The organism is Desulfovibrio sp., assembly GCF_009712225.1.
Taxonomy (GTDB): domain Bacteria; phylum Desulfobacterota; class Desulfovibrionia; order Desulfovibrionales; family Desulfovibrionaceae; genus Desulfovibrio.
This window is the reverse complement of record NZ_WASP01000012.1, coordinates 1-55,666: the sequence shown is the minus strand read 5'-3', so window position 1 is coordinate 55,666 and position 55,666 is coordinate 1. Positions and strand designations below refer to the sequence as shown.

General features: G+C 58.7%; 62 protein-coding genes and 1 pseudogene (1 of these 63 cut by a window edge). 18 read left to right on the top strand and 45 right to left on the bottom strand.

All coding sequences use genetic code 11. The features are described 5' to 3' along the window. On the top strand, positions 1–1,833 hold the 3' portion of the coding sequence (locus F8N36_RS14175; protein ID WP_291333492.1) for an adenosylcobalamin-dependent ribonucleoside-diphosphate reductase. It extends 510 nt beyond the left edge of the window; only the last 1,833 of its 2,343 coding nucleotides appear in the window; its start codon lies off the left edge, out of view; the stop codon is at positions 1,831–1,833. Positions 1,834–1,946: 113 nt separating this feature from the next. Here F8N36_RS14175 and F8N36_RS14170 read toward each other — a convergent pair whose 3' ends face one another. Together F8N36_RS14170 and F8N36_RS14165 are read right to left on the bottom strand one after the other, a co-directional pair. After that, positions 1,947–2,126 carry a hypothetical protein gene (locus F8N36_RS14170; protein ID WP_291333490.1) on the bottom strand — a complete coding sequence of 60 codons (180 nt, stop codon included), beginning with the start codon at positions 2,124–2,126 and terminating at the stop codon, positions 1,947–1,949. Between the two features lie 413 nt (positions 2,127–2,539). Next, on the bottom strand, positions 2,540–3,481 hold the full coding sequence (locus F8N36_RS14165) for a hypothetical protein (RefSeq protein ID WP_291333488.1): 942 nt from the start codon (positions 3,479–3,481) through the stop codon (positions 2,540–2,542). Positions 3,482–4,135: 654 nt separating this feature from the next. Between F8N36_RS14165 and F8N36_RS14160 the strand changes: the two genes are divergently transcribed. After that, positions 4,136–4,939 carry a CZB domain-containing protein gene (locus tag F8N36_RS14160; RefSeq protein WP_291333487.1) on the top strand — a complete coding sequence of 268 codons (804 nt, stop codon included), beginning with the start codon at positions 4,136–4,138 and terminating at the stop codon, positions 4,937–4,939. 59 nt (positions 4,940–4,998) lie between these two features. On the opposite strand, the gene F8N36_RS14155 is transcribed toward F8N36_RS14160, so the two are convergent. From F8N36_RS14155 to F8N36_RS14145, 3 genes are all read right to left on the bottom strand, one after another. After that, on the bottom strand, positions 4,999–5,274 hold the full coding sequence (locus F8N36_RS14155; RefSeq protein ID WP_291333486.1) for a hypothetical protein: 276 nt from the start codon (positions 5,272–5,274) through the stop codon (positions 4,999–5,001). Positions 5,275–5,562: 288 nt separating this feature from the next. Continuing rightward, the gene (locus F8N36_RS14150) at positions 5,563–6,618 is read right to left on the bottom strand and encodes a nucleotidyl transferase AbiEii/AbiGii toxin family protein (RefSeq protein WP_291333485.1); all 1,056 of its coding nucleotides are present in this window, start codon (positions 6,616–6,618) and stop codon (positions 5,563–5,565) included. Beyond that, on the bottom strand, positions 6,615–7,319 hold the full coding sequence (locus F8N36_RS14145; RefSeq protein WP_291333484.1) for a DUF6088 family protein: 705 nt from the start codon (positions 7,317–7,319) through the stop codon (positions 6,615–6,617). The genes F8N36_RS14150 and F8N36_RS14145 overlap by 4 nt, the downstream gene beginning before the upstream one ends. Before the next feature lie 366 nt (positions 7,320–7,685). Here F8N36_RS14145 and F8N36_RS14140 point away from each other — a divergent pair, with 366 nt between their 5' ends. From F8N36_RS14140 to F8N36_RS14130, 3 genes are all read left to right on the top strand, one after another. Continuing rightward, the gene (locus F8N36_RS14140) at positions 7,686–8,633 is read left to right on the top strand and encodes an IS1595 family transposase (protein ID WP_291333483.1); all 948 of its coding nucleotides are present in this window, start codon (positions 7,686–7,688) and stop codon (positions 8,631–8,633) included. Positions 8,634–8,855: 222 nt separating this feature from the next. Next, positions 8,856–9,506 carry a tyrosine-type recombinase/integrase gene (locus F8N36_RS14135; RefSeq protein ID WP_291333482.1) on the top strand — a complete coding sequence of 217 codons (651 nt, stop codon included), beginning with the start codon at positions 8,856–8,858 and terminating at the stop codon, positions 9,504–9,506. A gap of 74 nt (positions 9,507–9,580) precedes the next feature. Beyond that, complete coding sequence (locus F8N36_RS14130) at positions 9,581–10,429, top strand: YkgJ family cysteine cluster protein (RefSeq protein WP_291333481.1); 849 nt, start codon at positions 9,581–9,583, stop codon at positions 10,427–10,429. Between the two features lie 66 nt (positions 10,430–10,495). On the opposite strand, the gene F8N36_RS14125 is transcribed toward F8N36_RS14130, so the two are convergent. From F8N36_RS14125 to F8N36_RS14090, 8 genes are all read right to left on the bottom strand, one after another. After that, a complete protein-coding gene (locus tag F8N36_RS14125) occupies positions 10,496–10,753 on the bottom strand; it encodes a hypothetical protein (RefSeq protein ID WP_291333480.1) in 258 nt (85 codons plus the stop codon). Between the two features lie 3 nt (positions 10,754–10,756). Then, complete coding sequence (locus tag F8N36_RS14120) at positions 10,757–11,113, bottom strand: hypothetical protein (RefSeq protein WP_291333479.1); 357 nt, start codon at positions 11,111–11,113, stop codon at positions 10,757–10,759. 89 nt (positions 11,114–11,202) lie between these two features. Next, positions 11,203–11,736 carry a hypothetical protein gene (locus tag F8N36_RS14115; RefSeq protein WP_291333478.1) on the bottom strand — a complete coding sequence of 178 codons (534 nt, stop codon included), beginning with the start codon at positions 11,734–11,736 and terminating at the stop codon, positions 11,203–11,205. An 85-nt stretch (positions 11,737–11,821) separates the two neighbouring features. Then, entirely contained in the window at positions 11,822–12,277 is a 456-nt protein-coding gene (locus F8N36_RS14110) for a hypothetical protein (RefSeq protein ID WP_291333476.1), read from the bottom strand. Positions 12,278–12,360: 83 nt separating this feature from the next. After that, positions 12,361–13,053: a hypothetical protein gene (locus F8N36_RS14105; RefSeq protein ID WP_291333474.1), complete on the bottom strand. Its 693-nt coding sequence runs from the start codon at positions 13,051–13,053 to the stop codon at positions 12,361–12,363. Positions 13,054–13,179: 126 nt separating this feature from the next. Next, entirely contained in the window at positions 13,180–13,392 is a 213-nt protein-coding gene (locus F8N36_RS14100) for a hypothetical protein (RefSeq protein WP_291333472.1), read from the bottom strand. Positions 13,393–13,759: 367 nt separating this feature from the next. Further along, positions 13,760–14,596: a S1/P1 nuclease gene (locus tag F8N36_RS14095; RefSeq protein ID WP_291333470.1), complete on the bottom strand. Its 837-nt coding sequence runs from the start codon at positions 14,594–14,596 to the stop codon at positions 13,760–13,762. Between the two features lie 87 nt (positions 14,597–14,683). Next, on the bottom strand, positions 14,684–15,127 hold the full coding sequence (locus tag F8N36_RS14090) for a hypothetical protein (RefSeq protein ID WP_291333468.1): 444 nt from the start codon (positions 15,125–15,127) through the stop codon (positions 14,684–14,686). A gap of 225 nt (positions 15,128–15,352) precedes the next feature. On the opposite strand from F8N36_RS14090, the gene traF reads away from it, so the two are divergent. The 3 genes from traF to F8N36_RS14075 are packed head-to-tail and all read left to right on the top strand — an operon-like array spanning position 15,353 to position 20,977. Beyond that, positions 15,353–16,315 (top strand): conjugal transfer protein TraF, encoded by a 963-nt coding sequence (traF, locus tag F8N36_RS14085; RefSeq protein WP_291333466.1) that lies wholly within the window; start codon positions 15,353–15,355, stop codon positions 16,313–16,315. A 53-nt stretch (positions 16,316–16,368) separates the two neighbouring features. After that, on the top strand, positions 16,369–17,916 hold the full coding sequence (locus F8N36_RS14080) for a conjugal transfer protein TraH (RefSeq protein WP_291333464.1): 1,548 nt from the start codon (positions 16,369–16,371) through the stop codon (positions 17,914–17,916). A gap of 7 nt (positions 17,917–17,923) precedes the next feature. Continuing rightward, on the top strand, positions 17,924–20,977 hold the full coding sequence (locus tag F8N36_RS14075; protein ID WP_291333462.1) for a conjugal transfer protein TraG N-terminal domain-containing protein: 3,054 nt from the start codon (positions 17,924–17,926) through the stop codon (positions 20,975–20,977). 37 nt (positions 20,978–21,014) lie between these two features. On the opposite strand, the gene F8N36_RS14070 is transcribed toward F8N36_RS14075, so the two are convergent. Together F8N36_RS14070 and F8N36_RS14065 are read right to left on the bottom strand one after the other, a co-directional pair. After that, positions 21,015–21,398 carry a hypothetical protein gene (locus F8N36_RS14070; RefSeq protein WP_291333461.1) on the bottom strand — a complete coding sequence of 128 codons (384 nt, stop codon included), beginning with the start codon at positions 21,396–21,398 and terminating at the stop codon, positions 21,015–21,017. Between the two features lie 25 nt (positions 21,399–21,423). Continuing rightward, entirely contained in the window at positions 21,424–22,116 is a 693-nt protein-coding gene (locus tag F8N36_RS14065) for a nuclease-related domain-containing protein (protein WP_291333459.1), read from the bottom strand. An 864-nt stretch (positions 22,117–22,980) separates the two neighbouring features. Here F8N36_RS14065 and F8N36_RS14060 point away from each other — a divergent pair. The 5 genes from F8N36_RS14060 (at position 22,981) to F8N36_RS14040 (ending at position 26,064) form a co-directional block, all read left to right on the top strand. Further along, a complete protein-coding gene (locus F8N36_RS14060; protein WP_291333457.1) occupies positions 22,981–23,247 on the top strand; it encodes a hypothetical protein in 267 nt (88 codons plus the stop codon). Positions 23,248–23,332: 85 nt separating this feature from the next. Then, a complete protein-coding gene (locus F8N36_RS14055; protein WP_291333455.1) occupies positions 23,333–23,662 on the top strand; it encodes a hypothetical protein in 330 nt (109 codons plus the stop codon). Positions 23,663–23,782: 120 nt separating this feature from the next. Next, positions 23,783–24,571 carry a hypothetical protein gene (locus tag F8N36_RS14050; RefSeq protein ID WP_291333453.1) on the top strand — a complete coding sequence of 263 codons (789 nt, stop codon included), beginning with the start codon at positions 23,783–23,785 and terminating at the stop codon, positions 24,569–24,571. 101 nt (positions 24,572–24,672) lie between these two features. Beyond that, complete coding sequence (locus tag F8N36_RS14045; RefSeq protein WP_291333452.1) at positions 24,673–24,996, top strand: hypothetical protein; 324 nt, start codon at positions 24,673–24,675, stop codon at positions 24,994–24,996. Positions 24,997–25,083: 87 nt separating this feature from the next. After that, complete coding sequence (locus tag F8N36_RS14040; protein WP_291333451.1) at positions 25,084–26,064, top strand: hypothetical protein; 981 nt, start codon at positions 25,084–25,086, stop codon at positions 26,062–26,064. Between the two features lie 62 nt (positions 26,065–26,126). Here F8N36_RS14040 and F8N36_RS14035 read toward each other — a convergent pair whose 3' ends face one another. Continuing rightward, a complete protein-coding gene (locus F8N36_RS14035; RefSeq protein ID WP_291333450.1) occupies positions 26,127–27,179 on the bottom strand; it encodes a tyrosine-type recombinase/integrase in 1,053 nt (350 codons plus the stop codon). 434 nt (positions 27,180–27,613) lie between these two features. On the opposite strand from F8N36_RS14035, the gene F8N36_RS14030 reads away from it, so the two are divergent. Together F8N36_RS14030 and F8N36_RS14025 are read left to right on the top strand one after the other, a co-directional pair. Further along, the gene (locus F8N36_RS14030) at positions 27,614–28,813 is read left to right on the top strand and encodes a hypothetical protein (protein ID WP_291333448.1); all 1,200 of its coding nucleotides are present in this window, start codon (positions 27,614–27,616) and stop codon (positions 28,811–28,813) included. Positions 28,814–28,880: 67 nt separating this feature from the next. After that, positions 28,881–29,027 (top strand): hypothetical protein, encoded by a 147-nt coding sequence (locus F8N36_RS14025; protein ID WP_291333446.1) that lies wholly within the window; start codon positions 28,881–28,883, stop codon positions 29,025–29,027. 451 nt (positions 29,028–29,478) lie between these two features. On the opposite strand, the gene F8N36_RS14020 is transcribed toward F8N36_RS14025, so the two are convergent. The 7 genes from F8N36_RS14020 to F8N36_RS13990 form a co-directional block, all read right to left on the bottom strand. Continuing rightward, a complete protein-coding gene (locus F8N36_RS14020) occupies positions 29,479–30,378 on the bottom strand; it encodes a ParB/RepB/Spo0J family partition protein (protein WP_291333445.1) in 900 nt (299 codons plus the stop codon). Next, positions 30,378–31,382 carry an AAA family ATPase gene (locus F8N36_RS14015; RefSeq protein ID WP_291333444.1) on the bottom strand — a complete coding sequence of 335 codons (1,005 nt, stop codon included), beginning with the start codon at positions 31,380–31,382 and terminating at the stop codon, positions 30,378–30,380. Before F8N36_RS14015 ends, F8N36_RS14020 begins: the two co-directional genes overlap by 1 nt. 233 nt (positions 31,383–31,615) lie before the next feature. Then, on the bottom strand, positions 31,616–32,503 hold the full coding sequence (locus F8N36_RS14010; RefSeq protein WP_291333443.1) for a hypothetical protein: 888 nt from the start codon (positions 32,501–32,503) through the stop codon (positions 31,616–31,618). 92 nt (positions 32,504–32,595) lie between these two features. Beyond that, positions 32,596–33,393 (bottom strand): hypothetical protein, encoded by a 798-nt coding sequence (locus F8N36_RS14005; RefSeq protein WP_291333442.1) that lies wholly within the window; start codon positions 33,391–33,393, stop codon positions 32,596–32,598. Between the two features lie 454 nt (positions 33,394–33,847). Continuing rightward, complete coding sequence (locus F8N36_RS14000; RefSeq protein WP_291333441.1) at positions 33,848–34,486, bottom strand: hypothetical protein; 639 nt, start codon at positions 34,484–34,486, stop codon at positions 33,848–33,850. A gap of 133 nt (positions 34,487–34,619) precedes the next feature. Beyond that, positions 34,620–35,135, bottom strand: a complete 516-nt coding sequence (locus F8N36_RS13995) for a transglycosylase SLT domain-containing protein (protein WP_291333567.1) — start codon at positions 35,133–35,135, stop codon at positions 34,620–34,622. A 72-nt stretch (positions 35,136–35,207) separates the two neighbouring features. Then, a complete protein-coding gene (locus F8N36_RS13990; protein WP_291333440.1) occupies positions 35,208–35,762 on the bottom strand; it encodes a FlhC family transcriptional regulator in 555 nt (184 codons plus the stop codon). A gap of 761 nt (positions 35,763–36,523) precedes the next feature. Between F8N36_RS13990 and mobI the strand changes: the two genes are divergently transcribed. Beyond that, positions 36,524–37,075, top strand: a complete 552-nt coding sequence (gene mobI, locus F8N36_RS13985; protein WP_291333439.1) for a conjugative transfer protein MobI(A/C) — start codon at positions 36,524–36,526, stop codon at positions 37,073–37,075. 1,197 nt (positions 37,076–38,272) lie between these two features. After that, positions 38,273–38,806 carry a hypothetical protein gene (locus F8N36_RS13980; protein ID WP_291333437.1) on the top strand — a complete coding sequence of 178 codons (534 nt, stop codon included), beginning with the start codon at positions 38,273–38,275 and terminating at the stop codon, positions 38,804–38,806. Positions 38,807–39,497: 691 nt separating this feature from the next. On the opposite strand, the gene ssb is transcribed toward F8N36_RS13980, so the two are convergent. The 22 genes from ssb to F8N36_RS13870 all read right to left on the bottom strand — a co-directional run bounded on the left by ssb (position 39,498) and on the right by F8N36_RS13870 (position 54,710). After that, positions 39,498–40,037, bottom strand: a complete 540-nt coding sequence (gene ssb / locus F8N36_RS13975; RefSeq protein WP_291333435.1) for a single-stranded DNA-binding protein — start codon at positions 40,035–40,037, stop codon at positions 39,498–39,500. 104 nt (positions 40,038–40,141) lie between these two features. Then, positions 40,142–41,647, bottom strand: coding sequence for a UvrD-helicase domain-containing protein (locus F8N36_RS13970; RefSeq protein ID WP_291333434.1), 1,506 nt, complete (start codon positions 41,645–41,647; stop codon positions 40,142–40,144). Between the two features lie 157 nt (positions 41,648–41,804). Then, a complete protein-coding gene (locus F8N36_RS13965) occupies positions 41,805–42,386 on the bottom strand; it encodes a DUF1643 domain-containing protein (protein WP_291333433.1) in 582 nt (193 codons plus the stop codon). Between the two features lie 69 nt (positions 42,387–42,455). Further along, positions 42,456–42,839 (bottom strand): hypothetical protein, encoded by a 384-nt coding sequence (locus tag F8N36_RS13960; protein WP_291333432.1) that lies wholly within the window; start codon positions 42,837–42,839, stop codon positions 42,456–42,458. A 117-nt stretch (positions 42,840–42,956) separates the two neighbouring features. After that, positions 42,957–43,394 (bottom strand): hypothetical protein, encoded by a 438-nt coding sequence (locus F8N36_RS13955; protein ID WP_291333431.1) that lies wholly within the window; start codon positions 43,392–43,394, stop codon positions 42,957–42,959. A 282-nt stretch (positions 43,395–43,676) separates the two neighbouring features. Then, a complete protein-coding gene (locus F8N36_RS13950; protein ID WP_291333430.1) occupies positions 43,677–44,522 on the bottom strand; it encodes a hypothetical protein in 846 nt (281 codons plus the stop codon). Between the two features lie 18 nt (positions 44,523–44,540). After that, a complete protein-coding gene (locus tag F8N36_RS13945) occupies positions 44,541–45,269 on the bottom strand; it encodes a hypothetical protein (protein ID WP_291333429.1) in 729 nt (242 codons plus the stop codon). Between the two features lie 72 nt (positions 45,270–45,341). Beyond that, the gene (locus tag F8N36_RS13940; protein WP_291333428.1) at positions 45,342–45,773 is read right to left on the bottom strand and encodes a hypothetical protein; all 432 of its coding nucleotides are present in this window, start codon (positions 45,771–45,773) and stop codon (positions 45,342–45,344) included. Positions 45,774–45,882: 109 nt separating this feature from the next. Next, on the bottom strand, positions 45,883–46,434 hold the full coding sequence (locus tag F8N36_RS13935; protein ID WP_291333427.1) for a hypothetical protein: 552 nt from the start codon (positions 46,432–46,434) through the stop codon (positions 45,883–45,885). Between the two features lie 58 nt (positions 46,435–46,492). Beyond that, entirely contained in the window at positions 46,493–47,215 is a 723-nt protein-coding gene (locus F8N36_RS13930; RefSeq protein WP_291333565.1) for a site-specific DNA-methyltransferase, read from the bottom strand. Continuing rightward, positions 47,176–47,550 (bottom strand): hypothetical protein, encoded by a 375-nt coding sequence (locus tag F8N36_RS13925; protein WP_291333426.1) that lies wholly within the window; start codon positions 47,548–47,550, stop codon positions 47,176–47,178. The genes F8N36_RS13930 and F8N36_RS13925 overlap by 40 nt, the downstream gene beginning before the upstream one ends. Positions 47,551–47,622: 72 nt before the next feature. After that, positions 47,623–48,837 carry a hypothetical protein gene (locus F8N36_RS13920; RefSeq protein WP_291333425.1) on the bottom strand — a complete coding sequence of 405 codons (1,215 nt, stop codon included), beginning with the start codon at positions 48,835–48,837 and terminating at the stop codon, positions 47,623–47,625. 113 nt (positions 48,838–48,950) lie between these two features. Then, a complete protein-coding gene (locus F8N36_RS13915; protein ID WP_291333424.1) occupies positions 48,951–49,439 on the bottom strand; it encodes a phosphoadenosine phosphosulfate reductase family protein in 489 nt (162 codons plus the stop codon). Between the two features lie 155 nt (positions 49,440–49,594). Then, the gene (locus F8N36_RS13910; RefSeq protein WP_291333423.1) at positions 49,595–50,062 is read right to left on the bottom strand and encodes a hypothetical protein; all 468 of its coding nucleotides are present in this window, start codon (positions 50,060–50,062) and stop codon (positions 49,595–49,597) included. A 114-nt stretch (positions 50,063–50,176) separates the two neighbouring features. Further along, positions 50,177–50,506, bottom strand: a complete 330-nt coding sequence (locus F8N36_RS13905) for a hypothetical protein (protein ID WP_291333422.1) — start codon at positions 50,504–50,506, stop codon at positions 50,177–50,179. Positions 50,507–50,752: 246 nt separating this feature from the next. Continuing rightward, a complete protein-coding gene (locus F8N36_RS13900; protein WP_291333421.1) occupies positions 50,753–50,932 on the bottom strand; it encodes a hypothetical protein in 180 nt (59 codons plus the stop codon). A 224-nt stretch (positions 50,933–51,156) separates the two neighbouring features. Continuing rightward, positions 51,157–52,242 (bottom strand): IS630 family transposase, encoded by a 1,086-nt coding sequence (locus F8N36_RS13895; protein WP_291333420.1) that lies wholly within the window; start codon positions 52,240–52,242, stop codon positions 51,157–51,159. A 54-nt stretch (positions 52,243–52,296) separates the two neighbouring features. Further along, the gene (locus F8N36_RS13890) at positions 52,297–52,557 is read right to left on the bottom strand and encodes a hypothetical protein (RefSeq protein WP_291333419.1); all 261 of its coding nucleotides are present in this window, start codon (positions 52,555–52,557) and stop codon (positions 52,297–52,299) included. Between the two features lie 212 nt (positions 52,558–52,769). Then, a complete protein-coding gene (locus tag F8N36_RS13885) occupies positions 52,770–53,033 on the bottom strand; it encodes a hypothetical protein (RefSeq protein ID WP_291333418.1) in 264 nt (87 codons plus the stop codon). Positions 53,034–53,237: 204 nt separating this feature from the next. Further along, the gene (locus tag F8N36_RS13880) at positions 53,238–53,624 is read right to left on the bottom strand and encodes a hypothetical protein (RefSeq protein ID WP_291333417.1); all 387 of its coding nucleotides are present in this window, start codon (positions 53,622–53,624) and stop codon (positions 53,238–53,240) included. A 161-nt stretch (positions 53,625–53,785) separates the two neighbouring features. Beyond that, positions 53,786–54,304: a hypothetical protein gene (locus tag F8N36_RS13875; protein ID WP_291333416.1), complete on the bottom strand. Its 519-nt coding sequence runs from the start codon at positions 54,302–54,304 to the stop codon at positions 53,786–53,788. 127 nt (positions 54,305–54,431) lie between these two features. Then, complete coding sequence (locus F8N36_RS13870; RefSeq protein ID WP_291333415.1) at positions 54,432–54,710, bottom strand: hypothetical protein; 279 nt, start codon at positions 54,708–54,710, stop codon at positions 54,432–54,434. Between the two features lie 94 nt (positions 54,711–54,804). Here F8N36_RS13870 and F8N36_RS13865 point away from each other — a divergent pair. Continuing rightward, positions 54,805–54,918: pseudogene (locus F8N36_RS13865) on the top strand (ATP-binding protein); the annotation flags it as partial. Between the last annotated feature and the right edge of the window lie 748 nt (positions 54,919–55,666).

The following is a 55,666-nucleotide window of genomic DNA, read 5'->3' as shown; positions in this document are numbered from 1 at the left end:
ATGGCCGCCGGCTCACGCCGGGGAGCCATGATGGCGGTTATGCGGGACGATCACCCCGACATCGAAGAATTCATCGCGGCCAAACGGATCCCCGGGCGGCTCTCGATGTTCAACCTGTCCGTCCTCATCTCCGACGCCTTCATGACGGCGGTGAAGAATGACGAACCGTGGAGCCTGCAGTTCGGCGGCAAGGTCTACAAGACCATTCAGGCGCGCGACCTGTGGGAAACGATCATGAAGAGCACCTACTCCTATGCGGAGCCTGGTGTAATATTCGTCGATCGTATCAATAAGAAAAACAATTTATGGTATTGTGAAAATATCCACGGAACCAATCCCTGCGCGGAGCAACCCTTGCCTCCGTACGGGCTTTGCTTGTTGGGAAGCGTGAATTTCGCACGGTGCATTAGCAATGCGTTCGAGAATGACGCCGAACTCAGTCGCGAAGTTGTCGCGAAAACTGTTCGCGTTGCCGTGCGCATGCTGGACAATGTTTTCGAGACGTCGAACTACCCGCTTCCTCGCCACAAGGAAGAAGCGTTGAGCAAGCGCCGCATCGGATTGGGAGTCACTGGCTTGGCCAATGCCCTCATGATGGTCGGATTGCCTTATGGCAGCCCGGAAGCGGTGGCCAAGACCGATGAATGGTTTGCCCTGTTCCGCCGTGAGGCGTACCTGGCATCCATCGAACTGGCCAAGGAAAAAGGAGCTTTTCCGCTCTTCGATAAGGAGAAGTTTCTGGCCGGCGAGAACATCGCGTCGCTCGATGACGATATTCGGCAACTCATCGCCGAACACGGCATCCGCAACGCGCTGATCACGTCGATCGCTCCGACCGGGACGATCTCGTTGGTCGCGGACAATGTCTCCGGTGGGCTCGAACCGCCTTTCGCGCTCGAGTATCAGCGGAAGATCTTGAATAAGGATCAGACCAAGAGAGAAGTCACCGTGCAGGACTATGCATATCGCATGTTCCGGCAGAAGTTCGGCGCCGACGCGCCGATCCCTGATCACTTCGTGACGGCCCAGGATCTCACTCCGGCCGCTCACCTGGCGATGCAGGCGGTGGTGCAGAAGTACACCGACGCCGCTATCTCCAAGACGATCAATCTCCCCGCGGAGATCGATTACGAGGAGTTCAAGGGCGTCTACATGACGGCCTACGATACGGGGTGCAAAGGTTGCACCACCTATCGGCCCAACGATGTCACTGGTTCGGTTCTCTCTGTGGAGCCGGCGCCTGCGGCCGAAAAGAAAGAGCCCGGAGAGGCTCACGAGCACATCAAGAGCAAGTTCGTGGAACGGCCGGAGGAAATCGACGGCTGCACCTACAAGCTCAAGATGTCCAACATGGAAAATGCCATGTACGTGACCATCAATAACATGATGGTCGATGGCAAGATCCGTCCGTGGGAAATCTTCATCAACTCCAAAGCCATGGAATTCTTCCCATGGGTCACGGCGTTGACGCGGATGACCTCGGCTGTGTTCCAGCGCGGTGATGATGTGGCCTTCGTGCCCGAGGAATTCCAAGCGGTACAAGACCCGTCGGGCGGCGCCTGGTGGAAGGCTCCCGGCACTTCGAAACCGAAGTACTATCCTTCCATCGTGGCGGCGATCGGCGCCATCATCGAATACCACCTCATCAAGCTGGGAACGGTGTCCGTCGAGGACGCCTTCGAAGCGGCGATGTTGGAGGTGCGGTACGATGAACACCCGCAGCCGGTAGCCAAACCGAAAGCAGCCAAATGCCCACGGTGCGGCAATCATAGTATAATAAAATCAGAGGGATGCGAAGTATGCACAGAATGTGGTCATCAAAAATGCAGTTAGAGCACAATAAACACACTGCATAAATAAGAAAAACTATGAGGGGGGCTTAGGCTCCCCTTCATTTTTATTAAAATATTCATGACCAATTGTCTGCGCTTCTCGTCGCTTCCTTCTTAGTTGGCACCGAGCAGCAGACTATACCATCTGGAATCATTGGGCGCCGCACCGATTGCCAAACCACCCGCAAGAACAAATGCGAGGCCCGTTGCATTTTTATCATGGGCCACGCAGTAGGCCCCAGCAGCCAGAAAAACAACACCTGCAGCCTGACTGGCCGCGATCCAGCTGTTCATTCCCTTCGCCGTCACGCTCACTCTTTCCTCTCCCCTTTAGCGCGTTTCAAGCACCGCAACCTGCAGCGGCTTGAGATTATCGGCCGTCCTACTCGATCAAATCATCGATTCCTGTTCTATATCCCTAACACGGCCAGCGGTGATGGGCGTCAAGCCGATCCTACAACTCGGTCGCACCCGGCCCCATCCGTTCGGCCAGATCATTCTGGTTCAGATTGTCGCTGATTTGCATCGTTCGTTCCCTTCGCGGCGTAGCGCGTCAAAACGGGACTCCCCGACAATCCGGTGGTCCCCGCCCTCTCAAGCGCCCGGAAAGTATTACTTATCAGGCGTTCGGCCACCGGGGCTTACGGGGGTGCCGTCAAAACCCGTATTCGTTCGCGGCCCAGCGCATGAGCACTGTCATGTCGCGGTCAGGCAGCACAATTTTCCGCCGACGCAGGCCCTCGCCCACGTCCCGGATTGCCCACTGCCCGACCTGGTTTCCGTAGACGGCGTGAAAGAACCAGGCCATGGGGTGGCCGATCATCGCGTCGAACCGCTCCAGTCGGTCCATCAACTGGTTCGGCCCAGGTCAGGGGGCGTGGCGTGAACCCGACATTGCGCTCGCCCTGGTATTCGTAGTCGCTCACATCGAAGGCCCAGTGGTTGAGCATCGGCGTCGTTCCGGCCGACGATGCCTGCCAGTCGTCGACAAAGCGGCGCTCGCGGAGAGCACGGCTTAAATAATCCGGGTCGACCTCAAGCACCGACTTTTCCTGGGGAGCGTGGCCGCGGCCGGAACCGTCCGTATAGACTTCGGACACCCACACCTTGTGCGTCCGTACAACCTCGCGGCGGCGGGCCTGCTCAAGTTGCTCGGCCTGCTCCAGGGTGCGGGCGATGACGTTCATTCGGCGCAACTCGTACCGCTGGCGCGCCGGCGGCACCCAAGCGACCTGCTCATGGCTGCAGGGACTGAACAGATCGCGTTCTTCGGTCGGCCGCCAGGTATCAAACACGCCTTCGGCACGAGCCCCGACAATCCAGTCGACCTTGATCTCGACGACGTCTTCCGGACGCGGACCGATGGCCGCGCCAGCAAAGACGGTGTGACCCTCCTCTTCGACCGTCGCGAATCCCTTGCCCCGGTGCAGTTCCCACACCGTGCCAATGTGTCCGCCAGCGGTCTTCAGTAAGCCCTCAAGCCAGGCCTTACGATCTTCGGCAATGGCGTTGCCGGCGGCGTCGAACACGCGTTGCCCAGGGCAAAACCACGTCTCGGTGTAGTCGGCCGCTCGCCATCCAAGGTCGGGATAGCGCGCGGTCAATGCTTCGCGCAGGACATCAATATTGGGGATTTCGACGATTGGCATTGGCCCTCCTTTAAGGACGGAATTCAGTAATAGTCGCCGGCAAACCATTACCTCGGCGGTATGCCCGCCCTTTTCTGCCTGCATAAGCTGTTGTTCGCGATAGACGCCCTGGCAGCTACGTCGTCCAGTCCGGTTTCGTGGTGGGCTTCACCTTCTAATTTTGCCACCAGATATGGCCTCAGAATAGACGCCTTTAAGGCGCGCCATATAATCTATGGAGGAAGTTGACGCTGCCTACAAAACTGGCTTTCAAAACAGCACCTCCTCCGACACCGGCCGCTGTCGGAGGAGGCGCTTCTTTCGCGAAATCCAAATGTACGGCGGGCGCTGCTGGTCTCGATCCGGAGAAGATCCCTCTTATCCTTGCGCAATTCGGAGGGAAGGGAGAACCGCTTCATTTGGTGAAACCAACCATGAGCGAACTCGAAACTGTTGCCAAGCCTGAAAATGCAGTCTCTGGGGTCACGGCGATTTGGCGAAAGTTTATCCTGAACCATCTCGACACCGACGCCCGTTCGAAGGCACCACGGACACGAGATTTGTTCGAACTGACCACAAATACGATACACAATCCGGCAGTTATTCGGTCTCTTCGGGCGAAGTGGTCTTCATTAAGATCATGGTCCCGCAATCCGACGATCGAGAGGTCAAAACATGGTCCTGGCTTTACCGGTATCGAATGACGACGCTGCGCATCCGCATCACGACGGCGCCCCCGAGGCCGAATCCCAGGGCGGACAGGTGCTCCGTTTGGGTGTCGTCGGCGCAGTTAGACGCATGGTATCGGGAGCATTCCGCGGGCGGTGTCCAGAAATCGAACGACGCACCGGCCGTCGACGATCGATCATGGCCCCGGTGCAGGTCAGTCACGCGGCGTTGCGAGAACGGGCGGTCATTTTTGACATTTCCGAAGGCGGCGCGTTGGTCCACACCTGGATGGCAATTGGAATCGGAGACACCCTTGATCTCTTTCTGGCTGAAGAGCGCCTGCATATTTCCGGTCATATCGTCGGGTCTCGGACGGCGTTACGAAATGTCGCCTTTGATCAGCAAATATCCTCTGACATCGTCGTATCGATCGCGCAGAAATACCGGCCCAAGGTGGCGGAAGTTGCGCGGCACGAGCATCAGGTTTTCATCAACCGCCTGACCGACGCGATGGCCGGCAAGGTCAAACTCCAGACCACCGATCTCGATGCTGACCATAATTGCCAGTTCGGCCGGTGGTACCATTCGGTCACCGACACCGAATTGCTGGGCACTGAGCCGTTCGTCGCCTTGGAAGCATTGCACAAAGAAATCCATGCCCTGGGACATTCCGTGCTGGCTGCGCTGCTCGACCGTCAGCACGCCCTGGCCACCTCCCGACTGGCAGAGCTGAATAGCCGGTCGCAAGTGCTATTGAATGCGATCGAATTGCTGTGCTGCCCCCAGTTTGAGGCGGCGGCAAGGGCCTGAACCGCAGCGAGGCCACCCTGTGCTGTCAGCGGGGTGGCCTTTGGCGGCGGAGATATCCCCTAATGGATGTTCGTTTTAAACAGGCGCATGGCCTCTTCGCGGACATCGGCCAACACCAGATCGAGAATTATCGCTGCAGCTGCTGGCGATACGGTGCCGTCGACAGCGCCGCCGGGAACCATGGCTGCGCGCTGCAGAGCCTCAAGCGCTATCGCCTGAGCAAGAGCGCGATCCACTTGGGTGATGCTGTAGCCTCGCACCTCGCGAGCGTGACGCAGGGCCAGAGCCAATAGCTCTGCCAGTGGTGGATGTTCTCGATCAGACGCTTCGGACATTGACAGCTTCGCTCCGGCATCCCCACCCCGTCCCGTTTGTATCTGCGATCCGGCGCCGTACCAAGCAATCATCATCGTCTCGTCGGGTCATCGCAGAATTTTCCCAAAATCGTACGTTAAGCAGCGTCGAGGATTGAGGACTGCGGAGTGATCCCAGTAGGCGGTCATGTTCGCCGCCATGGTCACCATGATCACCACCATCCATAAAATTCACCACCGGTGGTGAGCAAGGCCACCGTGCTGGTGGTGATGATCGCCGTGATCATCGGCATGCAGCCGACCGGGCGGTCACGACGGTGGAATTGGAACGGCGTTGAGCTTTTCCTCGGCGTCGCTGATCGCGTCAACGATATCCTCGAACGGCGGCGCCTCACCGAAGATCATACCCGCCATCCTGCCATAGTCGTCTTCGAGAGACCGCACCATGTCTGGTGACGGCACGAGAGCGAACGTTCCCGGCACCGCGCTCTCGAGATCGAGCGGACCGCGGTTGAAGAACAGGCGCGCGTGGCTGGCGCAATCTTCGGCCATCGCCAAGTCGCCGAGCGCGTCCTGCCCAATGCCGGCCATCAGCATGCAATAAACGTCGTAATAGTGCCGCGAGAGCCGCTGGCCGTCTTTGTACAGACTTCCGCGGTTCTCAAACCAGCGCCGTTGCCCGTGGAGAATGACGACCTTGTCCCAAAACGTCCGCTCGGGAAGGATTGCTCTCACGTTCGTCACGTCGAGGTCGAGATCGACGTCGTCGGCGACATAAGGGGTTACAGTCGCCATTCTGTGCGGATCCAGTGCTGATTTGGCTCCGGACTCGATCTTAACGACGCGGCGGACATATTCTTTGCCGCCGACCCGAAACGCGGACGGATAGTGGAACAGCAGCGACTGGCCGTCGGGATCGTCCGAATCGCCCTCGAACCTGAACGACATCCCGCCCAACTCGGCGTCCGCGACGTTCTTCAGTGCGTCATGGAACGGCCCGGCGATGAAGCCCTGGCACGTCGCCTTAATGTCTTCAAGAATGGCCTCGCGCTTTTTGCGGCTCAACTCCACCAACTCGTCGTCGGTCGGAAAATGGGCGCCGTCAAAATCGGTCCGAAACACGGTGATGTCGATGTCCTCGGAAAACCGCTCAATGAGGCCCCAGGCTTTCGACAGCGAGGTGCCGCCTTTGAACAAAAGGCGCGGTTTGATGACGGCTTTGTTGTAGAGCGCGTCCAAGGTCCAGCAGACCCAGAAATCCTTCTCGATATTCTCTGGCGCCGTGCCTAGACGCTGTGCCGTCGTCAGGAACAGATCCCGGCGGTCGTCATCTGGGGCGAGCGCGATCCGGATCATTTCGTTCATGATGCCTCCTTCCCCCTAAAGAGGGGGCGGGACGCAACGTCGCCGTCATGGATGTCGTCGCTCGGCCGTGGGGCTGTGGCCGCCAGCAGGTTTTTCACAGACGGAACCATCCACGAGGGCAAAGAAGCCAAGTTATGCGACAGGTCGTCCCTGATGGCCTGCCCATGGTCCGGATCCGCCAAGATATTCCGCAACGTAGAGAAGGCCCTGTCGCTACCATCGGTCTGCAGGATGTCGCGCAGCCACGTCAGCGCTTGGACCACGTTGGCGGCAGGATGCCCCGACCATACGAGCTTGCTCGGCGCTGCATGCTTGAACGTGATCGTGAGGCTCCCCAACGCGATCGGCCGGATCCTGCCGTCGGTCAGTACGGTTACATGCGCCGGGACCGCGTTCGTCAGTCCGAGGGAATTGGCGGCGGTGATCCCGTCGACAAGCACCCGGGCGCCATCACGGCGGGAAACGGCGTCGATCACGGCCATGTGGTCTGGCGGCGACGGCTTACCAGTCAGCGAATTCGTTCGCGGGACATCATAGAGCCCCCGGTCGACGCGCCTGATCTTGCCGTCCGCGGCGGCACGTTGGAGCGCCTTGTCGGTGGCGTCACGTGACGCGATATCGACGAAGCTGTTGGCTGTCCACACCTTTCGGGCGGGACCGCTGAGTATCCTTTGGATGATCTGGCCCGATGCGCTCGACATGTCACGCCTCCTGTGTCCGAAATATGATACAAAAATCGGACAGTCACAAGCGTGCAGCGTCCGAAATATGCCGCAAATATCGGACAGGTGGCCTTGAACACCAGTGTCATGGCCCCGGCGGATTGCCAGATCGCAGAAACCGCTCAGTTGCCGAAAGCCGCTCAGTTGGCGCCGGCGACATCAGTCGCCGCAAAATATCAGCCAGGGAAAAGGGGGCTTGGCTATACGCTTTACACCACAAGGGACGGCGGTTATGCTGCGGCGGGAACAGGCGATCTATCGACCTGAGCAAAAGAACAGTCTTGGCGTCGGCCGACAGGGTAACCTTGCCCCCTGCCCCGCCACCTGGTCACGAGGTTCGAATCGATGCTACCAACATCTACCCCTTCAACCTCGTCTACACCCCAGTCTCCTCCCGCCCCCTTCCCGACCAACTTCATCGAGTTCCACGCCCGGTTTCCCAATGACGAGGCCTGCCGACGCTATCTGCTCAAGCTGCGCTGGCCGACTGGCTTCGTGTGCCCGGCTTGCGGCACGAAACAGGAGCCCTATGATCTCGGTCGGGACCGCCTTCGGTGCCGCGTTCCCGAATGCCGCGCTGAGACAACGGCAACGGCCGGTACCCTCTTCTCATCGACCCGCGGGCCACTGCTCACCTGGTTTCTGGTGATGTGGGAGATCTCGTCGCGCAAGACCGGCGTCAGCGCCGTGGAACTGCAGGCGAAACTGGGGTTCTCCCGATACGCGACGGTCTGGATCTGGCTCAACAAACTCCGCCAGGTGATGGTGCGCCCCGATCGGGACCGGCTGGCCGGGGAGGTCGAGGTCGGCATCGTCAAGGTTTCCGGGCATGGTGAGAATGGCCTACGGGCGTTCGTGGCCGCGCAACGGGAAGGCCGGAGGATCGGCCGCATCCGCCTCGATACGTGCGAAGGCGATGCGTCGGCCGACATGATCCGGTTCATCACCGAAACCATCCGACCAGGTTCGACAATCATAGGCCAGGTGGCATCAGCCACCGCTGATGCCTTGCGAGCCATTGGCTATGTGGTGCTGATGAGCGAGCCGGTGACCAGTTCAGCAACCCCGCGCCGAGTCCGATTGGTAGGCGGGCACATTTCCAAATGGCTGATGGGGACGCATCAGGGTGGCGTCCAAAAGCAGCATCTTGGGTGGTATCTCGATGAATATGTTTTCCGCTTCAATCGCCGTAGCGCTCGATCTCCGGGACAACTTTTTCAGACGCTGGTGAAGCTGGCCGTTCAAGCTGCGCCAAGAAAGGCCGGGCCAGTGAGCCGTTCAGAGGAAGAGTGATGGGCTATATCCAGGGCAAATCTGTAGATAAAGATGGTTTGGATCGGGTTTTAATGGGAGGTGTCGGCGCCTCTGCGACAACTGAGCGGCTTGCGACAACTGAGTGGAAAACGATTGCGGAAAACAGCCGATGTACCAGAAACAGACCGAGAACATAAAGACTTGCTTTTGTGGCGGTGGCACGCATAATCGTGGTGTTTTCTTCACGCCATGGTGAGCGCGATGTTGGACCAAGCTGACGCCATCAAGACCCTGACGCCGCAGCAAGTCGATGACCTCCTCTATTATTGCGAGGAGACGCGAAAGGTCGCCCGGAACAGGGTGATCGTATTGCTGACCGTCGACGCCGGTCTCACCGTCACCGAGATATCGAAACTGGTGCGCCGGGACGTGATGAAAGACGGTTTGGTTTGCCGGGAAATCCGCATCCAAGGGAAAAAGGCTCGGACCATTCCAATGAGCGAGCGCCTGTTCGACGCGATCCTCGATATGCAGAGAGCGCTGCCCGGCGATCAGGACAGCCCGGTAATCGTTCCGGAGAAGTGGCAGGACATCCTCCGTCACCGCCCATTCCGGCCGTCGTCCGTCGCCTATGTGCTCTACAAGCTGTTCGTCAAGGCGGGCCTCGACGCCAGTTCGTTCGCGGGACGGCGCACGTTTGTGAAGGAAGCCATGACCTACTCGCCGATGGTGGGCGCTTCCACCAGCGACATCCAGGCGCTCTCGGGTCTCAAGAGCGAGCAGAGCCTGGATCGGTATGGCGATCGTTATGCCCACTCGAATGTCGCGAGGGTACCGATTCCGTTCGCGCGGACGCCGGCAAACCGCTTGCGCCAGGTAGCCCTGGTCGACGTCATCGCGAAGAGAGCATAATATTGGAGCAGCGTCCAAAATAAGCCAATGGACGCTGCAGAAGCGAAGACCGGAAATAAGGAGCAGCTCTTCACATGCATGCCAGATTTCAGTGTGTTCCCGATTGCGGAAAGTGCTGCCATTTTCCTTCCGGTATTCGCTTGGAACTCTATGCGTCCGAGTTGAGCAAATTCTGGGAGACCCTCCCCCTCTACCTCGTCGTCGTGGTTCGCCAGGAAGACGATGTTTTCGGCGCCTACCGGAGCAACGGCCTAAGCCACGCCCAGGCAACCGAATTTATCGGGAAAACCTACGAGCGATATGTCGTGTCGGGGAACCGCGGCGAAAAGAAGGTCCTTTACTGGCAAGCGCGAACTGCGGTTCTCGGACAACAGGACGGGAAGTGCCACGCGCTGAACAGCGACAAGACATGTGCAATTTACGACAATCGGCCGCTGGCCTGCCGGCTGTTCCCGATCCTCGCCGACCGGCCCGACAGGATCGCCGGCCGCGCAACCCGCGAGCAACTCCAAACATTCGTCACGCTGTTTGGCTATAAGTGCAAAACGGATCAGTCGGCGCCGGTGATCGTCAAAGACGGCTCCGTTCCATCGCCGGCCGCCGATCATCGCAAGCAAATGGCCGATGATCTCCACGCCATCAACAGCCTCCTGAGAGATCATCCCGCCGTCCACAATATTCAGGAAATCGGTGCGGACTTCCTGCTCAGCAGGAACCTTCCAAACCATGAATGGCGCACCAGCTTCGGGCCATACTTGAACGCGCTGCAATTCAATAACTTGTTGGACGATGCTGGTTTCGATCACCTGTTGCAGCGACAGAGAGAGCTGGCCAAACTGTGCAAAGAGGCGGCGATCCAGAACAAGTCGACCGAACTTGAAGCCATTGAGACCATTCTGACCGACTACAACACACAGATCTGATCAGCCAGCGCGTCAGATCTGATCAAAAAAAAGCGCCAACCTCCCGAAGGAAGTTGGCACTTTTTATTATTGGACAGCTTTGGCGGCCTCCAACTCGGCTATCGCCGTCGCTGCCGCCTGGCGAATACCTTTCTCGCGCATGGCGAAGAGTTGGCATTCCCGCTTGTATGCCCGGCTGCCTGGTTCGTAACCGTGGTTGATCGACACATCGATCACACCATCGGACTTACGGTTGGCCGTCAGGTACAAGGTCTCCCGACCGATATCGACGGCAAAGCACTCCGCCGGCAGGTCGCTGTCGTATTTGTAGAGGTGCAGGGCCATGGCTCAGTCCTCCGTGACGTCGCTGGCGGCCGTAATGATGATTGGCATCACCGTGACGAATTTATTCGCCGTCGCCCAGCTGCCCAACCGTTGGTCCGTGTCAGCAGCAACCTGCCGACTCTGTTCTTCGAGGCCGCTGATCGTGCTGGTGTCAAACCAGAGCCTGCCGCCGATCGCCTCGACGAGGCCTTCGATGAAGTCAACCCGCTTTCCATCAGTCTCCATGCCGAGCACTTCGCCGGACTTTTGACACCATAAGGGATGGTCAAAGGACCGAACACGAGTGCCGACTGCGATGCTCTTGCCGTGAATGTCGATGGCTCCAGAGAGGCCACCCATCACTTCCTGGCTGACGATCATGCTGTTCTCCTGTGTTTGCGTTGCACCAGGAGGAGCACGCCTCCTTTGGGAGCGCATTTCCCCGTGGGCAAGTGGGTTGATCGGACAGCCTAGGCAGCCGTTGAATTTCGATCGCGTGGGAGCCGACGGAAACCATCGGCCACTTCCCGCGCTTCGTTGTCACAAAGCCCGGCAGCTATTGCTGCCTGGTACGTTCGCTGCCAGCGCATCCATTTCTTGAGATCGTCCTTGCTACGCTCTCCCAGAGATCCTGGGAAAGCGTATGGAAAGGCCTCGTTTGCGAAGGCGTCATCGTCAGGCTCGGCCAAAGACCAGCAGATCTGGCCGAGATGGACGCGGACCGCAGCCTGGATTTTGCCCAGGTCCGGTTCCGCCCACATGGACACACTCTGGTTCTGGTGAGGCAGTATCCGCCCGGTTTCATCAGTGAGGAACGACGTATTCCAACCGTGCAACGTGCGATAGATCAAGATCGCTTGACCTCGAAACACCTCGACTGTCGGTTCCGGCGCCTGCACCAACGCGGTCAGGCGATTCTCCGCATCGGACCGGGCTTCCGTCTTATTGGCGCCGATCCCTTCGACGCCATAGACCATGACTTTCGTCTGCTTTTTCATCTTCATCGATATTCTCCGAGAAAGGATCCTACCGAGGAGGACGTGTCCCCGAGGGGAGATGTCCTCCCCGGCGGGGTCGTTGCAATGGTGGTCAGGCCGCCAATTCGGCGGGTGCCAACGTCGGTTCCGCCGGCGCCACGTCCACGACCCAAAAGTAGCCGTGATCCGTGTCCTTCATATTTTCGAAATGCACCGCCCCGACGGGCTTAGGCCGCCGGAAAAGAGGATCCTCTGCGAGGATTTCGCCGTAGCGCTCGGGCTGAGAACGCATTTTCGCAATCTGCGTTTCCCAGTCTGCGAGTCGCCACGCGTTGAAGTCACGGACGATTTCCTTTGGGATTGGAATATTGCCCCTGCTTTCCCGCCGTAGCATGCCGATTGTCGGGATAATCTCCCGTTCCGGGTCGGTCCTCTTGTTCAGGGTTGACCGTTCGTAATCGGACAACTCGCGGCGGAGTTCAACCGAGAATTTCTCGCCCTTATCAGGATACACGTCAAACCAGGCGCACCCCATGTAAGAGCAAGTCCAGACAAATCTTGTCGCCATATCTCTTTCCTTTCGGGTATCCCCGACCGGAAGAGACACATCCCCTTGGGGAGACGTGCTCCCCGGCGGGATGAATTTGGTCTTTATGCTGCGTCGTCGAACTCGGCCGCGCCGAACGCCACGCGCTGGGCGTGACACCATCCGTCGACAACTCTGTCATCATGGCTGATGTACGCGACGGGCTCGCCGCGGCAGTATGACTCCTCGAAATCCTCATCCAAATATCCTTCAGAGAGGATTCGATGATGCGAGGACTTCCGCACGGCGGGTTGACCGTCGATATCATGGAGTTCACCGTTGAGATAACTTTTGCGGCTGAAACTCGATGATTCCTCGTCATCAGAAGAATGCGTAACGATCCGGACGATGCCTTCGTCCGTCATGATGCGTTCAACCATCGGTGCGCGTTCTGCCATATCGGCGAGATGACCGAGATATGACTCCTCTTCGCACCTTCGGTCGGCAAGAACCTCCGGATCATCCGTGGGCTCCCAGCTAAAATATTCGGCGATCAAGTCGTCGTCGGATTTTGCCGGTATTTCCGGGATGGGTCCGAGCGCCGGCGTCAACAGTGCTTCCAGCCCATGTGCGCTGAGGATCTCGCGGACCATAGGGGTGATCCTGGCGAATTGAAGAGCATCCCAGTAGGGGCCTTCTTCCTCAAGTGTGAGGGTGCGAATATCGACGTCGATGTCGGCGATCAGTCCCAAAGCAACTCGCCTGATCGCCCAAAATTCACTGTCGCCAGGGCAGGGGTACTTCGCTGTCTGTTTCATGATGTCTTTCCTTCCAGATCATAGCTCGGACGGAGAGACACGGCCCATTTCAGGGAGACGCGCTCCCCGGCGGGGCTTTATTGACAGGTGGGTTTGGAGCGCGCGGTATGCTGTTGCCGCGCACAATCACCAAAGATGAAAACTGAAGACCGCCAGTGCGGCGTGCTTGAAACCGAGCCACATGAGCGGCTCGCTGACCAGCAGGCGTAAGGCATAGCCAGCAATGTGCTGCGATGTGAAGATCGCAGCCATGCCAACGACGCCGATGGTATTGAACGCTACCTCGGCGACCTTGTCGGTTCGATATGAAGCTCTGCTGTAGGATTTGAGATGCGACATTATTATGTCCTTCCAAGTCGTTAACGAGTTGGACGCGTTGATACCCCCGTCAACGGGGGCGCTATGGCAGATTCTGGGTGTAACGCCAGGGGAAAGACTCGCCAGCAAGGGCGGGTTCTGGAAATCGGCGCAATGCGGCCGAAGCGATGGAGACCAAATCTCCAGTGATGAAAGCCTGGCTTAGAGCGCTTGTCTCCGCGAAGGGAGAGGGCTTGTGGCGCGCTTGCAGTCCGAAAACTGCCTTTTGTCCTGATCAGACGAAGCTGAACGATCACACGAAGGCGAAGGGACGAAAGTGATTAAAAATAGCAAAGTTTACGGCGACAGCGCAATAGCCCTGCCGCCGCTTCAGCTACCATGTCCACGATCATTTCCCGAAGATCGCATTCAGCGTGCTGGCTAGTCTGATTCCCGCGACCTGCAGTTGGTGTAGAGCGACCGGCTCAGCGGCGTCGAGATAGGCTTGATCGATCTGGACTGCTACCTTGCTGTCGGGCAGATCGGCGTAAGCGTTGTATATCGCCACGCGATGGGTTTCGTTCGCCCATTCCTCGACACTTTTTTTGGCCAGCCAAGCAGCCACATCCTGACCAGAGATCTGTGCGTCGAGATCCGCGGCCAACGCTGACGCGTCGTGCCCGCCGGCCATAGCGATCAGTTCGGTATCCCATATGTGATGCAGGTTGGTGAATTCCTTCCCAAGCTTCACCCGAAGCTTGTTGCCGCCGGCGTCCCGACGATCGGCGCAATGAAGCGGCTGATGGATATCGCCGACAAAATGGACGAGATATTTCAACGCCATCACCTGCCCGTCAAGCGGGGTGCTTGGATTACGGAGATACCCTGCCATCTCGTTGATTTTGGCGACAACGCAGTTGTTCCCAGGGCAGTCCCGCTGTGCGTTGTATCGGGACTCGGCCACCGGAATGTCGACGAAATGCCAACTCCCGGTTTCCGGATGCAGGACACGATAGTCATCCGCCCAGACCGATATTGCCGCCAAGGAGGGTGCGCCGTCAGCCTGGAGAAGAGCTGCAACGCGCGCAGCGGCAGCCGGCGATAGGTGCTTCTCGGCAATCTCGGCGATGACTCGATGTCCTTCCGCCCCCCAGGCCAATGCCGATTGTGGGGCAGCAGAACCAAGAAAGATCGCGGCAACGACGGCCGCGAGAATGCGCACGCGCGCCTTAGCTCGCATAATCATGGGTCCCTCACTTTCGTGGATCCCTTGGTGTCCATGCGACCGATCGAGCAATCGCATGGCAGCTACGACCAAGGGAGAGCAGGCATCCTAAAAGCCGATCGCCTCAGTGGACAGGTGTGCCGGCATCGGCACGCTGTCTTCGAGTGCCCGCAACAGGGGTTCGGCCACGCCAGGCGGGAACCAGTCCTTATTGACCACGGTGCCGTCTTCCTCGATTTCGAGACGACGGATGTTCCGCCATTCCAGGTTCTCACGGCGGGTTAGCCAGCTGGTCTCCCCCCAAGAAATCTTTGCCGTAGCCCAGTCGACGAGCGGCCGGTCCATGACGTGGGCGATCAGTTCGCCACGCACCATCGAAACCTTCAGTCCTCCGCCGTCTGGGACGTCGGCCAGGACGATGAAAGTCCGAATGTCATCGTGACGCACCGCGACAAGGAACTTGAAGTCCGCCTCATTGATCCGAAGACTGATCGTGTAGACTTGGTTCTTTAGCTCGATCGCGGTGACGAGGGTCGTGTCGGTTTGGGTCAAGATACTCTCCAGAAGGTCTTTGCATCTATACGGTAGCGGCAAACTTTGGACCCACAAATTCATTGAACCCAAAATCGGACCCCTGTCACGAGAATTTCTCTGCCTCGTCGACAACACCCCGAAGCTGGTCGGCAATTTAGCGCGAATCTGCACGATATAGGGGGGGGATCAGCTCACCTACCGCAAGGTATGCTGCTTCACATTCTTGGCTTTCGAGCGACCCCGATGAAAATCAAATTTGTGGCGGCCTCCGCCTTAACGGTCTTCTGTCTCTTCCATGCGCAGGCGCGGGCCGATGTCACGACTTCAGCGCCGTGGTGGGGAGATCGGGAGAGGGGGTGGTTCTGGTACAACGAACGGGATCCCGCGCCGGAAGAAGAACCGCAGGAAGCGGAACCTCAGCCAGAGGTCGCCACTCCAGCCGAGCCGGAAAAGCCAAAGAAGCCTGAAAAGGTCAAGCTCAACACCGCCTGGTTGCGAGAAAATCTTCCCAAGTATCGGGACCTGGCCATTGATGAGCCGACGATCCCGCACATTCAACAATATCTCTACCTGCAAAAGCTGACCCTCGACCGAGCTTCGACTTTTTCGGACCAATGGCAGCGTGCGATCCAACTCGATCCCTTCCTTGACGAAAACACCCGTCGGCCCCTACTGACCGCCGCCGCGGCCCAGAAGGATGCCGAGACGGGCCAATACGTTGTGGCTGCCCTGAAGCGCATGGCCAAGGAAACGGGCCTAATGTTTTTCTATCGATCGGACTGCGGCCCTTGCATCATGGAAGCGCCGATCCTACAAGCCATGGAGCGCGAGTTTGGGTTCACCGTATTCCCGGTCTCGATGGACGGCCGCCCACTGCCTCGAGGCGAATTCCCTAATTATAAGGTCGACAACGGTCAGGCGGCAGCGTGGGGGGTGAAGGCCACCCCCACCCTCTTCCTTTATTACAACGGTCAGTTGACGCCGATCGCTGAAAGCCCCTTGGGATTTCAAGAACTGACCGTGCGGATCCTGCAAGCCGGCGTGTTGTCGAAGGTGTTGACCGAGGAGGACTTCGACACGACCCGCCCGGCAAAAGTGGACGCTCCTCAAATGAAGCCGCCAGAGGTCGACAACAGCACCCTGGATTCACCTGACAAACTGATTTCCATCCTTCGGAAGAAGCTCGACAGGACAAGCAGCCAATGAATCGGAACATCGGTCGGCGTATTATTGACGCCCACAGCTGGCGCCGAGCTGCCTTGACCACGACGGTCGCAGCTGTCGCGCTTTTTTCATCGACCACCGCGTTTGCCGATACCGGCCTTAGCGGACAGATGAATAATCTGTTCCAAGGGATCAACGTCACCAGCGCTGGATCGATTTCAGCCACCGGCCGGGGCGGCGTCTCGCTCGGGGCTGTGCAGGCCCGGTCCCGCGTCGTCAACATGAACCTGATATCGTTCACTCCCCCGAATTTCAATTCAGGATGCGGCGGCATCGATATGTTCGCGGGATCGTTTAGCTTTGTGAATCTTCAGCAATTCGTTTCGCTTGCCAGAGCCGTGGCTTCCAACGCGGCGGGCTTTGCATTCCATCTAGCCCTGGCTGCGGTCAGTCCCGAAATTGACGAGGGTATCAAATACATTCAAAAGCTCGTCAACGACATCAATCAAATGACGCATAATTCCTGCCAATTGGCGCAGGGTATTGTTAATGACGGGTATTCGGCCGTTACGGGGAAGGCCAATACTGGTATGTCTCTGAGTGCGCTCACAAGCGGGTTCAGCGATGCCTATTCTAGCTTCTTCCCCAACCAGACCGGTGGTTCATCGAACTCACCGCTCCAAGCATTAACCTCGGTCGGTGGCACAAACGCCTTGGAGCCATTCACCGGCAATATCGTCTGGGCTGCGTTGAGCGGACAGAACGTCGACACCGCCTTGACAGGAGCAAGCGACCCATTGTTGCTGCAGGAACTCATGTCGCTCACCGGCACGGCGATTCTGACCACTGGGAGCACAATTGGGGCCACCACGTCCAACGGTACGACAGCGCCCGGCAACCCCTCTTCAACCGGGGGCACCGCACCATCGAGTGCTGGCACCCAGCTCAATAGCCAGCCGTTGCCGCGGACAATTCATGTCGATGACCTGATGTTCGGGCAGGACAATGGCAGCGGCACTACGGCGATCACCTACTTGAAATGCGACGGCACCAGCGGGCCGAATGACTGCCAAAATCCGTCGCCAGCGACCGACACGAACTACACGCCGATTACGACTTTAATCGTCAACAGGCTGGCAGGCAGCAATAACGGGACCGGAGGGGATGGCATTATCGATGACATCGTGAACACGCGGTCCAATGGAACGCAGATACCCGCCAGTGACATGCAGTTCCTGGCGGCCCTTCCCGGCCGCCTCGGATCCGATTTGAAGACCATGTCGATGCTGGACGCAGCCACCGCCAAGCAGTGGGTCATCGAGTTTCAAAACCAGGTGGCGCTTCAGTACATGGACTCATTGTTGATCACGTTCGAGCGCAGCATCGACACCGCAATCGCCGCCTCAACAACTCAGCAAGCCCAGAACGCGGCCTTCGGCGAATTCGTTGATAAATCCTATCCGAAGGCAAAAACCGAGATCGCCGCGGAGATGCAGAAGCTGAGTATCAAATACGGTGATTTCAGCGCCGGCATTAAGGAGCTGGAACGCCGAATTGCGATTTCTGAGAAGGTGGTGATTAGCCTCTCGGCGCCCAGGCGCTCAACGAGCGCGGCAGGCGGCACCACCGGCGGACCGCAGTGAGGTCAATATGGGAAGTTTTCATCTTACGATCTGGACCGCTGGCGATCCGAACTTTCTCCAACACATTCTCAACTCCGTCGCAATGTCAATGCAGGACGGGACGGTCATGGGGAACGTCCAGGCTGTCACCATCCTGACAATCCTGACGATTCTGTTTCGTTACGTGGCAAATGGGGCCAAGGGCATCGACGCGCATACCGTGGTCACCTCGGCGCTGATCTATGGAGCCAGTTTTGGCGTCACGGTGCCGGTGATAGTTTCAAACCCGACCACTAACCAGACCTATACCGTGTCGAATGTACCATTTGGTCCAGCTGGCATCGGTGCGTTGTTAAGCAATATCGGCCTCTCGATCACGAATGTCAGCCAGTTGGCATTCAGCACGCCGACATCGGCTCAAGCCGGTTGGATGGGTGGTCTCGACACATTGCGAATTGTCCGCGAGAACACAACGCGCGGTGGCCAGGTGGCCCAAAGCGGTGACTTGAGTGGTGCTTGGCAAGAGTATATTTCCCAATGCATCGTGCGGAGCCTCACCCCGCAACTGCAGCAAAACCTCTACAACACGGTCGGCCCAGCCACTCTGCCCGACGCGATCAATACCTTTGGGCAGAAGGGTATCGGTGTACTGAATTTTCCGCTGGCCGCACCGAGCATTACTGCCCTGACCAATGACACCTCGTGCGCTGGCAACACCTATAACGATCTGCTGACCCAGACCGACTCGATCATAACCACGAGCATCGCCCCGGGTGTTCTTGCACCGGCGCTCGGGATCACTTCTTCCAACGCAGCGAATGATGCTCTTGATCAACTGACCCAAGCGCTTGCTGCGATCGGGTTGGATTCGGTATCGGGACAGCAGTTTATTGAGGCTACGATCGCCGCCCGCGGTTGGGATGATGCGACCGTCTACGTTGCAAAGCAGCTTTGGCTCGATTATCCGCTGGCAAAATCGCTGGAAGATACCATTCGCCAGCGAAATGATCTCTGGAATGCCGAAGGTTTCCTGTTCGGTTCGATGGCTAAGTCGATGGCCACCATCATCGAGTGCCTCATTTATGGCGCCACCCCCATTCTCGCCGTTCTCTTGCTGACCGGGTCGATGGCAATGCAGGCGACCATCAAATGGGGACAAATGGCACTCTGGCTGCAATTCTGGAACCCTCTGTTCGCGATCATCAACTATTACATGGCGATGACCACGGCAACTTACGTCTCGTCCATGGGCACCTATGCACAACCACTTTCGCTTATGTGGTTGCAGAGTTTCTTTGACCCTTACCTGCAGAGCCAGCTTGCTCTGGGAGACAAGGCCGCTGCGGCGGTGCCATTCCTCGCCATGGCGCTCGCATGGGGCACGTCGAAGGGGGTCGAGGCGATCGCCGGCAACTTCGGCCAAGGGCAGTACGAGGCAAAGAAGACATCACCAGATTCTTTGGCACCAGCAGCTCAATACACGCTTGAGGCAGGGTCCTTCAAAGCCGGCGCCATGGGCGGCTTCGACAGCGTGGGATCGAGCCTCATAGGTGTTCGTACTCGTGATATTGCCGCTTCAGAACAGTCCGCTGGCTTCACGCAAGCCCGCAATGTTGTGTCAACTACAGGTGCTTCGTGGAACCAGAGCATAGCCGATGCTGTCACTTCTGGAACTACCGGAACGAGCACCACCAGCATGGCCGTTAGGGCGGCCCAAGAAAAAACATCTGCCTATGCACGCAATCACCAGACGGGACGGGACTTCGCGGAGAGGTATGCGCACGGTGACCAGCAGGTCGCGACTGATGTTGCAGCCGTGCGAACCGCCATAGAAGGCGGGGCCAAGATCGATGCGGGTGAAACGGTATCTAAACTCATGGCGCGGTGGGGTGCCGCTGGCATGGTCACCGCTGAAGCCGCTGGTATGGCAAATTCGGCGCTCGGCGGCAAAGATGCGGACGGCAAAAAGAAAGGCTTGGTATCGGCAAACCTCGGTATAACACACGGCGGATCTGCGCAAGTTAGCGCGACCGACCAGTCGACGCAGGAACACGGTATGGCAACCGCGCTTACGCAAATGTTCCAAGAAAGTACCCAGAGAGCCGACACAAAGAGGCTTGGCATCGCCAGTGAAATGGCCGATCAACTCGCGAACACTTCGGGAGTGACGTACACGTCGACCAACGGGCGGACGACTACGGTAACCGATGCGGAGTCGGCCAGCCAAGCGCAGTCCGTACAAGCGGCCGAAAAGAAAATGAACATGACCGAAGCGAGTCGGACCTTCAATGCCTACCAGTGGACCAAGGCCTACACAGAAGGGGCAAAAACCGATGGCGGCCAATTCAATACGGCGTTCCGGCAGGCCACACAAGGGATGGATGGCCTCATTAGTCCAAACGGTGGCAAATACTGGAGCGAGGGTAATCACCGGGCCGCACTCAACGATTTTCTTAGGGCAGATCCTTCAGGAACCGCTGCCAGAATTTATGCTTTCCGCGATATAGTCTCCGGCGGCAGCACGTTGTCCAGCGGCATCTCCGCGAGTCGTAAGGAAATGGGGCGAGCGCTATTTGATCGCGGAGATCAAAGCTTCCTTGGAGCGCAGTCGACGGCGTCCGGCGTCGGGGCATCGATCCAGCAGGAGAGCGGATTTGTCGGAGCGGCCCAAACCCCAGCATTTGGTTCCTTGGCGCAGCAGGGAGAAACGACGGTAACAGCCGGCAACCAGGCCAGGGGCGGCGACAAGAGTCTTGTTGACCGCGAAGCGGCGCAACTTCCCGGCCTTGCGAACGACAACCGCGGATCGGTGACCTCAACGCTCGGCGCATACGACGGAGCAATTAACAGTGGTCAAAATGACGTCGCCAATGCGGGAGCACCGTTGGTAAAGACCGGGACCGACGTGTCGGATCACGTTGACAATAGCCCAAACATTGCCGCAGCGAGTAATAAAGAAACGGTTGGGGGCGCTAATACGTTTAGCACCGCGACCAGCGCAGCCACGCCAGGGTTTGTGAAATCTGCGACCAACACTGCAGGGCAAGTCTTTGAAGGGGCAGAGAGGACTACGAAGCCTTGATCATGACCGCGGAGGCACGGAGACCTCCGCGGTCATTTCAATATCGATCAAAGCCGCCATCGATATTCTTACGTATATTCCAATGCAGGTTACCAGTTGCATCTGAACCGATGGTGTCGCCTTTATCGGGGCCGAACAGACCATTCAGACTCTGACCTCTGGTCCGGAAGGCGGTGACCAAGCCACCGACGACCCAGCGAAGGGCCAAACAAGCAACGACGATGACGATGACGCTTCCAACGCCGAAGGTCGGATGGTCGAGTTCGTCCTGCATCTGGGTCTTCGCGAGGTCAGTGGCCTGCTGGACCGTGTAGACGGCGGGGTCATAGCCATTCTTGACCATGCATGCAGTCTTCCCTGCAACATCCCAGTAGTGGACGTTATAAGCGCAATCCAGAAATCCTTGGAAATTCTGCTTCATTTTGACTCATCCTCGACATCGAGCCTTATACTACCACGGTGATGTTGTCATCCCCATTATTCTCGGCACCCATCCCAAGGCGAACCTGGGAAAGCAACTTTTCACGAAGTAGCTGCTTGTCCTGTCGGCCAGAGATTGAAGCCAGTTTTCCCCAAGCCAACATCGTCGGACTGTCCGGCTCACCCGTTCGCTGGTGTCCCACATACTCCAACAAACCGGGAATATCGACCACCCCCTCTGGTTGCCCTTCTGGAAACATTCCCTCAGTGAAGACAACCAATTCGGCAATATGTGCCCTGGGCAAATGGCGACGGGCGTGCAGCGCATGGTAACGATTCTGCAGCAGCGGATTGCCCATCATTTTGACCTGGTGGCCTTTCACCTGAGACCACTCAGCGTCATCCGTTCGACCTCGCACATCACCAGTCCAGGCTTTCACTTCGATCACAGTGATCGAGGTGCCAATGAGGGCTACTAAATCCAACTCTGTGACGTGCTCCTTCCAGCTTTGGAGAAACACATTGCGGAGCGTCGGAATGCCCTGTTCACGAAGAGCGGCATCGACCTTCTCCTCACCGTCGTTGCCATGCTTCTGCAGCGGATCGGTTGCGGCCCCAAACACCGTCGGGCGCTTCTTAATGGCCGATCGCACGCCGTCGATCGCAGCATACGCCAGTGCACCAATCGTCAGAAAACCCAATACATTTTCAGTGTTCACGACTAACTCCTGGACCGACTAGCCCTGATAACGGAATTATGTCACCGGTCCCCTGCGTCACAATTTAGGCGGACCAAACGGACGAGATGATTTGTTCCCCATCCAGGTGCATACTTGCTTGGCTGACAGTGCTCTCCTCTCGGTGAAGTGGCGTTGCCAGACATGGACCCTCCTAAAATCGGACGCTTATCCATGTTCCGACGTCGGAACATGGACAGGCTCTCGCCCCATTCATGCAGTTTTCAGTAATTTTCTTAAACGAGAGGTCATAGAGCAATTCACAATTCGCAACACTCCTGCTTTCGCAAACTATGGGACTGTGCTACAAAGAATTACCTTCGTCCGTCGCCTTTGTGCGAGTTGCCACCTTCGCGTGGCTCGGGACAGAGCGCGATCTTTGAATCGCAAGCGCGCCACAAGCCCACCTCCGATTGGAGGCCAGCGCTTCGAGCAAAGACACTCCGGTGTCCGCGCAAGGCTTTCAATATTGAGGATTTGGATTTCCTCATCAGCGGGTGGACTATGTCCGCGTGAAGCCTGTGCACTCGACGGCTACACTTCCCAGATCTTTGGCGCGTTCATGTGAACGCACCTTGATGGTTGAGCGGTTGATCCCTCAACTCCGCTTTGGCGGTAGGCAACTGGCCGAAAAGCAGCAGTTGAAGAAGACGATCCCTGCTTGCAGCGTTCGTCAACCTGCCACAGATCATCAAACGGTCTTTGGCAGCCGAATGACGTCCTGCCCGGCGGACATTAAGCCGAGCACGACACCCAGATTCGATCTGAAAATCGACCCCGTCTGGGGAAGGCATTGCCGTTTCCCGACCACGGGATGAGCGGTGTCTCCAATCCATGGAGAGCCACATGAATAGCGACGAAGGTAGAGACTTTACCAGGGCCGAAATTGAAGAAATCGAGTTGGTCATCGAGATGATCGGCGCCGACCATATAAGAAGTGAATTGTGCAAAGCCGGCCTCGCCGACATTGTGACCGTGTCGTCGCCCTCGAAGGGGTTTCACACGGTGACGATTAATGAGACGGACCACGCCAGATGGCGACGCATTCGCCGGAAGGTCGGCACGATTCTCCGAGGAATCAACGACGTGCAGGTTTCCCAATATACCGCCTAATCCCAGTACGACCCCACCGGGGAGCACGTCTCCCCAAGAGGGCGCGTCTCTTCCGGTTGTGACCCCCTGAAAGGAAGAGAACAACATGACCAAGCAAATGCTCGATGACGAGATCGCCGCTCGTGCGGTACGTGGGCAAAGTCCGTCCACGATTTCGCACATCGCAAGCACTCTGGCGTCCATCGGATACGAGCTGGATCGTTCGATGGATTGTCGGTCCTTCTCCCGGTGGATGACCGGCCCGCGGGCCGGACACTCGTACCCGTGCATCACGACGGGAATCCGCGAGACCGATACGAAGCTGTCATTCTGCAACGTGGATGCGCGAAGGGATGAAAAATTCAATACCCTTCAGAACCTTCGGCGGAGCGGCAATCTGTTCGCTGTAACTCGTGGAGCGATCCTCGATCTCTGACAATCCAATTAACGATGCCGCCCAAGGCACCATCGTCTTCATCAAATACCCTACCGGGGAGCACGCCTCCCCGCAGGGGGCGTGTCTCTTCCGGACGGGCCAACCAGAAGGAACTGAGACATGATCATTATCGATGCCGAAGCCATTATCGCCGCTGCCACCCAGCACGGAAAGGACAGCGGTGAGTCAGACCACGAAGTTGGCGATCTCCGAGAGGTCGTTCGCCTGATGTGGTCCCTTCTTTGTCCGCTCCAAATGGAGGCGATGGTGGCGAATGCCACCATCCGCGAGCAGCTGGAGCTTGGCGGGGTGAACGTCGACCGCATCGCGCCTCCGATAGCACCGGTGGAAAGCGATACGGGCAGCCTCACCTCGTTGGTCGAGCAGGCCATTATCGATTGGACGCAGTTCGACAACGACGAGGAAGTGAGCGGCGCTGACATGGTGGAGTATTTTGCCGAATTCCGCCGCAAAGCTCGCAACAAGCTGGCTGCAAAAGCGATACGTGACCGGAAGGATGCCGAGATCAGCCGCTCCACTGACCGGTGGCAATTCCACCCGCAAGGAGATGCGAACGACTACCGCCTGGTCACGGTCGGAAATCGCTGGATTATTGCATTCAGCCAAAACGGCGAACTTTGGGCGCCGGAGCAAGAAGCCGTCGCCGCTCGCATCGTCGCGAGCGTCAACGCCTGCCAAGGCATTCCGACGTCGGCTCTTGAAGCTGACGTAGTGAATAAGCTGCGGGCTGGGTTGGACAAGATGTGGGCGTTCGCCGGTAAACTGCAGGAAAAGCACGGCATGGACGGTGGCGACACCATGACCGATGAAGAACATCGGGAATGGCAAGACGTCGGCGGGCACGCAAACCATGTGCTTAACCTCGCCAAGCATGGAAAGGGGGCCTGAGCGATGTTTGCAAGCACCTCAGAGCCCTTGGTCGCCTGATCAAGGGAACAACTTATGACATCGACTATGATGCTTTGTTCAAAGCAGAGCGGATAGTCGAGATGGAACAGGACGCGGAGGCTGGTGCTCTGGCCGATTTCGAATCGGTTCTCGGCAAAAGGCTAAAAGTGTCCTGGATTTACGCTTACTGGAATGAAGCCGAAGACGGCGAATTTACCGCGCCTCCCGGCCGATATTTCGTCGTCGAAGTGAAATCCACGCAGCGTGGAGATATCCTTCACTGGAACGATGACAAATTCCTCGATCCTTACTGGACCGTGGAAGTGATCGACGACCTAGACCTGTTGCCACCGGGCGCGCGAAGCGCCTGGATTTACGGCCGCACTTGGTCGGTTTCCACGGTTCAGCAGGCCTCGAACGGCTGAACCAGTGACCACAACCCCACCGGGGAGCACGCCTCCCCAGGGGGGCGTGTCTCTTCCGGTCGGGCATTATCCTGAAAGGAAGAGAACATGCGTCAGAAGTCCTTCAAAATCATTGTCGCCATGGTGGACCCCGCCACCGACAGCGAGTTCGAAGCAGTGGTGGATGTGGCCGACGATATCGGTCGCTACGCACCAAAAGAGCCGCTGATCACTGCCGTGAAGTCGGCCGCCGAGTTGTTCAAACAGCATCTCGCGGCCACCAACGGCACCGATCCCGATGACATCGACGAAACCTCGTTCGTCATCGAGCACATCGCCCACCAACCCGGCGAGGAGCAGGTTCCGGTCCGCTATCTGGTCCACGGCACCTATTCCGACTATCCGGAAGGTGGAGCCTGGGGCGACTGGGTCTTCGCTGTCAGCAGCGACGACGCCGAACTGCGGGGCAGGTTCATCATGGCCTGCAACGAGAGCAGTGCGTCGTTCAGCAGCGATGGTGAACGGCCCAATGTCGAAGACTTCGAGACCATGGTAGCCGCCACCATGCTGGATATCGATATTCTCGATGCCTCACCGGACCCGGTCACCAAAGACGAAGCCATGGACTTGATCAAGGTCTTGGTCGAGGCCGGGAACGGCATGGTCGCCGCCTTCGGCAACTGCGGCAGTCCCGCCCAACAGCAGGCTGCCAAAGAGATGCAGGAGGCGCTCGCCAACGGCCAAAAGGCCCTGACGGCCATCGCTGCCAGGCACAATCCCGCCTTGGCGGCCGCCCTTGCCCTCGAACAACGACGGAGGGACGCGGCGGATGCCCAGGCGGACAGTTACGACTATGGCTATCAGGTCGTCGGAGCCAATGGGTGGGAGTTCACCACCCCCGGCCAAGAATGGACGAGAGCCGTCTTCTTCCGCGACGACAGCGCGCCCGATGAGCCCAGCCTCAAAGGGACACTGACGGTCGTATTCGCCGATGAGCGGTCCGCGACTGTTTCCGATGTCTTCGCCACGCTGAATGGCGAGGCGACCATCGGTTGTCCCGGTAGCCCGCTGAAGCAGGCAAGCCAATAACCTCAACCGCCCTCTCTCCCTCGGGAGACAGGGCGGTTTTCTTTTGCGCGCTCAGGATCTCGTCAGCCCTTGCGGAACACCCGCTCGGTGACGTTGTTTTTCCACAGATAGCGAGAGCGGATGTAGCGTCGCGCCACGTCGGCCGATTTATGGCGGGTCTGGCGCATGATGTCGTGCAGTTGGGCATCCTCGTCGGCGGCCGCGGTGGCCAACCCGGCGCGCAGCGAATGCCCGGTGTAGCGGGCGGCATCGAGCAGCCCGAGTCCGGTGGCGGTGTCGCGCAGCAGGCGTTCGACCGCCTTGGCGGAGAGACGGCGGCCGGTCAGAGCGCCGTTCTTCAGCACACCACAGAACAACGGCTGATCATCGCCGACCTCACCGCGCACCGCCAGCCAACGCCGCCAGGCCACCAGGGCGCAAGACTCCGGATCGGCGGCGGACCAGATGCCCACCTCCTCGCCATCGCCGTGCTGATCGGTTTTCGAGCGCTGGATGAACAGGCTCAGCCCTCGCTGCGGAACCTCGCGGACGTCGCCGAGATCGAGCCCGACCAGTTCGGAGCGGCGCAGCGCCCCGCCGAAGCCGATCAGCAGCATGGCGCGGTTGCGCAGTCCCAGGGGAGTGTCGGGCTGGGCAGCTAACATGCGCTGCAGGATGTCGGGCAGCAGCGGCACCGCCTGGCGGCGAGGCCGACGTCCCTTCGTGCGCGAAACGCCTTCGAGCACCAGGGCAATGCGCGGATGCTTGAGGTCGATGGGGATGCCGGCCAAGCGATGGGCGGTGGCGATCGCCGCCAGATGGACGCGCAACGTGGCCACGGTCAACCGCTCCGCCGCCTTGACGATGTAGAGGCCGATCACCTCCGCCTCGCCGTTGAGCGGCGGGAAACCGAGGCTGCTGCACCAAGCCTCGTACTGCCGCCAGGCGGACCGGTAGGCGCGCACCGTCCCCTCCCCTTTCGCCCTGGTGGCGTAGACCGCGGCATCGCTGGCCAGGGCCTGCAGCTCGCGCTGCCGCGACGGCGGCGCCGAGCGGACCAGCGGCCCGAACAGCTGGGTGTGGATGGTGAAGGGACAGGCGGTGTCCTCGTCGAGGACGGTGAGGATCTCGGCCATTTTTCCAGGCGTCTCGCGCAAAAGAGGTAACGGCGTCACCCTACCACCGCCGGTTCCGTCTGAAAACACCTCTTATCAGACGTAATTGTGACGGTTATAAACGATGTGGGCTTGCTGCCGACGAACGCAGTTAGAAACCCCTCCCCGATCGGCGGCACCGGCGGGCCGAGTTAAGCCAATGGCTGCCCCGGTTAAGGAAAGCCCTGGCGGAAAAAAACGGCAGAAATCCTGGCGATTTAAGCCACGCAATACAGGGGAAGCGGTGGCAACGCACGATCAGCCGTGCCGTTTAAGCCCTGAGGCGGACCAATTTGCTAAGCTACTGCGATGGCGAAGACACACCGTTTGTGCAATCCAGCTGTGATAGTTAACCAGCCCTACTATGTCCCACCTCACTCTATACATTTCACGTGAAAGCCTTTAGAATGCATCCCATGAATACTCCCACCCCTGCCCTGTTCGCCGCCGCCGAAGCCACCGCTGCGACCATCGGTCGCCTTGATGCGGCCGTCGCCGGCCATCCTCTGCGCCGCGCCTGGCAGTACCGCCAGCGCCTCGCTGCCACGGTCGAGGCCTGCGGCTGGAACGGGCAGAAAACCGAGCCCGACACGCTGGCCGCGCTGGTCGCCGGGGTTCCGGTGGAGCGACTTGCCGACGGCGGTGCAGGAGCCCGTGCCTTGTCCATGCTGGGGCTTCTGGGGCAGATGGAAGGGGCACGCGATCTGGTGGTGACACCACTTACCGAGGAGGAAGATGTGGGATTGCCGCCGGCGGGCCGCTCTGCCGAGGACGAGTTGGCCGCCGAGGCGGCGGTGCTGCTCGATGCCATGGCTGCGGCGCCAGGGCCAGGAGTGTTGCTGTCGGCGGCCGACGTCGCGTGGACCATCCGGCGCGAGACCGATTCTCGGCCTGGCGTGCTGCATTACGCCCTGCCCCGCTGGCTGGCCCAAGGCGGGCTGTCCGCCACCCCCCTGCCCGGCCTGGCTGCGTTTCCACCGCGGGCTGGATCGGCGGTGGACTGGCAGTGCCGGTTCCTAACCCGCGTGGCGGCCGCCGCCGACGGCGGGCGCCAGCGGCTTGCCGACCTGGCCCTGGCCTGGGAGCGGTGGTCCCGCCTGGTCGGGCCGCGCCGCAAGGACTCGCGGATTTTCGAAGTGATGGCCATGGCGCTGGCCACGCCGATGCTCACTCCCGGCGCTGTCGCCCGTCGTCTTGCCCCCCGCCGAGGTCCCGACCAGTCCGCCAGGACCGAGCTTGCTGCGCTGCTGGCCGCCAAGGAAGAGCGGGCGCTGTCCGAGGCCGAGGCGGCGCGCCTGGCGGTGCTGGCCGCCCGTCATGAACCGCCCTATGCGCTGGCAGGGCGGCTCCTGGACGAACTAGCGCGCGCAGGCGTGATCCGCGAATCGACCGGACGAGCCACCTGGAAGACCTATACAGTCGCCGACTTGCAGATCTATCCGATGCGCACAGGTAAAGCGCCGCTGGCGCCACCGATGAAGCCTGCGGCGCCGCGCACAACGGTGACCGGCGAGGACCTGGACACCCTGCTGCAGGGGGTCACCGCCGCGATCGAGCGTTCCACTCGCGTACTCGAGCGCCACGGCGTCATCTTTCCTAAGGGGTACGATGCCTGAGACCTAAATTGTGCACGACGCTATGTTTTACCCGGCTTGGCGACGTCACCATACAGCTGGGCCAGCGATGCGTGCTCTCCCCGTGCGCGCGGTCGCTGCCATAATTGGCGAAGGTCTAGTGGATCAACAGGTTGCCATGAAGCGTCCTTCGCATCTTCTGCTGAGCCGCATTCAGGACGAGCAGGCGCGCCCGCCACGGCCAGGAGAAGTGTGATCACGTTTACTACCGCTAAGCGCCGGGTCCATGACCTTCAGCTCGCTTTGGCCGCGTCGGAGTCGACTTCGCGCTCAACCAGCGCCAAGCGGTCGTGGCGTTCGCCGCCGGCTACCGCGACCGGCGCGACCTGCAGCAGCTGACCGCCGCTGGTCGACCGCCAGTAGCGCTGCAGTTGGACCGGACGTGGCTTTGCAAGAAGATCGAAACCGCACTGGCCACGACCGGGGCTGCGTTGAACATTACTGAGTTGGCGATTGCGCGAGCCTTACCGATCGGACCGTTACGGCGGCGCCGCAGGATGGCAGGCGACCTACCAGTGTGCCCCGCGCAGACGCCGTCCGCCCCTTCCCCTGCCCACTGAGCGCCGCCCTCGGCGCGACGCTGATCGGGCTGGAAGGGCCTCACTGCCATGTTCCGACGTCGGAACATGGCAGTGAACGGCCTTCCCTTATTCGCCGAGTACACGGGTGAGGCGATCTCGCAGAGCCCGCAAGGTGTTGCGCGTTTTGTCGCCGACCGCCACCTGTTGCCCCTCGATCTGCTGAAGCATATCGTCCAGCTTGCCGGCCGCGCGGTTGGCCACCTTCACAACGTTCTGCGGCTTCTTCGGTTTCTCAGGTTGTGGCTTTGCCGCGTGACCATTGCCACCAACGGGGGCAAGACTTGGCCCGTGGTCTTCTGCGTCTCGTCCCGCGCGCAGTTCTGCCACCGTCCCCCCCAGCTTGACGATCTCCCAGAGGTCCATCTGCTTCTCGGGGGCGGCGCTGGCAATTTCCGCCAAAACGGATTTTGATGCGCCAACCTTATCTGCCTCGGCTTGGATCACCTCTGGAAGCTCCAAGAGGCTCAGAAGCCGATTGACCTCGGAAAGGCTCTTACCGAACCGGGACGCCAATTCGCGCTGGGTCAGATTATGGGCATCCTGTATCTTCTTCAGCCCCCTCGCCTCCTCCATCGGACGCAGATTTCGGCGCAACACATTCTCGACAAGCGCGATGATCTCAGGATCAGCCGTGGTTTCGATCGCGTTGAGGCATTCCCACCCGTTCTTCATTGCCGCGCGCCATCGTGTTTCGCCGGCAACTATCATGCGCCGCCCATCTTCCTCAACAGGATGGACGAGGATGGGCTGGAGCTGCCCATCGATCTCGAAAGACGCCGCCATAGCATCGACGGCCTCCTCGTCGAAGATCGTCCTCGGTTGATGGGTATTCGGATAGAGGCGTGCAACTTCGACCTGAATGACCTGGGCGACGGTGCCAGTAATGCCGAATAGCGCCTGAGTTGCAGATGCGCTGTCAATGCTGGCTTGCTCCGCCATTCTTCGTGGGGGTAGTTTCTTTGCCATCATTGATCTCCCATCGCCGTCCTGGCGATCTCGCGGTAGACCTCTCCGCCAGGAATGTCCGGATTGTACTCAAGAGCTATCACGCCCCGCGAATAGCATTGCTTGTAGATCGTCGCCCGCGGGATGGGCTCGAAGATCGGAACGAACTGGTAGTCCCGGTGGATCTGGTCCAGCGATTCCTTCGACTCGTTTTCCCCCTTTGAATACAAGGTTGGCAAGATCCCAAGAAACTTCAAACCGGGGTTTGCCCTGGTCTTGACCGCCTTGACCTGCTCCAGCAGCTGATTGATACCCATGATCGAAGCCGTCGCGGTTTCACACGGGATGAGGACGTGTGTCGCCGCGATCAGGGCATTCGAAGTCATAAAGCCGAGATGCGGCGGGCAGTCGATCAAGATCGCGTCGTATTCGTCTTTCACTCCTTCGAGAAGGTCGCGTAGCACCGAGTGGGGATTGATGACGTGGATCAACTGCACGTCAGCCTTGGCGAGAGTGACGCTCGATGGCAACAGGTGCAGGTTGTCATTGTATTCAATTAAGATGTCAGAAAGAGGCTTATCCTCCAACAGTGAGTAATAGAGCGTCTTCTGCTCCTTCTCCAAGGCTGTCCAACTGAAGCCGAGATTCGTTGTCGCGTTGGCCTGCGAATCAAAATCGACCAGCAGAGTCTTCTTCCCCATAGCCGAAAGCACATAACTGAGGTTGACGGAGGTGGCAGTCTTTCCCACGCCGCCCTTCTGATTGGTGACCGCGATGATCTTCGTGCCGCCAACCGTGTGCTCAGCTGCCCTGTCGCCGCCAGACTGACCGGCTTGGTGCTCTCTGAGTTTTTCCACGACGCGATCGGGAATCTCTCTGGCACCGTTCTCGAATTTATTGACCAGGGTCTCGTCATAATTGCGGTTTAGCAATTGATTCAGGAACTCGGCAAACTGACCCTGCGTCATCTCCTTCTGCTGACGGATGTCGCGCAGCTCACCGCCGGTCATTTTGATTTTCCCCATAGCAGTCTCCGAAATGCCATGTTCCGACGTCGGAACATGGTAGTTTGGGTCATCGCCGAGAAATCTCGACGACCAGAAGGGCGAGGGGCCTTCTGTCAAACATTAAGCGGCAACCAGTACAAATGTACAAGATAAATATGCGTACACCTTGTACAAAAAGACAAGGCGTCACTTGCATCCGGAGACGGGGGAAGGCGATGCCATGTTCCGATGTCGGAACATGGCATTCTGCATTAATCGTTGGGCAACGCCACGCTGCAGGTGCGATTCACCATGGTGCCATTGATCATGGTGCGCGGCCCTAGCGTGATACAGGGGTAGGGGGCTCGAACATCAAGAGCGCCCTTGTAACCCTGCGCAAGTTTCACGAGCGCTTTACCGGCATCCGTCCTTACAACGTCAACCAGTCCGGGGTTTTCTTGGGTCCACTCGATACGCGCCCGTTTGGTCGGATCAAGCAAGCTTTCCGAAAAGGGGCGAGCCAGCGCGAGAAGCTCTCTGGCCTCTCCAAGCTTAGCATTGACCTCGGTCGTCTCCTTGGCCTGCAGCACATCAAATTCCGCCCGGTAGACCTGTTGCTCGAAGAGCCAGGTTGACAACCCTCCGAAGACAACTCCCGCGAGGGCAACCGCGACGACAACCCCAACGGCGACCGTGCGTTTGGTTTGTTCTTTCAAGACCAACTTATCGCGAACGGACTGTTCGATGATTGCAGGAAGTTTGTCGACCAGGGACGCATTAGCGACGGCCTGTGCCATGTTTTCAGGCAACTGAGAAATGCTCTTCAGCAGCGTTTCGAGTTTCTGTCCAGAAGCATCCAGCAGAGCTTCCAGCTTTGCACCCGAGTCATCGATATGCCTGCACTCGTCTCGCACGGCACCGGCGAGCAGATCGCGAAGGATGGCGATATGAGCCGCAATCGCCTTATCAATTTCTTCGCGAAGATGATCGGCAGTATCCTCCGCCAGCGTTTCTCGCCCCTCCTCAAAAAGGGCCTTCAATGCGGTCAAATTTTCCTCAGCCGCCTCGCGCATGGCTGCGGGCAGTTGGTCGATCGCTTGATGCACATGCCCGGCGGCAATTGCCCAAGCGAAAGCTGGGTCGTCCGCGCCAACACCCATGGCGGCGGCAACGCGGAGGACCTGCTCTCTTGATTCCTCTGGAACCAGCGAGAGGGCTATATCAAGTGCACTGCGAGGCGGGGAGGGGGCGTTCACGCGACCACCGAAGCGTCGTCCAACCCAAGCAGATGGCCCGCCTGCCGTAGAACATTTCCGCATTCTTCCCGCCACTGGTGGACGCGAGAACGATCAGCGCGGGACAGGGTGGTGCTTTCAAGCGCATTGGTGAAGTTCAACGCGTATTTGTCGATCATCGCAAAGGTATCGGCGCGCAGCTTCGGTAGACCAATGACCATCCCTCCAGATTGAAGAATGCTCTTTTTGGTTTTGTCATAGCGCATGGCACCGTTCTCTTCGAAACCATCGAAGAAGGGGAACTGATTCTCCTCGCCATAATGGAGGTTCTTGACAACGAGATGGTCGACATTACGACCAAATGTTTCAAAGGCGATCTGGACCGCTTCGGTGGACGCAAAGATGGGAGTGATGACCGTCGCCAGCGTGATCCTATAACCGCAACTGGCATATTCCTCGTACAGCGCTCTGGCAGTACCCAGACCAAAGCCTTCCTCCAGGTCCGTGGCTGACCCTGCTGGCATGTCCAGAAGGATGCGTGGATAATTTCGGTCCAGGATATTGACCAGGCCGTCCCGAGCCCGCGGCTGTTTGAGATCGACCAAGCTCACGCCGACCAACGGATCTTCGGGCGCGTCATTATCAGCCTTGGTGCCATAATACTGGTAAAGATGGCGCACGGCGTAATCGCTGTCGAACGCAGCACAGGGGATTCCATGGCGGCGGAAATAATCAAGTAGCGCAGCGCCAAAGGTCGACTTGCCGACGCCGCCCTTGTGCCCGTAGGTGAAGATCGCGCGTTTTGTAAGTTCCATTATTAACCCTCCTTGCTCTCTATTGACTGCGCCTGCCGCGGAATCGCGATTCCGGAGGCGACCCTGTCTTATCCGGTTCGACCCAACCCGATTGCGGCTTGCCACCAGTGTCCGATCGGGAGGTAGGTGAGGCATTTGTCGATGGGGCCGCCGGCAGCTGAGCCGGCGCAGTCTGAAGGGTGGGGGCTATAGCCGCTTTGGCTTTAGCCTCGGCCCTTAGCGTCTTCTCAAGCCAATCTGCCGATATCGTGACTTTGAATTTACGCTCAACCAGTTCCGCTAGCTGCGCGTAGGTACGACCTTCATCAAGGTACTGCTGCAACTGGGCAGCCCGGTGTTTGATGAACTGTTTCTTCTTTCTCGGCGCCAGGCCGCCTGGAAAACAATCGTCCGTGTTCTCGGTCATCTTACGTGCCTTGGCGATATGGACATAGGAGCCAGCATGTGCTGGGCGCTAGCGGTATTTTTTCAACTGTTCGACTGACGTTTCAGCCGCCAGGATTGCCGCAACGGCCTCGTTAATGATCCTGGTCGGCGAGAGATTTCGGTTCGCAGTCTTTGAAATGAACGAAAAATCCACGCGGGGCTGAAAGAACGTCACATATGACTGGATGGCTTTCAGGATCAGGGGCGACGGTGCGAGCCGCACAACGTCGATTTCCTTGGGCGTAAGACCGCTGAAGAAAGATGCGGTCACCCTATCCATCTCCCGGGAGATTGAGCGAATTGTGAGAAAATATAAGCTATGGAGCCGGATATATTCTTGTGGCAAGTCAGCTTGATCGAAACTCGAAATCAAACCGTCCGGCAGGTGAATCGGATCTTCCTGGGCCAACACCTCGGCGAGGCTTACAAAATCGACCGTTGGCCGGAATAAAAGGACAGGCGTGTGGAGAAGCGGTAACAGATCTTCGAGCGAAAAACGCTTCACCGTGTCGACCGCCTTCTCCGACAGGCCGAAGCACTTCAAAATGAGTTTCCGCGGCCTGTTCGCGACAAAGTCATGGCACCTGGTCAGCAGTTCGTCGTGGAGTACCCGCATGTCGGACTTTATCGCAGCCCCGTCGGAATCCTCTGGAAGGTGAACAGTCATCGCAAGTTTCCTTCGGGAGCGACCACCGGCCGCAACGGCAAATAGGATGTCATTACGTCGTGGGGGGAAATCGCAAAGATGCGAAACGCGAGGCCGTAGAGCGATCGCTCTTTCGAAATCGAAAACACCACGATTATGCGCTCCCTTTTCCTGGCAACCTCGTCAGATTTTGCCAGGTTGAGTATACCCGCGTTCCATAGGCCCGCGCTTCGATTTCGTCGTCTGGACGATGGTAGCGTCCAATACCCAGGATGATGTCGTTGGGAGCGGAGCGAATTGCCTCTACGAGTACGTCGGCACCAACTCTGATATTTGTTCCAGGATCCAACAGGTCGGACGGATCTTTTACCCGGTTGCCATTCCAATACAGGTTGACCTGCATCAGGCCCACATCTGTATTCGCTCTGGGATTCGTGAGTAGGTTTTTCGCTTCCTGAAGCGACTTGCAGAAATGAGGTCCGGCGGCATCGCGGATGGCCCATGGGTGAGGTGAGATCTTGCCCGGGCCAGCGTATCTCTTCGACTCCACGAGAGCCACCGCCAGGAGAAGGTTCGGATCGATCTTGCGTTCCTGTCCCACAACACCCCAGATGGTGTGACTGAGGTCGAGTGCCCGGGTCGGCGTCGTAGCAACCAGCGTGATCCCCACCAATATCACTCCAACTATGGCTGAAGTGCGCATTATCTGGGGTATTTGTTGAACCGCCCAGGCCATCCCGCATCAATCCAACTTAGTTTCAGCGGTGTCGGACAACGTGCGGACATGAACCGGCATTGGGTCGGGAGATGGTTTTCCATCACCGCGGCAAATTTGGCATTTTTCCCGCGTCGTAGCGCCACAGACGAAGAAATATTCCCCGCAGGAGCATTGTTTCCGAAAGATGTGGCCGTTGCGGATGTCACGCGCCATCGACCAGCAATGGTCGATGTGGATCGAGATGCCCAGTTGATCCCGACAAAAGTCATGTGCGGAAATCAGGGCCAGCACGTCAATGGAGGCCCGCGGCGAAGCGGCATATCCGATATAGACCGGCGCAAACGTCCGCACGTTCAGTCGCTCGGCGTCGGACGGGTACACCTGGGATACCTGGGGAAGCGGCCCTCTGGTGGATCCGCCCCACGGTACCCCAATCTTCTCGGCTATTCCCTGGAGCCTTCTGGCAGACAGTTGAGTGGAAGACTTGAGGACATGCGCGCGGGCGTTTCGCCGCAGGAGTTCGATTGCAATCGCCTCCCGCTGATGATCGACAGATCCATATATCCGCAGTGTTTGCATGAAATGCCCCGCTTTGGTTGCAGGAACGGTATCTGACCCTTTGGTTCTACGTCAAGAGGGGTAGGGGTCGCAATAACTAACAAAAACGTACAGAAATAGGGTATTGCCAAGTACGCGTCCCGCAAATATAGATATTTCACCCATTAACATAGCGGCGCATACAGTCTCGCTTAAACGTCATGCGCCAATGTTCCCGCAGAGTTATTAAATATAACTGTACTCATTAGCAGTCGTATTGTACCAATTAACGACATGCACATAGTTTGGCCAAATTTGCGAACTTGAATACGGGACGCACCCCCTGTCGAACCGCATTGTATTATGGTGCTCTTGGTCCAAAAGGGGTGGATAAGGGGTGGAAAACAGGCGGAGAAGGGGATGGCGTGGCTAAGTTTTCCTGATGAGGCGGCGGAGAAGGGGTCGTGGCACGGAGGACAAGAGGCCGACAGGGGTTCAAAAGAAGGCGGAGCAACCCGTCAATCCTATCCCCGCAGCCGTCGCAGTATCAATGTGGTGACGTCAGTGCAGCATCCACACGCGGCGCCTTGTCGGTAGTTCCCAATCGAGCGGTTTTTCCTCGTGATCCAACCTGTAATTCGGTATTCTTTCTTCACATCTCCCTCCAATGAGCCAGAAAATGCTGTTGTATGAATATGTTATCCTGACATCATCTTCACCATTTCGCCATGTGACATCCCAATACGCGCGTGCGCGCGCATTTTGGGACGCGTCGCTGACCGGTATCAAAGGATAATAAAAAGATGAAAGAACCCATGTCAGCCATTGCAACCCCTCTCCTCCTCCTCATCGAGGAACGGAGGCAAGCCCTCATATCGGAAGCCCACTCTCTGATCTCGACCTGGTTCGATAACGACACCGACTACAAGTACAAACGTCGCTTCTACAGCCCACACATCAAGGTGCAGGAAACCGACAGTCAGTCGGACAGCGTTTCGATCTTCTGGAAGCGCCGCACCCCTGTGAACAATTGGCAGGGCAAGACCGTCACCGTCAGAGGCATAACCCGGGAGGTCAAGGTCATGACAACCCATGTCCCTGCTCGGAAGAAAGGCCCGGCCTATCCGATCACCTCCTTCCCGGCTGCCCCTGAGGATGAACGCGCAGACATCCTGGCGCTGGAAGCTGCGCTTTCACCTATCCGCGCCGAACTGGCTTTCCTGGGCAAGCAGCGGCGACAGTTCACGAGTTTTTACGGGAAGGTCGCTGAGAACCCGTCGGAAGCGCTGGAGCAGGATGGCAGCGATGACCTCACGTTCACCCGCCCGGAGATCGGCGGCGAAGCCACATGGTGACCACCTCTCGATATACCGAAAGCTTATGTCACCGGCTCCATTAACCCTGGCTGCCTTTACCGCTGACCCACTCACAGCGGTCCTTGTCGGGCTCAAGGGCAATTGCGGCGTGCCGCCGCCTAACAAACACAATCAACTGCCTTCCACGCTTGGCAAGCGCCTTTGCAAGGCAGCTTGCTGCGGGCACCCCTTACGCGTCCCGCAGGTGTGGTGCGTCCAATGCCGCAGCAACGATAGGAGGACAGAAGCGCCCTTGCGGGCGCCGCTTTGCGCCTTCCTAGTTTCAAGAGCCTCGCGCGAACCGCAAACATGCGTGGATGTTGGGTGTGCACGCCTATAGTCGCCCAGGCCCCCAGCCAATGCCGGCCGAGTGGCGCTGTCCGCGCCCCACAAGGGAGGAAGGATTGATAAGCGTTGCGTTTCCGCACGAGTGGCGCCTACCGCCGCCCAGGCGTTGAGTTTTGCCAGCTGGCGTGGCTGCACCGCCAATTTCACGCGAGCGGCCTCTGACCTGCCGCAATTCCCGGTCAACAATCAGCCCAATATCGCCGACACCCAGGTAGCAACAGTCGGCTTGCTGGCAGCGGCAGCGACCTTCCCTACGTTCCAAGGGGTGGTCCCCGCCGACTGGTGGTCACGCGGCTCATAATGTCTTCTTATCGGCCCCGTGGCGGGGGGTATGACCACCGGTCCCGAGGGACCACCCGTTCCAAGATCAACCGAACTACCCGACCTCTGGCTTGGGACAAATGGCGCGTTCCGCGCCCGGCTGCACTACGCAGGCGCTCAACCAACCATCTTTTTTTCTGGTTGAAACAACCTCACGCCTTTAAGAACCGGAGGGCGTAGTCATATCTAAAGCTTGTAAAACACGCTTAAGAAGGAGATCATCGAAAGGCGCAGCGCGTAAGGTGTGTTAACTAATCACTGACAATTTTCAACGAAAGTCAGCGTCGCCTACAGCTGCGGATAAACTGGGTTGGATGTTATGAGTCAAATCTTCTCGTGCTTCGTGCTTGTTCTTAATGAAGCAAGGAGAACCAACGCCTATAACTTGCATCGTCCGGATATTTATCAACTAGCCTTACGCACTCGACCAAGCGATGGTATTGTCCTTTAGGACTGTAACGCATATACAGTGATATCTACCGTCGAACCCGTCCTTGGACGTTGGCAGGGCACAATTAGAGAACGGCAATGGTAACTGGAACGATGTCGCCTCATCAGATGCTATTGGGGGATAATCCGCACCTAGTCGATGCCTGGGAAGACCTGTGCTTGGGATGGCCGTTCGCTCCGGACATCGTCGATGCTTTGGGCAAGCACATTACGACTCATCTGACCGTCGTCGTCAGAGATCGGCCGGCACCTCTCCTCACAATGGCTTGGCGCCGCGCTCTTGCTCGCTACATGCTCGTCGCAAGAAACAACCCGGATCCGACCCAGCTCACGCATGAGCCCTTCGTTGCCTTCGTCAGCGAGATGTTCGCGGCGATCTCTGCATGTCTAGCCAATGTGGAAATTGTCTGCCCGAACGGCGACCGATGGACCGCTATGAGCAATGTGCCGTTGACCAGGTTGTCAGAAAACCCCGACAAACTGGCGCGCCGGGAAGTAGCTGGCGACAGTACGGCACTAGAAAAACATCTGGCAACTCTAGCGCTCGCGCCGCCATATGATGCGATCCTCGCCGAACTCGGAAACAGCAAAACCAAGATCTGGCTACAATAGGCCTTTTCCCGCCCGTTAACACCCCACGATTATGCGTTGTTTGGCTTATCCCCCAGCCAATCCAACCGGAGAATAGGCGCACAAAAAAGTGACTTTGCGCTCGCCGCCTATTCAAAAGCCTCCGAGGGTGAGCCGCATCTCCCTCCAACTGCGATTTCGTGGGGAAATCGACAGACTCTAGGGCGAACTGGGAGCTGCCGATTTCTGTGCTGACCGCCCTGTGCCTGGAGCGCGACAGGCATTCTCCATATGCCCACCCTGGTCGTCAGCGGTAACGCCCGCAACCACATCTCTTCCGGTCGCCACGGAACAATCACCGATTGTATAAACCCAAGAGCCGACGTAAATGGTGCCTGAAATCAGGGGACCAGCCAGTCCACTCAACAAACTCACAAGCATCTCTCACCCCTATCAAGCCGCCCGCATTGCCGCTCAGGCGAAAAGGCCATGACTACCAACAGACCCCCAGGAGTTTCCAGCGACGACGTCGCTGGATCCAGGTCCAGCGGTTGTTGTCTATCCGCTGGCGCGGGTTTACCTCGATTGAGGTGCCCCCACCACCTGGTGGAAGACGTCATTTTCGGGCACAAAAAGCAATTTGGCGGCAGAAGGGCGCACCACCCGTCGCCGTGAGCCCTTGCGGTGGTGGGCGGGCTAAAAACCCGCCATCGACCATCTCTTCAGGAGAACCTCAGATGCCGTCGCGGACGGGACGGTCGAAGTGATCGACGCCGCGCGCGAACGGGATATCATCATTTAGCTCAGACGGCGCTTCCCAGCCACTGCCGCTCCGCGCGGCCGGCGCACTACCACCACTTTGGCGACCGTAATCCGCCTCACTGCCCGCCGGCGGCGGATAATTTACGCTACTGCCGCCGTCACCCCGGCCATCGAGCAGGGTCAATTCGCCTTTGTATTTGCCGATCACCACTTCGGTGACGAACTTCTCGGCTCCCGACTGGTCAGTCCATTTGCGCGTCTGCAGCGAGCCCTCGATATAGACCTTGCTGCCTTTCTTGAGATAGCGTTCAGCGACATCGGCGACGCGGTCATTGAACACCACGACGCGATGCCACTCGGTCTTCTCTCGGCGCTCACCCGATCCACGGTCTTTCCAGGTTTCCGACGTGGCCACATTGAGACTGACAATCTTCGACCCATCCTGAGCATGGCGCACTTCCGGATCTCTTCCGAGATTGCCGATTAAGATGACCTTATTTACCCCGGCCATGTTTTACTCCATCAATTGAAATTATTACTTGTTGTGTTCATAATCCCACTCGGTGGCGTTTCCGCAATTACGAGTCTGGCCGGAAGAGGATTGCGGGTAGCCTATCAAGTAGGCCCACCCTTGTCTTCTGCTGCGGAACCAGAATCGGCAGGCTTGTAAGCACTTACCGGAAGAGGCTTGGTCGCCACCATTTCTGTAGCTGCGTCATTGAGGGTCAACTCATAGCGCGGCCTGGTGACAGCCACATACATCAGATTAATTTCCTGCTCGTACTGCTCAAGCGTCATCCGCCCGCTGCGGACACGATCATGCAGATCGGACAGGCCGGTGAAGTCATCGGAGAGCCGGGCGCCTGGAACCGTGAGGCCCTTGGAGCGATGCGCGCTCATAACGCTTGTCTCTGCCGCCTCGATTGAGTTGACCAGCCTCTTCTCCAGCGATGAGACGGCCTCACCAAGCTGGTCACCGTAGCGATCGATCAGCTTCGACAAGATCCGCAGCTCCGGATCTTTCGCATCTTCAATCGCCTCCATCATGTCGTCGTAGGTCCGGAAGCGAGACAGAGCCGGTACGTTGACAGCAGGATGGCCGTTGGACAGCATCTCGACGCCGCGTGCCAGGGAAACGAGCTGCTCCACACCCCCAACCACATGAAGCGAGCCGGTGCTCGCCAGCGCCTCCATGATTAGGCCAGCGTTGCTCCGGCAGACCACCGAGATCGGGTGTTTCGGTTCAGATGGATTGATGACGCTTTCGATCGCCGCATAACCGACGACAGGACGGGGAGGTGGATTCGGGGAATGGGCCACCACCTTGTTGGCGATCTCCGCCACCGGCGGGCCGAAACGATAGCTTTGCGTCAGAAAGTATTCGGGCGCCCTGATTATGCGTAGCGCATTGATGGCTCGGCGGAACAGGAAGATGGACTGCGGCTCATCACCAACCCAGGTGATCGGGATGGACTGAAACATCATCGCGTCGAGCGTGACGGGATTGCTGTCGTGGCACTCGTCCATCAGGATTCCACGGTAGCGCCTGGTCAACCTGGCGCCGCGCAAATGCCACAGCTTGAGATACATGTCGTGCTCGAGGGGCAGATTGCTATCCCACTTGCCCACCAGCATATCCCAAAGCTCTTGAGCGCCGCTCAATACGTCTTCTGCAAACGTTTCTTCGAGGCCGGTTGGGAGGTGGCTCTGTTCGATGCAGCCCTCACCGCCCTGGCAGAACTTCCTGACCGTCTCCTGGATCCACCCGCCCATTTGCCGCGCCGTGACATCCCGCCGCTCGATGGACAGCAGGTTGGCCACCACGTCCGGTGTGAAAGGCCGGTTGAGGCGGTTATGCACCTCCTTCATTTTCATAACCCTGTAGGCCAGGGAATGGACGGTCAGGCAATCGACGTTCTTTGGAAAACTGGAAGCAGCAGCCTCGACCAACTTGGCGCTGTAGGAGAGGTAGAGCAACGGTCCTTCCTCGGCCTCGGCGATCATCTGGAGCATGGAGGTTTTGCCGGCGCCGGCCGCGGCACGGACCTTCAGCGGCATCTCCGGCGCGATCTTCCGCGCCATCAGGATCAACGCTTGTTCGCCGCTGGGTGTGAGGGACAATCAAACCGTTCCATCTTGAAGGGCCAGCCCAGACGCTGCGCGCCGGACACTCAAATCACCCAGCCATCAGGCAGGACTGGTTAAGGATAATCGGGCAGGAAATCAGCAACTACCGGACATTCAGCACAAAAACGCGTGAAATAGGCTCGGAGGGAATTTAGGCAGCGACTGTCCAAGGCAGCGGTTGAAGACTGTCCGCCAGGTAAAGCGGGTGCTTCGGCGCGCCATCATCAGAAACGCCGAGAACAAACAGCTTTGCGCCGTTCGCTTGCAGGCGCGCAGCGACAGCGGGGCCGCGAGCCCGCAACGCGACATTCGGCGGCTTTCCATAGGCCAGGACAACGATGCTCGCCCGACTGGCCATGGTGTCGAGAGCGCTGTCGTTTTCTGGTCCAATAGGATCCTCGACCGACAGGAGTTGGCGGCTGTTCGTCGCGCGGTAGGCGTGGACGTTGCCAATGAGTTGCCCGCCGTATCCCCAGGCAAAACTGTACTTGCCCGTCTTGGCGAGCGTCGGATCGCGAAACTGAGTATCTGCGACGCTGGGGTTCATCAGCAGCCACATGATCAGCGGCTTCCGGGGATCCCAGATTTCGCTCAGTTCGTATCGATAGAGGCCGCAATCTGAGAAGCGCGACGTCACCAGTGATCCGGCGGGCCAGCGCAACCGCGTTTTCCCGCCGGGATCATGCGCACCGGCACTGCCAAATAGATCGAAGTTTTGCTGGTCTTTACCCATCTGCTTGCTTCCAGTGGTCGATCACGCCGATGTCCGCGCGTAGGAGGTGCCTTCATCACTACCAGCGAATTAGTACCGACAAAAGCCGCCGTCGATGTTCTGACGGATGGTCCAATGAAGGTCGCCATTCCAAGTCGAGCCGGTCGCGTCGCTGTCATCGGCGCCGAAGAGACCGGCCATGCTGCGGCCCTTGGTCTGGAAGGCGGTAACGACGCCACCAGCGACCCAGCGAACGACCAAGAGTGCGAGGATGATGAAGATGACGCTGGAGAAGCCGAAGGTCGGCTGGTCGAGTTCCTTCTGCATCTGGGCCTGCGCGAGGTCGGTGGCCTGCTGGACCGTGTAGACGGCGGGGTCATAGCCATTCTTGACCATGCATGCGGTCTTTCCCGCCACATCCCAGTAATGGATCCCGTGCGAGCAATTCAGAAAGCCTTCGAAATCCTGCTTCATGCCAAACCTCATCGATCTCCGAATAAGGTACTACCGGGACACGAAGCCACTATTTGACCCACCGGCGCCAGGAGCCGGGTGGTCCCGTATTGATCGAAACCACCCCCTGGCTGAGAACTATGCCGCCTGCGCAACTTTCTCCTTCTCCAACGAGGCCTCCGCCACCCGCCTGACGAGGTAATAGGCATCTTCCAGCAGCGCCTTCCGCGCCGGTTCGGTACAGAACTTCCACAACTCGTCGGCGGCACGAACGCGGCCGTCATCGTCCAGAGCCTGGATGTCGCCGATATCCACCCTTTGGGCAGCGCTCAAACCGGAAATGGCTGCCTCACGGGCAAGGAAGCCGTCATAGATCTTCTGCAGGACAGGAATGACGTCACCCAGAGAGGCTGTGCCGATCGACACCGAGCCACGCCCCACCTGGCCGTTGACACGCACCGGTTCGAGCACAGTCACGTCCGTGTGGTCCGAAACGTAAACTCCATGCGTGGCCATGTATCCGTTCCGCCCGAGAGATTCGAAACGCGTTGGAGAGGAAAAGGTAATTTTCGGCATGCTGCTTCTCCGCTGTTAGGGTTCACAGCGTAAGGCAGGAGCGGGAAGGGACCATTTTGCCGGCTGCGCCGGCCAAGGAAGGAAGGAGCGCACGATATCCAACTCCAACGCCTGGACACTGGCATTTGCACCAGCTATCCAGGCGCGTGCCGTTAACCTGCGACGATGGGTGGTCCCTGCCGACTGGTGGTCACGCGGCTCACAAGAAGGCCTTATGAGCCGCGTGGCGGGGGGGGCATGACCACCGGTCCCGAGGAACCACCCCGACCAAATCACCAACGATTATGCGGCGCGTTCCAACACCTCGCCCTTTGGGTAGGGCAGGGACGGGTGCCGGCGGCGCAGCTCACGCCGTACAACCCTATCCATCGGCAGCAAATAGACAAGGCAACCTTTGTGTTTGAAGCGCTTAAAGAGGGGGGCCACCCGAGCCAGATAATCCCGCGGGTCTTCCCCGAAACGGCGCTCCTCGCCACACAGGCCAACCAAGTAGCGCTCCGCATAATCGTGGCCACATTCCTGGGTCGAAATCTTCGATAAAGCACGTCCATCAACGATGGTCCCGTTGGGAGCCAGCCACTTCACCCGCTCGGCACCGCGGCCGCAGAAAACCGCTCCGCTCGCCTGGTAAATCGTCCCAATGTGACCGGGCGCTATAATTTCCCCGTGCACGGATCGCCGCTGCACTGGATCCGCATAGGAGATGACGGCCTTGATCGACCGGGACTGATGGACAACGGCCATCGCCCGGCGGATAAACCAACTTTCGCCTCCATATCCGACCGATGGCAGCAGTGTGAAGCGATTCAATTCGAGACCATCGCGTGGGCCGTATCCGGTCCAATGCGGAATCACTGCCTCATTGGCGGGATTACCAAAGTTCGCCACGCCAACCAGTTCCGATCCACACCACAACCCAACCGCCAGGACAGAAGACGGCCAGGTGTGGGCATAGTGATGCTCGACCACGAAGGGTTTGCCCAATTTTGGCTTGATGATATCAACCGAGAAGGAACCGTCGTCATAGAACAGTTCGCGTCCAGGCGGTAACCGCCACTCTCGGCCCGCGGCCCATCGCTGCTCAAATGCGAAAGTCAGCTGGTGAGGCGAACGTGCGATACACGACATGATCTTTCGCCGCCGCCGTCATTCCACCGCGGAGCCGTGGCCGGGAGACGCCATCGGCACGAACCGGCCGTGCTTTGGCATCTCCTGGTGCTCACCATCGGATACAAGCCCGACAATTCGGATGTTCTCGCCGCGTTTGGCGGCGGCATAGGCGGACCGTGCTGCAAAAAGCAGGGTGCGGATCAGGGTGTCACCGCTCTCCGCGAAGGCCACCCGTTCGATCTGTGCGTGGCGCCTATAGAAATAGACCCCGCCTTCCGCCGCCTGCACCACCGCCATCGCGCGATCAAGTAACGCCGGCGCATTGTCCGGGTCGATGGAGAGATAGTTCGGCGCCCATTCGACGTTGGTCCGCCCGCCGTCAGCATTATCAAGAGCCTGCGCCTTCGCCTTGAGGGTGCAGGTCGAAAAGTCGATCAGGAAGCCTGGCCCTTCAATCCAGGCATGGAACATAGCCGCCAGCCCCATGCTATTGTGTGGGACAAAGCCCTGACCGGCGACTTCCAAAGCGTGGCTGATCACATCGCCATCACCAGCACCGACGCGCCAAGCGGCGCTACCGGCGACCGCTTCGGCCTGGACGCCGAGGAAGCGCAACAGCGCAGCACCGAGTTTCGCGTAAAGCAGACAGTCGGCTCCGTGAAAGTCCGTCACGGCGCCCACCACTTGTTGGACGGCCGATGCCACCAGTTCGATGTCGATGTCAGAACCGGCAGCCACATGAAACTTGCGAAGCACGTCACCCATGAAAAACTCCCTTCGTCGATGGCTCGATTCTATCGGTGCCACCGACGGGCACCATTTGGCGCCCCAGGTCTATCAGCCGGCGATCGGGTGCATTTCCGGCACCTCGCCGGTCCTGGGTCGGGACCGAACGCCGAATTGTTCAAAGCGAGTTGTGGGGGATTGGTAGAGGCACAGGCTGCCATAGATGATGGTTTCGTCCACGTCACCAGCCGCCTGCACCTCGGCCGTCACCGCACGAAACGTTTCCCGGTTCAGTACCGTCTCCCGACCACCATCCTGGAACAGCAGGACATGGGCGGTAACCCAATCCCTGGTCACCCGCCGGCCGGTGACTTGATCATGCACTCGCCGACGGCTCGTTGAGGTGCCGACCAAGTGACGGCCATCCGTCTTGTTCAAGTGGCTAAACCAATGGGCGATCACCTCTTTGCGGGCGGCATTGGGCACAATGAAGGGGAAGCCATCACCGGGAAGACTCCAAACAGGGGCCACGGAAGCGGTCATAGATAGTCCAATCACTACTCGAGGATTTGGAAAAGATATCGCGAGGATGTCGGGGATATCCCGCAGGGCCGCTTGGCTGCAGCCCTGCAAAGTAAAGGAGGACGGAACCCTACTCGGCGCGGGATCTCCGGGCAGCGTCGCGCGGAACCACCTTGTTCCGGGCCGAATACAGCCATCCCGGAAAAGAATTGCGGACCTGCCGAAGCTGGGCGCCCAAGGGCTCACTCTCGTCACGGCCACTCATCCAGTAGCTCTGGAGGATACTTTTCCAGGTCCGCCCGTATTTCTCGGCGAAGCGCTGGAGAGCTTCCAGTTGCTCGATGTTCGGACCGGGAATCTCGGGCGCCTGGTCGAGCATGCTGAACTCGGGACCAAAGAGGTGGGCCGTGGTGTTGTACCCCTGTTGACGAATATGCCACGCAGGCGGATCGAGGAGCTTGACCAGGATGCCGAGGTAGCCGTCCTCGGTGAAGTAGCCCGTGACGATGCAGGGGCCGATCGCGTTGATGCGGCAGTGGACGTAGGAGCCCTTCGCCGGCGGCGGCGCCTCGCTATTCCATTTTGGGATCTCCGTGACGCTCTTGTCGAGGGCGCCACTGGGCAGACGTCCCGTACGGTACTCGGGAAATTGTTCGTATTCCTGGTAGGATTGGGCGGTCATGGTTTTCTCCGTCACCGAACTATGACCACAGTCTCCCACGTCACCGGAAAGCCACGAATTACCCCGCCACCTTGCGAACATGTTCCGAAGCGAACAGCCCCAGAAGGAGCTGATCATCACGGCGACCGACATCCACCGCATCGCTTTCGACGCGAACCGCCTCGGCCGCCCACACCGCCACGCTTTCATCCGTTACGCCCGGCAACGTGCTCACCAGATCCGGAACGGCCTCCGCCAGCCGTCGCGCCCGCAGATCGGCGTAGAACAGATCGGCCCCGATAAAGGCCCGACCGGTTTCCACCGCAGCGATATGGGTTGAACCAGAACCGCTGAACGGATCGCAGATCACATCGCCGGGCATCGAGTAGACGAGGATGGCGCGCTTTGCCAGCGCCACCGGGAACTGGGCAGGGTGGTCACCGTGCTCCCGGTCCGGATGATTGTGTCGGACGGTTGGGATGTCATCCCACACATTGGTCGGCCAGGCCCCCAATGGGTGCCCAGTGAGATTGCCCTTGCTCTTACCCTTATAGCCGCGCTTTCCGGGCTGAAGCTGCGCGATCCGCGCGGCAGTGGGATTGAAGACCGGCGTCTCGCCCTTGCTCCACACCATCGCTGTTTCATAGCGTTCCGCGAGTCGGTTCTTGGGCGTCAGACCGTGGCGCGAAGTCCAGACGATCCTGCTTTGGAAGGTCAGACCGGTCCGACGAAGATCCTCGAATACCAGCATGTCGAGGGGCATCAAGCGATTCTCATGGTCCCTGGTGGACCCGAGCTGCAGGAACAGTACACCGCCTTCCTTGAGGACGCGAGCCGGTAAGGGGGGCTGGTGACCACCACCTGCACGGACGAGTCAGGCACTCCGTCGAAAAAATCCGACACATCGGCCGACGTCGTGGTGTTGAGGACGCTCGCCATGAACTCGAGCTGGCGCCGCCGCCGATCTTCCTGCCGCTCGCGAATGCGCGCCTCGTTCTTCCGCGCCCGATGGCGAACTGCCACCGAATACACCCAGCCGCGCGACTTGCCCACGGCAGCGCTGATCTGCTCGTAGCTTTCGTCAGCAGCCAGACGCCGGAGAACGTCAGCTTCCTCGTCCGTTGGTGAAGCGTGCATACAGCGTGATTCCCTATGGTATCGTCGGCAAGAGCGTGTCACCGAAATTCCGTCCGACAACTTGGCACGAGGTCAGAAATCCTGGCGTAAACCACACGAGCAGCGCCGCGGGTAGGCGCGCCCTGCGGTCGACTGCGCGTCAAGGGATGGCAAATTGACGCGCCGCCGGCGGAGCCCGAGAGTATTGTTCCCCAGGCGCTGGGCGATCCGGCGATGACAGAAACGTTCGGGACCAGCCATGATCTCCCCGAACAATTCCATCTCTGCGTGGTAGGTTGCAGCGTCGAGATCGATATCGCCACTCTCGATCAGACAACGAATGTGCTCCTTGGCATGGCTCAAGGCCATCTCAAGGCGGGATTGCGGCTTCGCCGCCGGCGCAACGATCGGCAGGCTGCCTTGAAAGCTAAAACCAGGCCGTTGCAGATTGGCCCGCTGGCTGAGCAGCCACTGCTCCATCACACCTGCCACAAAGTGGTTGGTCTTCGAATGCCCAGCCTTCACGGCGTCCCACCGCGCGGCACTACCGTAGGCCTGGCTGTCCACCGAGAACACGCGTGGATGGGCGCGAACGGCCGCTGCGCCCTGACTTTTCAACCCGAACAAATGCAGCTGCACCTCCGTTCCCGCGAAGGCCTGATCCAAAGCCGCAATGACGCGCAAGATCCCGTCCGCCCCGTGCACCTGGCGCCGGCACATTGACCCGACGCCAACCACCGGAAAATCAAATACCATCGGCATTCTCTCAATGCAGCGTAGATAGTCATCGGGCGTGCGACCCTGGATGACCGGCATAAAGGTATCGAGGATGCCGTATTGGCGCGCCAAGTTGGCACAACTGTGGTTTGCGTTGATCGTCTGGGAAATTCGGTCCAGCACCACCTCTCGGGACGCGGCAATCTCTTGCTCGACGCAATAGTCCATGCTGGCCCACCGGGCAAAGGGGAAACGCGCCGCCAGTTCAACATAGGCGTCTATGGTCCAAGGGAAGCCGTTGTACTTTTTCATGGCGGTGAACCCGGCGGAGTCCAACCAGACCTCCATGCCCTCGGCCAAGGCGAGGGAAGACGTCTTGAATTCTTGCCACTCCCGAATCCCGTTCTCCACGCGCCACCGAGAAAAGCTGTTGGCGCTGACAAGCACCGGGGCACCCAATTCCTTCGCCTTCCGCAGCAATGGGCCATCGGCCAGCATGGGCAGACCGAGGATCATCTTGACCTGTGAGGCGGGACGTTGGTCCGCCGGCGCCACGAGATTGCTTTGGAGAGTTGAGGCCTGGTTCGGCATCGGTGGTGCGCCTGTGTTTTTGGTCCAGCAGCACCTTACCGATCAGAGATGTTTTCGAAATTTGACCTACTACGCCATCTCCCTCAGCGAACGGCCCCCTTCAACCCAAAACCTCAAGACGGCCCAGTGCTTTCGCCGAACGCACCGAGCGGCAGAACCCAGGTGCCAGGGACCAGCAGCACGGGTTCGTCAAAAGTTTCAGATAGCGCTGCACGGATCCGGCCGTCGTCCATCTTGTACGGCGTGCCGCGAGAGGCTCGATGGTTGACGCTCTCGCTACGATGGATGGTCACTCCGAATTCGGCTTCGTAGATCGCGATTCGCTCCACCTGGCTGGGATTGATAGCGAGAAGACTGGCCCACTGATCAGCAGACCCAAAGATGCAAGCGGCACAACTCACGCGACCCCAGCCGAGCTGATAGGCCGGATGCGGAGCCACGTTCCACCGTTCGATGATCGCCCAGACGTCAGCCTCCGACCAAGAATGAACGGGGCGCCAGTGATCCATATGCCTGGCCTTCTCACCGTCTCGCGCGTCGGTCCGGTGGGCCTCAAACCCGCAATAATTGGCGCGGGCCTTTGATTCTTGGCGCCTAATCACATCAAGGACGGCACGAAAAAGTGTTACGCGCGCTCAAAAGCGCCGTGTGGAGGTAAGTAACACTATGGTGAGGTGTTACACCATCCTAGCAGCCCGGCTGAACGTCAGAAAGCAACCCGATTGTTACGCGGTTACGGTGATGTCTGGCGGCACGGTCAGCGCTTGTGGATAGGTAGCCGCAGCACATCTCCAAGAGCAATGTCTAATTCGTAGCGGTCCATGAGGCCGCGCCGCGCCATTTCTGCGTCGATCAGCGCGATGCGGTCGAGATCGGCGATCTGGGGGCGGATATGGTGGTGGCGGCGTTCTACGTAACCTTTTGGCGTCACGCTGAAACGCTGCATCCAGTTGGCGACGTGACTGTAGCTCCACGCTTTGACAAGGGCATTGTCGTCCAGCTTATCGAGACGGTAGCAGGCGCCCCAGGCGTGGTTCAACAGGGTGTTGATGCTCGGCACCTTGTTGATCTCGATGACTTTCCGTGGCTGCGGCGGATCCAAGGGTGGGCCGCCGTTATGACCGATCGCCTGGTGAGAGTCGAAGAGGGAAAACTGGTTCATCTGTTGATCTCCGCATTTGATGATCCATTCTGCCAGGGCAAGGTGGGACTGCAATTTGCCCACGTTCGATCTGCGTGCGTGGAACGCATAGCCCGGTCGCTTCCAGACAGGGAAAGGGCGGCCGATGCCACCTGTTGCAGAAGCCGTCCCGAAAAGGCGCCGGGACGGTGCGGAGAATCAATCGCCAAGGGCGCGGCGTTCTGCCCTTGCTTTGGCTTCGCTGATCTTGGTGAAGCCGCCGAGAAAGCCGGCGATTCGGTAGGTGGAGTCGTCTCGGCGTCGAACTTCTTCGCCCATGCCGGCACCCCAGAGGCCAATCTTGCTGCCATATGAGTAATGAGCGATGTGCGAAGCAACGTCGATGAAGTAGGGCGTCTCTTTACCGTCGACGTAGAGGCGGTGGCGCACAGTCCCGCACGCTTGTTCGCAGCTGAACCATTTTACCACCGGGGGGTTGTTGCTTGCGGCTGGTAGAGGGTGCGCATTTAGGGCGAGAGACATTTGCATCGTTTTCTCCTGTTCCGTTGTCTTGATTGTCGCACGCGCGGAATAGTCTGCGATTTGCGCGGGTTTGATCTGCGCGCGGTTGATGCATACCGGACTGATGCCTCGCACTTGTTATTGCACGGGACTTTCGCACGCCGGCGAGATTGGTGGGGCCGCCAGGGGCATGCCGCAAGGCGATTGCCCGGTGGGCGGCAACACCACGGCAGGGGGCGAAAAGGGCCGGAATTGTTCTCTTGGCGGATGCTGTCAGGAAGTGCCTGCCGCGTTTTGAGCACGAAGGTCATTGGCATGGGCTTCGCAATCGGCGGCCTGGTCGAGCAGGGTCTTTGCCTGATTCCGAAGTGTGGTTGCTCTGTCCGTGAGGATGTCGGCCTGCCAGGCTCGCCATTCAGTCTCGGTCATCTGCGAAGCGGTTTTCGTATGCATATAATTGCTCCTCTGGGTGCCGGGTCAGTGGCTTGTTGCTGCGGCGAGTTGCTGACTTAGCGTCGAAAGGACGCTGTCGATGGCAGCCGAATCGCGGAGCACGACGCGGATATTGCCGACAAGCACCCGGCCTGTCGTAAGGGTATCGACGGGGGTTCCATTACCGCAGGTCAATGCGGCCGGCGCCAAGTCTTCCAGAGCACGCAAGCATTCGGCTCGCTGCGCTAGTGGTGAGAATCTAACGTTTGGTGCCCACGCCTGACGGCGGCGATGATCCGCTCGGGGTCGGCGGTCCAGACGAAGGGCTTGGCGGATTTATCGTTGTGTTGGCGGATGTAGCGGCGGATGGCCTCCTGAAGATCGGAGACCGACGTGAAAACGCCGCGCCGGATACGCCTGCGGGTGATGATGGAGAAGAAGCCCTCGACGGCATTGAGCCAAGAGGCCGAGGTGGGGGTGAAGTGAAAGACCCAGCGCGGATGCTCGACCAGCCACTCCCGGACCTTGGGATGCTTGTGCGTGGCATAGTTATCGGCGATGGCGTGAATCACCTTGCCCGCCGGAACGGACCGTTCGACGGCGTTGAGGAACTTGATGAATTCCTCATGGGTGTGTCTGGGCATGCAGCGGCCGACGACCGTGCCGTCGAGGATGTTGAGGGCGGCGAACAAGGTGGTGGTGCCATTGCGCTTGTAGTCGTGGGTCATGGTGCCGCTCCGGCCGGGCTTCAGCGGCAGTCCCGGTTGCGTCCGATCGAGGGCCTGGATCTGGCTCTTCTCGTCAATGGAGACGACAACGGCATGAGCGGGCGGGTTCATGTAAAGGCCGACGACATCGCGGACCTTGGCGGCAAATTGCGGGTCGTTGGAGAGCTTGAACTGACGCCAGCGGTGCGGCTGCAAGCCATGCGCGCGCCAGACGCGCTGGACCGAACTGACGCTGATGCCGACGATTTTGGCCATGGCCGGAGCCGTCCAGTGCGTCACCTCGCCGCGTGGCTCGGTGGTGGTGGTCAGGCTCACGACCCGTTCGGCCACTTCATTGCCAAGCGGAGGAATCCGCGAAGGCCGGGTCTTGTCCTGGAAGAGGCCGTCGACGCCTTCTTCCATGAACCGCTCTTGCCAACGCCAGACGGCGGTCTTGCTCTTGCCGGTCCGACGCATGATCTCGACAATCCCCAGGCCGTCAGCGGTCAGCAGCACGATCCGCGATCGCCAGACGTGCTTCTGCGGACTGTTGCGATCCGCCACCACTGCCTCAAGGCGGCTTCGGTCGGCGGCATTCACTTCGACGATGATCCCTTCGCGCATCCCCCAGACTCGCACATTCGCAAACTTTGGGGAATCCGACGTGGGACTCTTATGTTAGATTTTCACCACTAGAGTGGCTACGTCGTAAGCGGAAATGAAGTTGGTAACACCTCGTACCTGCTCATATTGACGGGCGGAAGTGCCGGGCACCGGCTTCCAGCCATTGTCCGCCGCCCAATGGAACAGATGCACGGTGTTCTTGAAGACGGGCGACACCAATTCGGTAATGGTGCAGCCGTTGTTGGCGGTATTCGCCAGAAATGAACCGGTCTCACCGTTGGGAGCGGTGCATTGCTGGAAGAAGTGTGCGGGCATAGGAACCTCCGTCATTGATGAGTTATTTTTGCACAACGTGGTATCGGCGCAATTTGATCGGCCGCGATCTGCATGTGCCGGCCGCATGGCGTCGCTGCAGCCAGACATGCAAAGGGCACCTGAAGGTGCCCCTGGTGTAGCGTGACAAAAAAGTCTGCTTAAGGACAAAAAAGTTTGGAGCGGACAAAAAAGTTTGATCTGGCGCTCTTATGTCAGAAAGCATTGACCGGCCGATGAGGATCGGACTGATCGTTCTCGTCTTCCTCCATGGCGTTGAGGAGGGCGAGAAGGGCACGGAATGTACGGGGGCTGCGGCCACCACTGTTGCAGAACTCGACCGCAGCATCCGATTCCGTCGCCTCTTCATGCAGAGGCATTCCGCGCCCTGTAACAATCGACACGACGACATCACCTTCATTGTCTCGAATGACTTTGAGGCGCTTGACGGTCCCCATGTCTTCGGTGCGATCGGCCAATTCATTCCTCCTGGAGCAGCGTGGGTCTAAGCAAACTTTTTTGTCCCCAACCACTGCTCACCTGCTATTCGCCAGCAATTCTTGGAGCAAACTATTTATCCGATGACACCTTTTCGATCACCGTAGATCAATGGGTTAGCATATTTCTCGGAGCAAACATTTTTGTCCGCGGACACCTGGCTGGTGGTAACCGGAAATCGTGCCTCAGAGTAGCGAAGGCTGCGCGAGGGTAGCGGTCGCGTGGTGCTGGCTGAACTGAGCAAGGAAAGCATCAACATGATTCCCGGTGCGGGCGCCATCGTTGGCACGGAACAGAGCCGCCAAGTCAACGAGGCGGCGAGTAGGGACGGCGGCGAACTGGGCAGCGGTGTCTTTCCACGACTGGGGAAAACCTTCCCGCCATTGGGCGGCTATCGCAGAGTGGAGGCGCGGGTTTTTCTCGGCCCGGCGGACCAGGGCGGTGACGACGGCTGCACCGTCGTACATTTCGAAACAGGTGTCGAAATGCCTGGAGTCGGTGCCGCGCAAGAAACATTGGGCGGCGTAATTGACTCGTTGGGAATAGGCGTCCTTGTCATAAACGCTCGGCATGATTGATCTCCGTTCTTGATGTTTCATTGTCCCATAGGAATACCGAGGTGCAATTTGGCCGGGGGCGGAATGCATGCGTTGGCCGCATGGCGTGCCTACTGGCAGACATGGAAAAGGCGCCGTATTGGGCGCCTTCTCGAAAAAAGTAAAGGAAACGGCCGTCAGGTATTGCTGTGATAAGTATTGATGACAGCCCGATAGCCACCTTCAACCGCGGTCACTCCGCAGACTTCGCCCATATTGCCGTAGGAATCAGCGGCCTGATATTGTTCGACCGCTTTCACGCCTTCCTGGTAAGCCTCCAGCGTCGTGGTGTGGACTTCGCCGACTTGGCGCACACCGCGCGACGGGAATCCCGTACTGAAACCATAGATCGGCGATCCGTCGGCATATTGGCCCTTGCGGGTCATGTCGAGAACCTTCGGTGAGGGAGCTGCTTGTTCAGTTTGGGTGCGCACGGCGCAAACCTCGTTAAGACGAATGTCTACATCGCGCAGCAGGTCTGGGGCGACATTGCCAAGAAGGTCGCGGATATCACCCAAGCTATCCGTGATATCGAAGCCTTCGCTGTGCCAATGGTCAGCCATATCTGGGTGTGCGAGATGAAACAGGGCGTCAGCCAAGTATGAGGCGAGTGTACGGGCAGGATCGGCGACAGGTTTGTTGCAGGTGGTAGACATGATCTCGACCTCCTATTCTTGATGGGACCAATTTATCAGGAAGGGAGCGGCGCGCTATTTAGCAGGCAGCTTTCAGCATTCGGCGGGTGCATGGGCAACCCGCCGAAAACGACTGGATAAAGGCCCGTTACTCTTCGTCGATCTTGGCCAGCGCCAGGGTGGCTCGCTCCAACCACCCACCGGGCCGCGTGAATTCATGGGGTCCAATGCCGCCAGGAACCGCAACCTGCCGAACAAGGGCAAGCAGCGCCGGTGCGTTTTGTATCAAGCGTCCATTGGCCTGTCGCTCTTCAAGCGGGAGCGGGCCTTCCGACGAAAGGAGATGTTCGCCCTTGGCGCTGAAGGGGGCGAGTTCGCCGCCCATGGTGCGAGTGACATTCCACGTACCGGGGGTGATGGGGGCCATGTGATCCTCCGTTGATGATGAGTTGAGTCTACCAGGCGACGACGGGCCTGCAATTTGACCGGGGCCGATCTGCTTGCGCTGGAGCATGACGTCTCTGCTGGCGGACAGCCACGTCATCACCATCCGCGGCGACAGCTACAGGCTGCGCGAAAAGCGCCGGGCTGGCCTTCTGCAGAAGGCCAGCCCGGCACTCGAGGGACTGTCATGACCATCGGGAGGGGGCAGTTTTAGATGCCGAAAAGGGACCAGTTCTGGGTGCCGGTTGACACGGCCCTTGGGCCCCTCCTATGTACTACCTGGACAACCTTCCCGGCTGACTGAGACATTTGAGACAGTTTTCTACTGTCGGACCAATCCTTGCCTCCGCTAAATGCTACCAAAACATGATCGTAGGCGAGGGGGTCGACGGTCCGCGCTTGGAAGTCGTTGTCCTGTACTAAGCTAACAGGTGTTTCATCGGAAAACAGATCCAACTGAAACGCGGCGCCCATGGCGATCTCCGAAATCTCGTGTTCGAAGATCGTCGCATGGAGGTTGTTCTGCGCAATTTAAGCCCAGATTGGCTGAGCCATCACCAGACCGACCGACATCAGAACCCCGATGCGCCAAAGTCGCAGTCCTCGGGGACATTCCAGCTTTCGCTGCAAACTACGATGCCGAATCGGCGCCATAAGCATTCTCCATTACTGCCATGCACCGAATCTGCCATGACGGCAGTCCGCCGCCATTTGCCTTCGAATAATTAGGCACCGCGAATCGCTTTGAGTGGTCCTTGCCAAGCCCATAATGTCTTCTTCTGAGCCTCTTGACAGGGACATGACCGCTGGTCTCCCGGGGACCACTGATCTTGATTAGAACTGGGAAATCGGATGACAAAGCCCTGTGTGCCAATGATTGTTGCGACAACCTCGGGCTATGAGGTTTAGTGAGGATCACACAAGGGGACAATCCGTGGT

Bases quoted from the DNA above. Each gene is read 5' to 3' on its own strand.
- F8N36_RS14170 (WP_291333490.1), bottom strand. From the start codon at position 2,126: ATGAACAGCTGGATCGCGGCCAGTCAGGCTGCAGGTGTTGTTTTTCTG.
- F8N36_RS14165 (WP_291333488.1), bottom strand. From the start codon at position 3,481: ATGCCAATCGTCGAAATCCCCAATATTGATGTCCTGCGCGAAGCATTG.
- F8N36_RS14160 (WP_291333487.1), top strand. From the start codon at position 4,136: ATGGTCCTGGCTTTACCGGTATCGAATGACGACGCTGCGCATCCGCAT.
- F8N36_RS14155 (WP_291333486.1), bottom strand. From the start codon at position 5,274: ATGTCCGAAGCGTCTGATCGAGAACATCCACCACTGGCAGAGCTATTG.
- F8N36_RS14150 (WP_291333485.1), bottom strand. From the start codon at position 6,618: ATGAACGAAATGATCCGGATCGCGCTCGCCCCAGATGACGACCGCCGG.
- F8N36_RS14145 (WP_291333484.1), bottom strand. From the start codon at position 7,319: ATGTCGAGCGCATCGGGCCAGATCATCCAAAGGATACTCAGCGGTCCC.
- F8N36_RS14140 (WP_291333483.1), top strand. From the start codon at position 7,686: ATGCTACCAACATCTACCCCTTCAACCTCGTCTACACCCCAGTCTCCT.
- F8N36_RS14135 (WP_291333482.1), top strand. From the start codon at position 8,856: ATGTTGGACCAAGCTGACGCCATCAAGACCCTGACGCCGCAGCAAGTC.
- F8N36_RS14130 (WP_291333481.1), top strand. From the start codon at position 9,581: ATGCATGCCAGATTTCAGTGTGTTCCCGATTGCGGAAAGTGCTGCCAT.
- F8N36_RS14125 (WP_291333480.1), bottom strand. From the start codon at position 10,753: ATGGCCCTGCACCTCTACAAATACGACAGCGACCTGCCGGCGGAGTGC.
- F8N36_RS14120 (WP_291333479.1), bottom strand. From the start codon at position 11,113: ATGATCGTCAGCCAGGAAGTGATGGGTGGCCTCTCTGGAGCCATCGAC.
- F8N36_RS14115 (WP_291333478.1), bottom strand. From the start codon at position 11,736: ATGAAGATGAAAAAGCAGACGAAAGTCATGGTCTATGGCGTCGAAGGG.
- F8N36_RS14110 (WP_291333476.1), bottom strand. From the start codon at position 12,277: ATGGCGACAAGATTTGTCTGGACTTGCTCTTACATGGGGTGCGCCTGG.
- F8N36_RS14105 (WP_291333474.1), bottom strand. From the start codon at position 13,053: ATGAAACAGACAGCGAAGTACCCCTGCCCTGGCGACAGTGAATTTTGG.
- F8N36_RS14100 (WP_291333472.1), bottom strand. From the start codon at position 13,392: ATGTCGCATCTCAAATCCTACAGCAGAGCTTCATATCGAACCGACAAG.
- F8N36_RS14095 (WP_291333470.1), bottom strand. From the start codon at position 14,596: ATGATTATGCGAGCTAAGGCGCGCGTGCGCATTCTCGCGGCCGTCGTT.
- traF (WP_291333466.1), top strand. From the start codon at position 15,353: ATGAAAATCAAATTTGTGGCGGCCTCCGCCTTAACGGTCTTCTGTCTC.
- F8N36_RS14075 (WP_291333462.1), top strand. From the start codon at position 17,924: ATGGGAAGTTTTCATCTTACGATCTGGACCGCTGGCGATCCGAACTTT.
- F8N36_RS14070 (WP_291333461.1), bottom strand. From the start codon at position 21,398: ATGAAGCAGAATTTCCAAGGATTTCTGGATTGCGCTTATAACGTCCAC.
- F8N36_RS14060 (WP_291333457.1), top strand. From the start codon at position 22,981: ATGAATAGCGACGAAGGTAGAGACTTTACCAGGGCCGAAATTGAAGAA.
- F8N36_RS14055 (WP_291333455.1), top strand. From the start codon at position 23,333: ATGACCAAGCAAATGCTCGATGACGAGATCGCCGCTCGTGCGGTACGT.
- F8N36_RS14050 (WP_291333453.1), top strand. From the start codon at position 23,783: ATGATCATTATCGATGCCGAAGCCATTATCGCCGCTGCCACCCAGCAC.
- F8N36_RS14045 (WP_291333452.1), top strand. From the start codon at position 24,673: ATGGAACAGGACGCGGAGGCTGGTGCTCTGGCCGATTTCGAATCGGTT.
- F8N36_RS14040 (WP_291333451.1), top strand. From the start codon at position 25,084: ATGCGTCAGAAGTCCTTCAAAATCATTGTCGCCATGGTGGACCCCGCC.
- F8N36_RS14035 (WP_291333450.1), bottom strand. From the start codon at position 27,179: ATGGCCGAGATCCTCACCGTCCTCGACGAGGACACCGCCTGTCCCTTC.
- F8N36_RS14030 (WP_291333448.1), top strand. From the start codon at position 27,614: ATGAATACTCCCACCCCTGCCCTGTTCGCCGCCGCCGAAGCCACCGCT.
- F8N36_RS14025 (WP_291333446.1), top strand. From the start codon at position 28,881: ATGCGTGCTCTCCCCGTGCGCGCGGTCGCTGCCATAATTGGCGAAGGT.
- F8N36_RS14020 (WP_291333445.1), bottom strand. From the start codon at position 30,378: ATGGCAAAGAAACTACCCCCACGAAGAATGGCGGAGCAAGCCAGCATT.
- F8N36_RS14015 (WP_291333444.1), bottom strand. From the start codon at position 31,382: ATGGGGAAAATCAAAATGACCGGCGGTGAGCTGCGCGACATCCGTCAG.
- F8N36_RS14010 (WP_291333443.1), bottom strand. From the start codon at position 32,503: ATGGGTGTTGGCGCGGACGACCCAGCTTTCGCTTGGGCAATTGCCGCC.
- F8N36_RS14005 (WP_291333442.1), bottom strand. From the start codon at position 33,393: ATGGAACTTACAAAACGCGCGATCTTCACCTACGGGCACAAGGGCGGC.
- F8N36_RS14000 (WP_291333441.1), bottom strand. From the start codon at position 34,486: ATGACTGTTCACCTTCCAGAGGATTCCGACGGGGCTGCGATAAAGTCC.
- F8N36_RS13990 (WP_291333440.1), bottom strand. From the start codon at position 35,762: ATGCAAACACTGCGGATATATGGATCTGTCGATCATCAGCGGGAGGCG.
- mobI (WP_291333439.1), top strand. From the start codon at position 36,524: ATGAAAGAACCCATGTCAGCCATTGCAACCCCTCTCCTCCTCCTCATC.
- F8N36_RS13980 (WP_291333437.1), top strand. From the start codon at position 38,273: ATGGTAACTGGAACGATGTCGCCTCATCAGATGCTATTGGGGGATAAT.
- ssb (WP_291333435.1), bottom strand. From the start codon at position 40,037: ATGGCCGGGGTAAATAAGGTCATCTTAATCGGCAATCTCGGAAGAGAT.
- F8N36_RS13965 (WP_291333433.1), bottom strand. From the start codon at position 42,386: ATGGGTAAAGACCAGCAAAACTTCGATCTATTTGGCAGTGCCGGTGCG.
- F8N36_RS13960 (WP_291333432.1), bottom strand. From the start codon at position 42,839: ATGAAGCAGGATTTCGAAGGCTTTCTGAATTGCTCGCACGGGATCCAT.
- F8N36_RS13955 (WP_291333431.1), bottom strand. From the start codon at position 43,394: ATGCCGAAAATTACCTTTTCCTCTCCAACGCGTTTCGAATCTCTCGGG.
- F8N36_RS13950 (WP_291333430.1), bottom strand. From the start codon at position 44,522: ATGTCGTGTATCGCACGTTCGCCTCACCAGCTGACTTTCGCATTTGAG.
- F8N36_RS13945 (WP_291333429.1), bottom strand. From the start codon at position 45,269: ATGGGTGACGTGCTTCGCAAGTTTCATGTGGCTGCCGGTTCTGACATC.
- F8N36_RS13940 (WP_291333428.1), bottom strand. From the start codon at position 45,773: ATGACCGCTTCCGTGGCCCCTGTTTGGAGTCTTCCCGGTGATGGCTTC.
- F8N36_RS13935 (WP_291333427.1), bottom strand. From the start codon at position 46,434: ATGACCGCCCAATCCTACCAGGAATACGAACAATTTCCCGAGTACCGT.
- F8N36_RS13925 (WP_291333426.1), bottom strand. From the start codon at position 47,550: ATGCACGCTTCACCAACGGACGAGGAAGCTGACGTTCTCCGGCGTCTG.
- F8N36_RS13920 (WP_291333425.1), bottom strand. From the start codon at position 48,837: ATGCCGAACCAGGCCTCAACTCTCCAAAGCAATCTCGTGGCGCCGGCG.
- F8N36_RS13905 (WP_291333422.1), bottom strand. From the start codon at position 50,506: ATGCAAATGTCTCTCGCCCTAAATGCGCACCCTCTACCAGCCGCAAGC.
- F8N36_RS13900 (WP_291333421.1), bottom strand. From the start codon at position 50,932: ATGCATACGAAAACCGCTTCGCAGATGACCGAGACTGAATGGCGAGCC.
- F8N36_RS13895 (WP_291333420.1), bottom strand. From the start codon at position 52,242: ATGCGCGAAGGGATCATCGTCGAAGTGAATGCCGCCGACCGAAGCCGC.
- F8N36_RS13890 (WP_291333419.1), bottom strand. From the start codon at position 52,557: ATGCCCGCACACTTCTTCCAGCAATGCACCGCTCCCAACGGTGAGACC.
- F8N36_RS13880 (WP_291333417.1), bottom strand. From the start codon at position 53,624: ATGCCGAGCGTTTATGACAAGGACGCCTATTCCCAACGAGTCAATTAC.
- F8N36_RS13875 (WP_291333416.1), bottom strand. From the start codon at position 54,304: ATGTCTACCACCTGCAACAAACCTGTCGCCGATCCTGCCCGTACACTC.
- F8N36_RS13870 (WP_291333415.1), bottom strand. From the start codon at position 54,710: ATGGCCCCCATCACCCCCGGTACGTGGAATGTCACTCGCACCATGGGC.